At 44.3% G+C, this 57,671-nt stretch carries 42 protein-coding genes, 1 other RNA gene and 1 pseudogene (2 of these 44 cut by a window edge); 26 read left to right on the top strand and 18 right to left on the bottom strand.

Going from position 1 to position 57,671, the window contains the following annotated elements; genetic code table 11:
• The 3 genes from BGK61_RS05365 to ssrS all read right to left on the bottom strand — a co-directional run.
• Positions 1 to 386, bottom strand: the 5' portion of a protein-coding gene (locus BGK61_RS05365; RefSeq protein WP_076011305.1) for a nucleoside hydrolase. Its footprint begins 556 nt before the window's first position; only the first 386 of its 942 coding nucleotides appear in the window; the start codon lies at positions 384 to 386; its stop codon lies off the left edge, out of view.
• Positions 387 to 408: 22 nt separating this feature from the next.
• Positions 409 to 1,305 carry a ribokinase gene (locus BGK61_RS05360; RefSeq protein WP_014999235.1) on the bottom strand — a complete coding sequence of 299 codons (897 nt, stop codon included), beginning with the start codon at positions 1,303 to 1,305 and terminating at the stop codon, positions 409 to 411.
• A gap of 21 nt (positions 1,306 to 1,326) precedes the next feature.
• Positions 1,327 to 1,509, bottom strand: a non-coding RNA gene (gene ssrS / locus BGK61_RS05355) — 6S RNA.
• A 595-nt stretch (positions 1,510 to 2,104) separates the two neighbouring features.
• On the opposite strand from ssrS, the gene BGK61_RS05345 reads away from it, so the two are divergent.
• The 8 genes from BGK61_RS05345 to BGK61_RS05310 all read left to right on the top strand — a co-directional run bounded on the left by BGK61_RS05345 (position 2,105) and on the right by BGK61_RS05310 (position 12,158).
• Positions 2,105 to 2,671 carry a UPF0149 family protein gene (locus BGK61_RS05345; protein WP_076011303.1) on the top strand — a complete coding sequence of 189 codons (567 nt, stop codon included), beginning with the start codon at positions 2,105 to 2,107 and terminating at the stop codon, positions 2,669 to 2,671.
• A gap of 74 nt (positions 2,672 to 2,745) precedes the next feature.
• Positions 2,746 to 4,065, top strand: a complete 1,320-nt coding sequence (gene pepP, locus BGK61_RS05340) for a Xaa-Pro aminopeptidase (RefSeq protein ID WP_076011302.1) — start codon at positions 2,746 to 2,748, stop codon at positions 4,063 to 4,065.
• A gap of 163 nt (positions 4,066 to 4,228) precedes the next feature.
• On the top strand, positions 4,229 to 5,659 hold the full coding sequence (locus BGK61_RS05335) for an FAD-dependent oxidoreductase (protein ID WP_076011301.1): 1,431 nt from the start codon (positions 4,229 to 4,231) through the stop codon (positions 5,657 to 5,659).
• Complete coding sequence (locus BGK61_RS05330) at positions 5,646 to 6,818, top strand: FAD-dependent monooxygenase (RefSeq protein ID WP_076026025.1); 1,173 nt, start codon at positions 5,646 to 5,648, stop codon at positions 6,816 to 6,818. Before BGK61_RS05335 ends, BGK61_RS05330 begins: the two co-directional genes overlap by 14 nt.
• A 455-nt stretch (positions 6,819 to 7,273) precedes the next feature.
• A complete protein-coding gene (locus BGK61_RS05325) occupies positions 7,274 to 8,818 on the top strand; it encodes a M28 family metallopeptidase (RefSeq protein ID WP_083648721.1) in 1,545 nt (514 codons plus the stop codon).
• 47 nt (positions 8,819 to 8,865) lie between these two features.
• Positions 8,866 to 9,741, top strand: coding sequence for a DMT family transporter (locus BGK61_RS05320; RefSeq protein WP_076012774.1), 876 nt, complete (start codon positions 8,866 to 8,868; stop codon positions 9,739 to 9,741).
• Between the two features lie 110 nt (positions 9,742 to 9,851).
• The gene (locus tag BGK61_RS05315) at positions 9,852 to 11,141 is read left to right on the top strand and encodes a M24 family metallopeptidase (protein WP_076012775.1); all 1,290 of its coding nucleotides are present in this window, start codon (positions 9,852 to 9,854) and stop codon (positions 11,139 to 11,141) included.
• Positions 11,142 to 11,225: 84 nt separating this feature from the next.
• The gene (locus BGK61_RS05310; protein ID WP_076012776.1) at positions 11,226 to 12,158 is read left to right on the top strand and encodes a DHH family phosphoesterase; all 933 of its coding nucleotides are present in this window, start codon (positions 11,226 to 11,228) and stop codon (positions 12,156 to 12,158) included.
• A 76-nt stretch (positions 12,159 to 12,234) separates the two neighbouring features.
• On the opposite strand, the gene BGK61_RS05305 is transcribed toward BGK61_RS05310, so the two are convergent.
• The 5 genes from BGK61_RS05305 to BGK61_RS05285 all read right to left on the bottom strand — a co-directional run bounded on the left by BGK61_RS05305 (position 12,235) and on the right by BGK61_RS05285 (position 18,804).
• Complete coding sequence (locus BGK61_RS05305; protein ID WP_076012777.1) at positions 12,235 to 13,869, bottom strand: L-lactate permease; 1,635 nt, start codon at positions 13,867 to 13,869, stop codon at positions 12,235 to 12,237.
• A gap of 85 nt (positions 13,870 to 13,954) precedes the next feature.
• Positions 13,955 to 14,911, bottom strand: coding sequence for a universal stress protein (locus tag BGK61_RS05300; protein ID WP_076012778.1), 957 nt, complete (start codon positions 14,909 to 14,911; stop codon positions 13,955 to 13,957).
• 398 nt (positions 14,912 to 15,309) lie between these two features.
• Entirely contained in the window at positions 15,310 to 16,158 is an 849-nt protein-coding gene (locus tag BGK61_RS05295; RefSeq protein ID WP_076026024.1) for a LysR family transcriptional regulator, read from the bottom strand.
• Between the two features lie 106 nt (positions 16,159 to 16,264).
• Positions 16,265 to 17,779, bottom strand: a complete 1,515-nt coding sequence (locus BGK61_RS05290) for a tryptophan halogenase family protein (protein ID WP_076012781.1) — start codon at positions 17,777 to 17,779, stop codon at positions 16,265 to 16,267.
• Positions 17,779 to 18,804: a LacI family DNA-binding transcriptional regulator gene (locus tag BGK61_RS05285; RefSeq protein ID WP_014999222.1), complete on the bottom strand. Its 1,026-nt coding sequence runs from the start codon at positions 18,802 to 18,804 to the stop codon at positions 17,779 to 17,781. Before BGK61_RS05285 ends, BGK61_RS05290 begins: the two co-directional genes overlap by 1 nt.
• 218 nt (positions 18,805 to 19,022) lie before the next feature.
• On the opposite strand from BGK61_RS05285, the gene BGK61_RS05280 reads away from it, so the two are divergent.
• The 9 genes from BGK61_RS05280 (at position 19,023) to gcvP (ending at position 33,774) form a co-directional block, all read left to right on the top strand.
• Complete coding sequence (locus tag BGK61_RS05280; RefSeq protein ID WP_076012780.1) at positions 19,023 to 21,749, top strand: TonB-dependent receptor; 2,727 nt, start codon at positions 19,023 to 19,025, stop codon at positions 21,747 to 21,749.
• Positions 21,750 to 21,859: 110 nt separating this feature from the next.
• Positions 21,860 to 24,412 carry a family 20 glycosylhydrolase gene (locus tag BGK61_RS05275; protein ID WP_076012779.1) on the top strand — a complete coding sequence of 851 codons (2,553 nt, stop codon included), beginning with the start codon at positions 21,860 to 21,862 and terminating at the stop codon, positions 24,410 to 24,412.
• Positions 24,413 to 24,497: 85 nt separating this feature from the next.
• Positions 24,498 to 25,403, top strand: a complete 906-nt coding sequence (locus BGK61_RS05270; RefSeq protein ID WP_076026023.1) for a glucosamine kinase nucleotide-binding domain-containing protein — start codon at positions 24,498 to 24,500, stop codon at positions 25,401 to 25,403.
• Entirely contained in the window at positions 25,400 to 26,398 is a 999-nt protein-coding gene (gene nagB-II / locus BGK61_RS05265) for a glucosamine-6-phosphate deaminase NagB-II (RefSeq protein WP_076012843.1), read from the top strand. Before BGK61_RS05270 ends, nagB-II begins: the two co-directional genes overlap by 4 nt.
• Positions 26,395 to 27,546: an N-acetylglucosamine-6-phosphate deacetylase gene (gene nagA, locus BGK61_RS05260; protein WP_076012844.1), complete on the top strand. Its 1,152-nt coding sequence runs from the start codon at positions 26,395 to 26,397 to the stop codon at positions 27,544 to 27,546. The genes nagB-II and nagA overlap by 4 nt, the downstream gene beginning before the upstream one ends.
• A 30-nt stretch (positions 27,547 to 27,576) precedes the next feature.
• Positions 27,577 to 28,929: a sugar MFS transporter gene (locus BGK61_RS05255; protein ID WP_076012845.1), complete on the top strand. Its 1,353-nt coding sequence runs from the start codon at positions 27,577 to 27,579 to the stop codon at positions 28,927 to 28,929.
• Positions 28,930 to 29,259: 330 nt separating this feature from the next.
• Positions 29,260 to 30,339, top strand: coding sequence for a glycine cleavage system aminomethyltransferase GcvT (gene gcvT, locus BGK61_RS05250; RefSeq protein ID WP_076012846.1), 1,080 nt, complete (start codon positions 29,260 to 29,262; stop codon positions 30,337 to 30,339).
• A 26-nt stretch (positions 30,340 to 30,365) separates the two neighbouring features.
• Positions 30,366 to 30,755: a glycine cleavage system protein GcvH gene (gene gcvH, locus BGK61_RS05245; protein ID WP_014950360.1), complete on the top strand. Its 390-nt coding sequence runs from the start codon at positions 30,366 to 30,368 to the stop codon at positions 30,753 to 30,755.
• A 121-nt stretch (positions 30,756 to 30,876) separates the two neighbouring features.
• Complete coding sequence (gcvP, locus tag BGK61_RS05240) at positions 30,877 to 33,774, top strand: aminomethyl-transferring glycine dehydrogenase (RefSeq protein WP_076026040.1); 2,898 nt, start codon at positions 30,877 to 30,879, stop codon at positions 33,772 to 33,774.
• An 89-nt stretch (positions 33,775 to 33,863) separates the two neighbouring features.
• Here gcvP and BGK61_RS19390 read toward each other — a convergent pair.
• Positions 33,864 to 34,994: pseudogene (locus BGK61_RS19390) on the bottom strand (IS3 family transposase).
• Between the two features lie 37 nt (positions 34,995 to 35,031).
• Between BGK61_RS19390 and BGK61_RS05225 the strand changes: the two are divergent.
• The 5 genes from BGK61_RS05225 (at position 35,032) to BGK61_RS05205 (ending at position 39,640) form a co-directional block, all read left to right on the top strand.
• Positions 35,032 to 35,580: a hypothetical protein gene (locus BGK61_RS05225; protein ID WP_076012062.1), complete on the top strand. Its 549-nt coding sequence runs from the start codon at positions 35,032 to 35,034 to the stop codon at positions 35,578 to 35,580.
• Between the two features lie 148 nt (positions 35,581 to 35,728).
• Entirely contained in the window at positions 35,729 to 36,745 is a 1,017-nt protein-coding gene (locus tag BGK61_RS05220; RefSeq protein WP_076012061.1) for a hypothetical protein, read from the top strand.
• Positions 36,742 to 37,827: an AAA family ATPase gene (locus BGK61_RS05215; RefSeq protein WP_076012060.1), complete on the top strand. Its 1,086-nt coding sequence runs from the start codon at positions 36,742 to 36,744 to the stop codon at positions 37,825 to 37,827. Before BGK61_RS05220 ends, BGK61_RS05215 begins: the two co-directional genes overlap by 4 nt.
• Positions 37,828 to 38,643 carry a hypothetical protein gene (locus BGK61_RS05210; RefSeq protein WP_076012059.1) on the top strand — a complete coding sequence of 272 codons (816 nt, stop codon included), beginning with the start codon at positions 37,828 to 37,830 and terminating at the stop codon, positions 38,641 to 38,643.
• A gap of 511 nt (positions 38,644 to 39,154) precedes the next feature.
• Positions 39,155 to 39,640, top strand: a complete 486-nt coding sequence (locus BGK61_RS05205) for a hypothetical protein (RefSeq protein WP_083648697.1) — start codon at positions 39,155 to 39,157, stop codon at positions 39,638 to 39,640.
• Between the two features lie 186 nt (positions 39,641 to 39,826).
• On the opposite strand, the gene BGK61_RS05200 is transcribed toward BGK61_RS05205, so the two are convergent.
• Entirely contained in the window at positions 39,827 to 40,537 is a 711-nt protein-coding gene (locus BGK61_RS05200; protein WP_076012058.1) for a hypothetical protein, read from the bottom strand.
• A 351-nt stretch (positions 40,538 to 40,888) separates the two neighbouring features.
• Between BGK61_RS05200 and BGK61_RS05195 the strand changes: the two genes are divergently transcribed.
• A complete protein-coding gene (locus BGK61_RS05195; protein ID WP_076012057.1) occupies positions 40,889 to 41,488 on the top strand; it encodes a hypothetical protein in 600 nt (199 codons plus the stop codon).
• A 304-nt stretch (positions 41,489 to 41,792) separates the two neighbouring features.
• Here BGK61_RS05195 and BGK61_RS05190 read toward each other — a convergent pair whose 3' ends face one another.
• From BGK61_RS05190 to BGK61_RS05175, 4 genes are all read right to left on the bottom strand, one after another.
• Positions 41,793 to 43,304 carry a serine hydrolase gene (locus tag BGK61_RS05190; RefSeq protein WP_076012064.1) on the bottom strand — a complete coding sequence of 504 codons (1,512 nt, stop codon included), beginning with the start codon at positions 43,302 to 43,304 and terminating at the stop codon, positions 41,793 to 41,795.
• A gap of 158 nt (positions 43,305 to 43,462) precedes the next feature.
• Positions 43,463 to 44,698, bottom strand: a complete 1,236-nt coding sequence (locus tag BGK61_RS05185) for a sensor histidine kinase (RefSeq protein ID WP_076012056.1) — start codon at positions 44,696 to 44,698, stop codon at positions 43,463 to 43,465.
• Positions 44,698 to 45,399, bottom strand: coding sequence for a response regulator transcription factor (locus BGK61_RS05180; protein ID WP_014999206.1), 702 nt, complete (start codon positions 45,397 to 45,399; stop codon positions 44,698 to 44,700). The genes BGK61_RS05185 and BGK61_RS05180 overlap by 1 nt, the downstream gene beginning before the upstream one ends.
• Before the next feature lie 14 nt (positions 45,400 to 45,413).
• A complete protein-coding gene (locus BGK61_RS05175) occupies positions 45,414 to 47,798 on the bottom strand; it encodes a TonB-dependent receptor (RefSeq protein ID WP_076012055.1) in 2,385 nt (794 codons plus the stop codon).
• Positions 47,799 to 48,175: 377 nt separating this feature from the next.
• Here BGK61_RS05175 and BGK61_RS05170 point away from each other — a divergent pair, with 377 nt between their 5' ends.
• The 3 genes from BGK61_RS05170 to BGK61_RS05160 all read left to right on the top strand — a co-directional run bounded on the left by BGK61_RS05170 (position 48,176) and on the right by BGK61_RS05160 (position 52,778).
• The gene (locus BGK61_RS05170) at positions 48,176 to 49,366 is read left to right on the top strand and encodes a PQQ-dependent sugar dehydrogenase (protein ID WP_076012054.1); all 1,191 of its coding nucleotides are present in this window, start codon (positions 48,176 to 48,178) and stop codon (positions 49,364 to 49,366) included.
• 215 nt (positions 49,367 to 49,581) lie between these two features.
• The gene (locus tag BGK61_RS05165; protein WP_076012053.1) at positions 49,582 to 52,236 is read left to right on the top strand and encodes an ATP-binding protein; all 2,655 of its coding nucleotides are present in this window, start codon (positions 49,582 to 49,584) and stop codon (positions 52,234 to 52,236) included.
• 92 nt (positions 52,237 to 52,328) lie between these two features.
• Positions 52,329 to 52,778, top strand: a complete 450-nt coding sequence (locus BGK61_RS05160) for a DUF3010 family protein (RefSeq protein WP_076012052.1) — start codon at positions 52,329 to 52,331, stop codon at positions 52,776 to 52,778.
• Positions 52,779 to 53,025: 247 nt separating this feature from the next.
• On the opposite strand, the gene BGK61_RS05155 is transcribed toward BGK61_RS05160, so the two are convergent.
• The 4 genes from BGK61_RS05155 to BGK61_RS05140 form a co-directional block, all read right to left on the bottom strand.
• Positions 53,026 to 56,193, bottom strand: coding sequence for a tetratricopeptide repeat-containing hybrid sensor histidine kinase/response regulator (locus BGK61_RS05155; RefSeq protein ID WP_076012051.1), 3,168 nt, complete (start codon positions 56,191 to 56,193; stop codon positions 53,026 to 53,028).
• Between the two features lie 77 nt (positions 56,194 to 56,270).
• A complete protein-coding gene (locus BGK61_RS05150) occupies positions 56,271 to 56,477 on the bottom strand; it encodes a hypothetical protein (RefSeq protein WP_014999199.1) in 207 nt (68 codons plus the stop codon).
• 14 nt (positions 56,478 to 56,491) lie between these two features.
• Positions 56,492 to 57,337 (bottom strand): SAM-dependent methyltransferase, encoded by an 846-nt coding sequence (locus BGK61_RS05145; protein ID WP_076012050.1) that lies wholly within the window; start codon positions 57,335 to 57,337, stop codon positions 56,492 to 56,494.
• Between the two features lie 70 nt (positions 57,338 to 57,407).
• Positions 57,408 to 57,671: the 3' portion of a RecQ family ATP-dependent DNA helicase gene (locus BGK61_RS05140; RefSeq protein WP_076012049.1), read on the bottom strand. Its footprint extends 1,728 nt past the window's final position; the window shows 264 of its 1,992 coding nt (coding positions 1,729-1,992); the start codon falls outside the window, past its right edge; it ends in the stop codon at positions 57,408 to 57,410.

Raw genomic sequence — 57,671 nt, 5'->3', positions numbered from 1 at the left:
TTACCCAATGGGCCAATAGCAACAATGGTGATTTCACCAGGATATTTACGCGCCATATCAACGATAAACTGCGCAGAGCTGCGTGGGTCAAGCTCGGTTTTAGGCGCTTCAGGCTTAATATGGCCAAAGCCATGCTCACCGTGTACGAAGTGTGCGTACGTTGACTCAGGGCCAACCCATGGCATACCTACACCTTTGGTTACAGGGATATCTTTACCTGCAATTTCACAAAGTGTCAGTGCGTTTTGCGCAGCCATTGTTACTGGAACGTTACCGTAAACGGTAGTTAAGCCGAGTACCTCAATATCTGGAGATTGGAAAGCGAAAAAGATCGCCATTGCATCATCAATCCCCGGATCCGTATCTAATATGATCTTATGTGCCATCAATTTATCTCAATGCGTCTTGCTAGTTGGCGTGTTTCGCTAAGAAACGATCCACTTCTTTTTGTGTTGGAATACTCTGTGCTGCGCCCTCGCGTGTTACCGCAATGGCCGAAGCTGCACACCCGCGACGCAATGCTTGCTTAGCATCGGTGTGGTTGCTGTATGCAGACAGGAAATAACCGATAAAGGTGTCACCAGCTGCAGTGGTATCTACCGCATCTACAGAGAATGCTTTTACTTCCACAACATCGTTTTTGCGCAGCATCATTACACCAGCCTTACCCAGTGTAATAATAACTTCGCAGTGTGACCACTGCTCTTTGAACACTGTCACAATATCTTCAAGTTCTTCTTTACCGGTAATCGCGGCAGCTTCTGTTTCGTTTACAATAAGTAAATCGACACAATCCAATGGAAGTTGCTTAACCGACTCGCTCATAGGCGCTGGGTTAAAGGCTACTTTAAGCTGCTTTTCTTTCGCTTGGCGAAGTACTTCTTCAATGCTGCTGGTTTCATTCTGAGTTAATACCCAGTCTGAAGGACGCGTATCGTCTAGCGCCTGCATTACTGTTTTCGCAGTAATGGTTTGGTTAGCACCACCAAATAATACAATGGCGTTCTCACCGCTTGGCGTAACTTGAATAATCGCGTGGCCTGAAGGGACTTCTGAACACTTCACACCGCGGCAATCAACACCTTTTTTGATAAGGTCTTGTTTGAATGATGCGTCGTTTTCGTGAATGCTACCGACGTGTCGTACGTCTGCACCTGCTTGCGCTAAAGCAATAGACTGGTTTGCACCCTTACCACCTAATAAGGTTTGGTAATGGGTAGAGGCCAACGTCTCACCAGGTTGCACAAAGTGTTCTACCTGATAAACGTGGTCAATATTTATAGAGCCAAAATTTATTATTGCCATTTCTTCTTCCGTCGAAAGAGGGCGCTTCCCAGAATGCCGCTGTCCATGTTTCGCCCGTGAACCGAAAAGTTCAGGGCGGAAGTATCACAATTGCCGTAGGCTTCTCGATACGCGTCGAGCTTGCACAATAGCAGCTGTTTCAACTTCCTTGGTTTAAAGCATCGGCCAGGGACATGAATGAACTAGCAAACATCCCAGGAAACATTGTTGTTGTATTAACGCAACAGGGTATAACAAACGCGAGATCCAGTGAAGAGGATCAGCTAAGGCGCTTTATAACTATTTTGCGTGGTGATTATAAAAGCGGTAAAAAAATACTATTTTCTTGACCAATTGGTCAGCAATTATACACGCATATAAAAGAAGCTCAATAACAACCAATCAGGTAAATTGACTATTAAAACGCGAAAGAATGTCGTAACGCTGATGCGAGAGGAATTCCGTATCCAACATCAACGATCTTAGATTAAATCTGTCTATGTTGCTAGCCATACAGCAATGAATTTAGGTGAATGACCTAAAATTCGATACTGTTTGAGCAGTGCGTAATCAATGCTTACCGCTAGCTGTGCAAAGTGTGTACGACTGATGACTACAATAGCTTGAAGAGCGGTCTTTGGTCTGTTCAAAGTTAGGGCAAAGGCAAGGCAAAAGGAAGCGTTGCACATTGATTTTTGCTAGTATTAATTCCATCAAGAGATGACATTGACATAAGTCACCGCCAAAATAGACAGTAATATACTGCTATGTAAAAGTGGCGCTTGTATCTCAAACTATTCAAAACAAAAGAGAACGATTCGTGGATAAACAGCTCGATTACGATAGCGTAAGTAATAAACTCTCTCAGCAAGGCGTGATTGTTGACGCCGCAGAAGTGCATGGCATTCTATGCGGAATGCTGTGTGGGGGCATGTCGCTTACCGACCAAAAATGGCTTGAAGCCTTAAGCGAAACTATTAATCAGGGCGACGCGTTTAGCGATTCAACTCAGCACCTTTTAAATACGCTTTTCAATCAAATTTGTCAGCAGTTGCTTGAGCCAGAATTTGCGCTCACTTTGTTACTCCCTGACGACCAAGCGCCTATCAACGATCGCGGCGCGGCACTCATTAACTGGGTGCAGGGGTTCATGCTTGGATTTGGCTTACACCAGCAAGACCTGATGCAATGCTCAGAAGACGTAAAAGAAGCGCTTGAAGATTTTTCGGATATTTCACGTATGGAAGAGCCGATGGACGCAGATGAAGAGTCAGAAAAAGCGTTGTTGGAAGTTGAAGAGTACGTAAAAATCTCGGCAATTTTATGCTTTAGTGAGCTTGGTCAATCACTTCTAGATGATCAACAAGACACGCCATCCGTACACTAATAACAAGCTAAAGCGAATACAGTGGCAGCAAGTCGCCATTTGTTTCAACGAGATTTTTTAGGGTTTTCTCTTATATGATTAGTGCGCAAGAGTTTATCGCTAGGCAAGACCGACTGCTTGCACAATGCAAGCCGAACAGTGTGTGTATTGTCCCTGCCGCAAGCATGGTAACCCGCAGCCGCGATACCGAATATACGTTTAGGCAAGACAGTGATTTTTGGTATCTGACAGGGTTTGAAGAACCAAACGCGTGGCTGATTTTGTCTAATCACCCTCGCTACGGTGAAAGCTATCGTGCGATGGTGGTACAAGAGAAAGACAAGAGTGCAGAAATTTGGCACGGTAAACGCTTAGGAGCTGAAGCAGCGCTCGCTCGGTTTAGCTTAGATGAAGCATTTGAACTACAAGAACTTGAAGAAGCGCTATTAGCGTCAATTCAAGGTCAAGACAATGTGTACTTTTCATTAGGCCACAATAAGAGCCACGATCGGCTGTTTACTGAAGCCTTAAATACCTTGCGCGATGCCCCTAAGGAATCACTAGCGCCCCGAGCGGTGCATGACCTACAACCTATGTTGCATGAAATGCGCTTGTTCAAATCGGCGTGTGAAGTGGCTGTGATGAAAGCTGCGGGTGAGATAAGTGCCCGTGCACACAAGCGGGCTATGCAGTTTGCTGCTCCAGGATGTTACGAGTATCAGTTAGAAGCTGAAATTCATCACGAGTTCGCCATGGCGGGGGCCCGTTCGCCTGCCTACAGTACCATTGTAGGAAGTGGCGAAAATGCTTGTATTTTGCATTACACACAAAATAACGCGCAGGTAAATGACGGTGATTTGATCTTGATCGATGCTGGCGCAGAATATCAAGGCTATGCTGCTGATATTACACGAACATTCCCAGCAAATGGGAAGTTCACACATGCACAGCGCGAGATTTACAGCGTTGTATTAAAAGCACAAAAAAGCGTGTTAGACATGTTAGCGCCAGGGGTTACGCTTTCTGAAGCTATGCTACATAGCGTGGAAATTATTACCCAGGGTTTAGTTGACCTTGGCGTACTTGAAGGTAGTGTGGCGGAGAACCTTGAAAATGAGACATGGCGAGAGTTTTACATGCACGGTTTGGGGCACTTTTTAGGGCTAGATGTGCACGATGTAGGCAACTACAAAATTGACGGTGAGGACCGCCCGTTAAAGCCGGGTATGGTTATTACTGTTGAGCCGGGTGTTTATATTGGCCACGACAGCGATGCACCTGAAAAATATAAAGGTATTGGCGTACGCATCGAAGATGATGTTGTGATTACCGCGACAGGTGTAGATATCCTTACCGCGGATGTGCCAAAAGATATCGATGCAATTGAAGCGCTAATGGCTGAAAGTAAAGCGTAATTGTTAAAGATTGCCTTAGTTTGCAATATCGTGACAAAAGCGAAATAAGCCCTTTCGGGAAAATGCACGCTAGAAAATTAGCCTTTTATGCGAAGAATAAAATCCCAGAATTAATGCTTTAGAAACAAAAACGAAGTCTCTGGGCGACAGGAAGACGAAGACAGTGGAATCGGCAAAAGCGGTTGATGTAGTAATTATTGGTGGTGGTATTGTAGGTACTGTATTAGCTAAAGCGCTTGCAGAAAAAGTATCACCTGTTGATAACTCAGGGCTGTCCGTCACTCTTATAGATGCAGCAGACCCCGAGCAAACCAGTAAAAGCTTTGAGGATTTTAACCCTTTTACCGACACCCGTGTTATTGCTTTAGCAAGGCGCACGGTAAACGAACTCGCACAGTTGGGGTTAGATTTAGATAACTTAGCCAAACAACACAATGGTGAATTGCCTCCTCAAATTAAGCATATTGAGGTTAGTGATAAAGGGCATTTAGGTTTATTAAATCTTGAAAGTAGCGACTATCACATTGAAGCATTCGGGCAAGTCGTGAGCTTAAGCGCGCTGACTCGATTGGCGGCAAATGCCAGTTCAAGTTACCAATATATTGCACCCGCCAAAGTAACGAATGTAAAGCAGCACCGCGATTTTGTAGAGGTGCAGCTAGATAGCGGGCAATCGCTTAAGGCAAAACTGTTGGTACTCGCTGATGGCGGTCGTTCGGGGTTAGCTGAACAGATTGGCATTACAAAAACGATTGCAGATTATCATCAAACCGCAATTGTCTTTAATGTTCACACCCAGCTTCCCCATGAAAACAAAGCGTACGAGCGTTTTACTGAAAACGGACCGCTAGCATTCCTTCCTTTTGACAGCGAAATAGATGGTGTTAAAGCCGCTGGGAACGGCTTTTCTGTTGTGTGGACGGCAGAAACTGACGCCGCAAAGTCTTTAATGGCATTAAGTGAAGAGGCATTCATTCAGGCCCTTCAAGAAGCGTTTGGCTATAGACAAGGCAAAGTGCTCAGAGTGAGTGAATTGGCAAGTTATCCCTTGGCGCTGACTAAAGCCGAGCAGGTCGCTAGCCACCGTACAGTGCTGGTAGGGAATGCAGCGCAGGCTCTGCACCCTATTGCAGGGCAGGGTTTTAATTTAGGTCTACGCGATTTAAGTAGCTTAGTGTCTGTACTGCAAGCGGAAGCGCAAAAATACACACAGCAATCAGCGTTGAGTAATATTGAGAGTACTTTGCCAAACGAAGCGTTAACTTCATCGCCAAATTCAACTTTGAACTCTGCTCAGAGTGAGACGCACATCGAGCAAAGTGAAACCAATGCATCATGTAATTTCGATGCCGGCGCTTTTAGCGTCACTCAGCATTACGCTAATTTACGTAAAGCAGATAGAGATAAAACGGTTGTTTTAACTGACACCTTGGTACGCACTTTTTCAAATCAGTATTTTCCTACAGTAATTGGGCGTAATGTATCGCTACTGGCGTTAAGTATGATGCCTCAGGCGAAAAAAGCGTTTGTTAAGCATACGACCGGCTACGGCGAAACTTCACAGAAAAATAGAGATAACAATGCAACATGTTGATATAGCGATAGTAGGCGGCGGGATTGTAGGGCTAACCCTTGCAGCGGCGCTAAAAGAAAGCGAACTGAGCGTAGCCGTTATTGATAAGGCTTCATGTTATCAAGCACTTGAAGATAAGCCGACGGCAAGAGTGAGTGCCATCAACCAGGCGAATATTAAAGCGCTGCAGCAGTTTGACGTGTGGCCTCATTTACAGCAAGACCGCGCCAACCCTTACACCGACATGCATGTATGGGACAAAGATAGTTTTGGCGATATTCACTTTTCATGTGATGAAATGGGAAGCGATGCGCTTGGCGTGATTGTAGAGAACCAAGCTTTGGTTAATGCACTGTCTAAATCTGTGGAAGCGCAGCCTAATGTGCAGTTGATTACTGCGGGTATTGATAGAGTGTTAGCTGGTCCAAATCAAACCATGCTGATGCTAGATAATGATGACGTACTAAGCTGCAGATTATTAGTAGGCGCTGATGGCGCCAACTCATTTGTAAGAAAGCAGGCTGGCCTGCCTATTACTTTTAAAGACTACGAACATACGGCGATTGTCGCTAATATCACAACGGTAGAGCCGCATAATAATGTGGCGAGACAAGCGTTCACACCCACAGGGCCGCTCGCGCTACTGCCTATGTCTGAGCCAAATGTATGTTCAATTGTGTGGTCACAAACACCAGAGCAAGCGAACTCACTAATGGCGTTGGACGACGTTGCGTTCTGTAATGCGTTAACTGCGGCTAGCAATAGCGTTCTTGGCACTATAGCGCTTGAAACAGAGCGCGCCGCTTTTCCGTTGACCATGCGTTATGCACGCCAGTGGGCTAAAGACGGTGTGGTGCTAGTAGGCGATGCTGCTCATACCATTCACCCGCTTGCAGGTCAGGGCGCTAACTTGGGTATGCAAGATGCGCTCGCATTGGCGGAAACCCTAAACAACTTAAAAGTATCGAGCAAAGACATAGGTTTGTACAAACACTTACGCAGCTACGAACGAAGCCGTAAAACAGAAGCCATGAAAATGATTGCCGCAATGGACGGCTTCAAATTCTTATTCGACGGCGACGACCCTTTCAAAAAGTTGGTCAGAGGAATTGGCCTTTCAGCCACAGATAAACTCAGCACCATTAAAAACGCCTTTGTCAGCCACGCCATGGGCCTATAAACCCAAAAAAAAATGGGGTCAGAGTACATTTAAATAATGGGGTCAGAGTACATTATTGGCTTTACCTATTTCAAAACTGAAGAAAAGTACACTGCCCCCATTTTTGTATTTTTGCCTCATGGCGAAAACCGATGGTGAAGTTTGTTAGTTAGTTTTTCGCTTCAAAACCGAAGAAATGTACTCTGACCCCAATTTAAATGTACTCTGACCCCATTCTTGTGGTTTAGTCGCTTTGGCGTTGAGATAGTATGCGGTAAAGGATACCCTTCGGTATCCTTTTTTATTTGTACCAATGGCTTATGTTTACTTATCTTTGCAAACCTTATCGCGCCTTTTCCTTTGTATGCGCCGCTTCCGTACTTACTTCTACTTTAATGACTGGTTCGGCGAATGCCGAAGCACCTGCTTTTAACTTAGCTTCGGTTAAATCGTCGGCGACGGCAAAAAGTGAAGAGATGACGCTGAGTGACGCCTCTATCGATTTGGACGTATATCGTCAGCACGTTAAAACACTGGCAAGCGATGAGTTTGAAGGGCGAGGGCCTTTGTCGAAAGGTGAAGAGAAAACAGTCGATTACTTGGTAACCCAATACAAAAAGCTAGGGTTGAAGCCAGCCTTTGGCGATAGCTACACCCAAGCTGTGCCTTTAGCCAAAATAACGCCTAAGAACATTTCAAACTTAAAAATAGGCGGGCTTGATTTTAGCGCAGGTAGCGAGTTTACCGCCCGAACTCAGCGCATTGTTAATGACTACTCACTTGCAAATAGTGACGTTATTTTTGTGGGTTATGGCATTAATGCCCCAGAGTACAATTGGAATGATTACGCCGGCCTTGATGTAAAAGGAAAAACCGTTGTAATGCTGGTAAACGACCCGGGTTTTGCGTCTAAAGATCCAAATCTTTTTCAGGGCAACGCAATGACCTATTACGGTCGTTGGACATACAAATATGAAGAAGCTGCTAGGCAGGGGGCGGAAGCGGTCTTCATCATTCATGAAACCATGCCAGCGGGCTACGGATGGGGCGTAGTCGAAAACTCAAATTCCAATACCAAATTCAGTTTAGTCGACGACAACAACAATGCTTCACAAGTTGGTGTAATGGGGTGGCTTCACCTACATGCCGCCAGACAGCTGTTTGAAAAGGCGGGGTTAGATTATGGCGAGCTTAAAAACAAAGCTTCAAAGCCTGGGTTTACGCCCATCGCCCTAAACACGAAAGCATCGTTGAGTTTCACTAATACAATAGAGCGCGCCGAATCGCAAAACGTAGCAGGTATTTTAGAAGGAACGGATAAGCCAGAAGAGTGGGTAATGCTTCACGCTCACTGGGATCACTTAGGCAAAGTTGATAAAAACGGCCAAACCACTATTTACAATGGTGCGGTAGACAACGCGTCTGGCGTAGCAGGTGTGCTCACATTGGCAGATGCGCTTTCAAAACGCGAAGAGGGCTTTGCACGCACACTTATGTTCAGCGCGTTTACCGCTGAAGAAACAGGGCTACTCGGTGCAGATTATTTTGCAAATAACCCACCCGTACCTACGTCAAACATGGTGGCTTTTCTAAATATCGATGGCATGAATGTAAATGATGGCGTCGATTACATCTTGCAGTACGGCGAAGGCTATTTATCTATTGAAGATGATTTAGCAACAGCTGCCGCGCTACAAGGGCGAAACGTCAAAATGGATCCGCGACCTCAAAATGGATTGTTCTTTCGCTCGGATCACTTCGCGCTTGCTAAACAGGGCGTGCCTTCCATTTTATTTATGAGCTTAGGCGATACCGACCCTAGCTTCATCGCGAAGCGCTACCATAAAGCAGATGACGATTACCTTCCAAGCTGGACTTTAGGTGGTGTGCAACAAGACCTCTCACTTATCGGCTCTATGCTGAACTATTACGCCCAAGGCGACGTGTGGCCATACTGGAAACGCGACTCTGATTTTAAAGACAAGCGCACACAGGCAATGGAAGTGAAAAATGCAAAGTAATTCGCGCTTAACTATAGGTAGCGATATAACAAGGTAAAGCGACGCTAATGAGTTGGATTTTATTCACATTGGGCGCGGTTATTTTGCAAACCGTGCGCAATGCGCTGCAGAGCAAATTGAGCGGCGCAGTTAACACCTCTGGGGTAACGCTCTCTCGCTTTATCTTAGCTCCCCCAATAGCGCTTGTTTATTTACTTATCCTTTATAGCAGTAGCGCCAGTCAAGTGCCTGAGTTCTCAGGCTTTTTTATTGCAGTGATACTGTGTGCTTCGCTACTTCAAATAGCGGCCACTTCTTTAATGGTGATTTTGTTTAAGCAGAAGAATTTTGCCATTGGCGCAGGCCTTGCGAAAAGTGAGGCCTTGGTGGCCGGCGTTGTAGGCATGCTCTTTTTCGGAAGTTATTTAACGCCCCTTGGGTGGGCGGGCATAGTAATCGGCGGGATCGCAGTATTTGTGTTAAGCAGCGGCAACCGGCTTCATGGTATTAGTGTGAAAACCATGGTTATAGGTCTTGCTTGCGGTAGCTGCTTTGCGCTGACATCACTGTTGGTGCGCGAAGCCAGTCACATGCTTAATGTTCAGCATACAGTGGCTGCTGCCTGGGTTTTATTGTGGGTGTTATGTGTACAAGCGATAACGTTAAGTGGTTATATTGCGCTAACCAAGCCCTTCGTGTTTAAACAATTAACCCTCGCTAAAGAGCAGGTGCTCGCGATAAGCACGGTAAGCTGTTTGGGCTCAATTTGTTGGTTCACGGCCATGGCATTACAACATGTGGCGCTGGTAAAAACGCTTGGGCAGTTAGAGGTGTTACTTACCTTGGTACTTTCACATTACTGGCTAAAAAATGCAGTCACAAAACGCGAAATTGCTGGCTTACTTCTTATTGGGCTTGCCGCGATCTTCGTTATGTGGGCATAAAGTGCTAGCAATAGTAAACACTAAAGTTTTTAGTACAAAATTAATTCAATGTTATGTTCATAAAATAAAAAGGTGCTAAACAACCTTAATTAAAACGACAGGAAGGGAACATGGATAAGCGACATTTCTTAAAATTAGCGGGCGCTAGCTTTGCACTTGCGCCTGTGGCTTCTATGGCTGCAATTAGTCAAACCAATACAACAAACATTAACGATATAAGCGGGCTAAGCGATATTACCGCAAATGCGAAGCCGATTACCGTAGAAGAGCGTAAAGCGCGTATCGAAAAAGCGCAGTCGCTTATGAAAGCCCAAGATATTGCGGCAATTTTGGTCGAGCCTGGCGCTGCTATGGATTATTTCTCGGGGATTAAATGGTGGCGTAGTGAGCGCTTGACCGCGCTGGTTATCCCTCAAAAAGGCGACATGGCGGTGGTTACGCCATTTTTCGAGAAGCCAAGTGTGCTTGAGTCGTTAGCTATAGGCGATGATGTAAGAGTGTGGCAAGAACATGAAAGCCCGTTTGATGTTGTAGCCAATATTCTAAAATCGCGCGGCATAACTAGCGGCAATATCGGCTTTGAGAGCAGCGTACGCTACTTCATAGTAACCGGAGTTAGCCAAGCACTGCCAAATATGAGTATTGTTCCCGCCGAGCCAATTACCCTTGGCTGTCGCATGTACAAAACGCCCAGTGAATTGGCTCTTATGCACAAGGCAAATGAAGTGACCTTACGAGCCTACGAGTTTGTTTTTAATAATCTAAAGCTTGGTATGAGTCAGCAGGACGTTAAAAGCTTGATGAATACTGCACAGCAGCGCTTAGGCGGCAGCGGTACGTGGTGTTTGGCGCTGTTTAACGATGCAAGTGCTTACCCCCATGGCACAAATGCTGCGCAAACAATTAAAGAAGGCTCTGTGATCTTGCTAGACAGTGGTTGCAGTGTGCACGGATACCAAAGCGACATAAGCCGTACTTTAGTATTTGGTAAAGCGTCTCAGAAAGTTCAGGACGTGTGGCACACAGTAAGGGAAGGGCAGAACGTAGCATTTGCTGCAGCTAAAATTGGTGAGCCAGCAGGCAAAGTGGATGACGCAGTGCGTCAATACTATGCTAGCAAGGGGTACAGTAAAGACTATGAACTGCCAGGGTTAAGCCACAGAACAGGTCACGGTATCGGTATGGAAGGTCATGAAAGCGTTAACTTTGTGCGCGGTGAAAATACGCCACTTAGAAAAGGCATGTGTTTTTCCAATGAGCCGGGTATCTATATTCCGGGTGAATTTGGTGTGCGCTTAGAAGACTGTTTGTATATGACTGAAACGGGCCCCGTTTACTTTACTGAGCCGCCAGAAAGTTTGGCGAATCCGCTGGGTAAACTTGTGAATTTAAAAAGTTAAATAAGAAGTTAACAAACCTGTCTCTCAAAATTTTTATTAGCTGTTACACTTAAAATTACTCCCTAAGTGAACGATGGATAAACTATGCCTGAAAGAAAATTTAGATTGGTTACGCGAAGTGATTTCGATGGACTTGTATGTGCAGTTTTATTGAAAGATTTAGACTTAATTGACGATATTCTGTTTGTTCATCCGAAAGACATGCAAGACGGTAAAATTGATATTACCGAAAACGACATCACAACCAATCTGCCTTACGTAGCAGGTTGTCACCTTGCATTCGACCATCACCTGAGTGAGACAGTACGTAATTCAGGCGACATTGATAATCACATTATCGATCCGAAAGCGCCGTCCGCTGCACGGGTGGTATACGATTACTATGGTGGTGCAGAAAAGTTTCCTGATATCTCAGAGGAAATGATGGAGGCGGTCGATAAAGGCGACTCCGCACAGTTTACTGAAGAAGAGATCTTAGAGCCCACCGACTGGGTGCTCATGAATTTCATTATGGATGCGCGCACTGGGCTTGGCAGATTCAGAGATTTTAAGATCTCTAACTACCAGTTAATGATGAAGCTGATAGATGCGTGCAAAGACCACACTATTGAAGAAATTCTTCAAATGGAAGACGTTGCTGAGCGCGTAAGCTTGTATCACGAACATAATGAAATGGCGAAGGTACAAATAGCGAAATGCTCTACCGTGTACGACAACTTAGTAGTATTGGACTTAACCGACCAAGAAACTATTTACGCGACTAATCGCTTTGTGATTTACGCCATGTACCCAGACTGCAATATTTCTATTCACAAGATGTGGGGGCTTAAAAAACAAAACGTAGTGTTTGCAATTGGGAAGTCAATTACCAACCGCACCTCTAACACTAACGTAGGTGAGTTATGTTTGAAGTATGGCGGTGGCGGTCACATGAACGCAGGCACATGTCAGGTTGAAACGAGTAAAGCAGAAACCGTGCTAAATGAGATTATCGACACCATTACTAGCGATGGGTAAAGGCTAGTAATTCAATAAAGGGTGAGACAACCACGTTGTCTTACCCTTTTTTATGCCCAAGCACATCGCGAGCTTGTTAGCGATACGCACTAATTAACCCACTTCCTAAAATACCCACCATAATGGCGTATACAGCAAGAACACTCGCCGCTTTTTTTAATATAACGCCATCTTGACCTTTAAGGCCTAGAATTGCAGTTACCGCCACAATGTTATTGATGCACACCATATTTCCCATTGCAGCCCCCACGCTTTGAAGCGCAAGCACTACCGACAAGGGTAAAGAAAGCTGTTCAGCAATGGCGTATTGAATTCCTGCGAAGGTCAGGTTAGAAATGGTAGCCGAACCAGAAAAAAAGCTGCCAAGTGCCCCAAGTAGTGGTGCGAAAAATGGCCAGTTATTACCTGCTAAATCTGCCATGTGTCTGCCAATGAGTGAAACGGCCGATTGTTCTCCCCCAAGCATCATTAAGTTTACAAATATGAGCGCGCCTAATAATGCAAATAAAGGGTTAGTCATGCGTTTTGCGGTTTGGACAGACACTGAGCTTACTCTTGGTACAAACTCTCGAGCGCCAAAACTGTAAACACTGGCTAGGGCAACAACAATAAAAGGTATTAACGACGGAATATAAAGAACGCTATGTTTCCATTGAATACCTGTCTCTAAAATATCTGCCAATGATATGACTAAGCTGGCACTTACCGACACGTTGCCCAATATGCCCAGCGATGCTGTGATATTAGGCTCACCGTCCTGCAACAAGCTTCTAAGCCCAAGTTCAGGAAGTCGCGTGAGCAAAAGAATTATGACTGTGCCCCATAAGGGAAAAGACGCTTTAACAAGCGCTCTGTAATTAGGGGATTCGGCCAGCTCATGTTCAGCGTCTGATTTTGTTTCAACGTCGTTAGTCGACGAAAGCCCAAAGCCTGCTTTAGCCATTATTACAGTCACTATCAGACCAATACCTCCGCCCAGCAAAGAGGGAAATTCAACGCCGAAAAAACTTAACGCGAGAAAAGGCAGGGTGCATGCGAACGTAGAAGAAAGGATAAACAACCAATGTCTAAATATTGCATGCCATGACGGCAAAACTAACCGCAAAGCCAAAAGCACAATTACCGGTGCAACAAGTGTGCTGATGAGTGCTGCAAGCTTAGCAATATCAGTAATCGTTGCTTCTGGCAGTGATAATAGCGACATCCCAAACCACACCGGTGTGCCCATGGCTCCAAAAATAACGGGAATGGTATTGGTCACTAGGCAAAATAAGGCAACCTTTACAGGTGAAAAGCCTAAGCTAAAGAGTATAGGCGCCGCTATTGCAGCTGGAGTGCCGAATCCGCTAGCACCTTCAATAAGAAATGTGAACGCCCAGCCCACAATCATTAGCTGAGCAACCTTGTTCTGACTTATTTTATTTAAGCCATTTTTCAACGTTGAAAGTGCGCCTGTATTTTCCATACACAAAAATAGAAAAATGGCGCCGGCTATAATAGATAAGGGGGTAAGGGCGAGCAATGCGCCTTGTATAACGCTTGCGTGTACAACAGCTAAAGGTGAATGCCCCTGAAAAATCACCAGCAAATATGCAACTAAAGCGCACAAGGGTAAGGCCTTACTTGATACCATACCGCTTGGTTTCACCATGAGATAAATTAGTAAAACTAGCGGAGCGTATGCGGCAACAAGCAAGTATGTGGCTATCATTTAACGTCTCGACTTCACTATATTATTCGTGCGTATGATCTAACGTTTGCATCAAACACAGGCGGAGCATTGATTCAGGCAATCCTTAGTCTGTGGCCAGTACCGGAGAGACGAAGCCATCTGGCTTAAGAGTAAGTACGTCGCACTTCACATTGCTCAATACTTCTTCGGCTGTATTTCCCATAATGAAGCCTTGTATGCCCGTTCTTGCCACCGAACCAATAACCAAAAGGTCAGCTTCGATTTTTTCTACTTGCTGGGGAATCAACTGCTCTGCGTATCCTTGCAGCAGTAATTTTTTGAAGTTGTTCTGCAGATACTGAGGTTTTAAATGTTCAACAAAGTATCGACTTAACATGTTTAGCTCACCACCTTTAAAGCGTTTTTCGCTGGCAAGCATGTCGTCTACTAACTTATCTGGGTAATCAGCAAATAAGCTCACAAATCCAGATTGTGGCGCGCTATAAGCGTTAAGTACGGTGCAGTGCGTTTCAGGCTTATCAAAAAAATGCACTACAGTGTCGAGCATTTTCTTATTTAACTCATCGTCTTTAGAAGTGCTATCGTCTCTGTCGAAGTCAACGGCAACTAAAATATTCTTTGGGAATTCATCAGAGTCAGAGCGTGTCAATAAAACGGGAGTAGGGCACTTTCTGAGTAGTTTGAAGTCGTCACTGGCTATGCTGTTAGACATCCAGCTTTTTTCTTCCATTTGCTTAACGACTAATTTGGCGTTGACTGCGTTCTGGTAGCGGATAATTTCAACAAAGGGTTTACCAAATCGAATATCACAGTTGCTAATATCGCTAAAACCGTGTTTTTCGGCAAAGAGACTAAATTCCCGCTGAACGCGTTCCTCTGCTTTAAGTTCAGGCAAATCTAGGTGTTCGAATGAAAACATTTTATCGTTAATTGCCCACAACAACTTCAAGGGTAAGTTTTGCATTGAAGCTAGCTGCTGACTTTTACGTATTAGCAATGCTGTAGTGTCGTTTATTTCATTGAATGCACACACTAAGCATTCAGGTTGTGCTGTGTTCATTTTCTCACTCCTTAGATTGCGTCACGATGTCGTATATCCACTGATAAAGCGCATATGCGGCTGAGGTGAAAAAAGACGAGCCCAAGCCCTGTTGCTAGCGATGCTCGCCCAATAACTTTGAAAGAACGCCCTTACTTATCCAACTGCTGAAGCTAAGCAAATTAGTAAGGTATTTTCATAAAGTAAAAATTGGGTAATGCGCTCGTGCCTTCCACGGAAACCGATATGCTATGAGCTAATATTTATAGCATTAATTTTTATTCCCGGAATAACGGTTCTGTTGCAATTAAGAAGGTGTTTGACCCAGAACAATATAGTTAAAGATTCTTACCAGAATGTGAATATGGCTACTTGAACGTATATATGAGAAGACTCGCGCTCAACTGACATTAGATGCTTTACCCTCTCAACCTCACTTTAAAGAACTCGGCCAGAGTTTTACTGATCACCGGGTGCTGTGTATCTTGATTGAACAGGCAAATATTCACCTTGCCTAATTTGGGCAGGTGCGGGTGGTTTAGCGCTACTAGGTTTGCCGGTAAGCTAGATTTTGCTAGAGCTGTCACGCCTAGCCCCTGTTGAATGGCGGCAACCAGCCCGCCTAAATCTGCATTGGTATAGCTGATTTTCCATGCAAAGGTTTGCTGCTTTAACTGCTCAATAACGCGGCTTCGATACATACAACCGTCGGGAGCAAGCACCAAAGGAATGTTGTTGCCAACCAACGGATGAGCCGTGTCGCCAACCCAAACCACGTCATCTTCTAACACTACTTCGCCTTCTGTCTGCTCGCCCGGATTCACCAACGCCAAAATTAAATCGAAATGATCGCGCTGCGACGGATGCAGCAAATCACGGCTTAAGGCCGAGGTCACTTCAAGTGATACATCGGGATAGCGCTTTGAAAATTCGCCAATTAGGCCCGGCAATAATGTAGAAGCAAATTCATTGGGAATGCCAAGGCGCAAGCGACCGCTAAGCGGGGTAGGGGTTAAGCTGCGAAAGATGTTATCGTTAAGCTCTAGCAGTTCTTTCGCTTTTGGGTACAGCCAATTGCCGTCGGCGCTAGGTACATGCCGTTGCCCTACTTTGGTAAATAGCTTGCGGTCTAACTGCGACTCTAGCTTTTTTATTTGTAGGCTTATTGCCGGTTGAGAACGGCCTAAAAAGTCGCCCGCTTTAGCGTAGCCACCAAGCTCAATAACGCTAACGAAGGTGCGTAAGGTATCAAGGGAAAGCTGCTTCATAGTTAATTACACTTTCTAATGAATTTGCCTGCTTTCATTATATTTTTAAATGTAATCGGGTGAAAGGCGTAATTTTAAATGTTCGTGCGTTCTAGCTTAGTTGGGGTTACCTTGCTCGATACGCGCCGTCTACCGATTGCTGCATAGTGCGAAGTGCAAGGATATTGGGCTGTGCAAGTAGCGTTGAGTTATTAGAAAAGCGCTTCATTCCCGCAAAAATGCAGTACCAAGAAGGTCGCAAATAAACCAGTTTGTTATCTACTTCATTAAGCGCATGTTCGAAGCTGGCGCCTTTATCCCACGCATTCAGCAAATAAGAAAGGGTATCCGGCACCTTTAAGTCTTCGCGACAGGCAACCCAGTAGGCAGAATCGTCGCGAGTATTTAAAAAGTAATGAGCAGCAATGTAGTCCCGAATACCATCGAACATTCGGTTTATCTCAGAATTATAGCGTTCCTCTCTTCGCGGATTGTTACTTTGCCAGCAATCGATAAAGTGATGCAGTGCGTACTGCACCAGCATAAGTGCAGTGGCTTCCAATGGCTCAATAAAGCCCTGAGACAACCCTATGCATAAACAATTACCTTTCCAGTGTTCTTCTAGTCTGCCTACGGTCATTTTCAAATGCCGCGCCTGCTGATGGGGTTGGTCTGGTTCTAATGCAAGTCTAAGCTCTTCTTCTGCTTTGGCTTCAGTGCAAAATTGTGAACTGTATACATAACCGTTGCCGGTGCGGCTAGTTAGGGGAATGTGCCACTGCCAGCCGTGACTAAGCGCAATAGAGCGAGTTTGTAATGCAGTTTCTGGTGATGCTGTCGCGTCGCTGGCAATGGCTACGGCAGCATCGTTAAACAAGGTGTCGGCATAGCTTGTAAACCTTCGCGACAGGGCTTGTTTGCCAAGAAGCCCTCGAAACCCCGAGCAATCAATAAAAAAGTCTGCGCTTAATGTATTTCCGTCATCCAGTTGAAGCGCGGTAATAGTGTGCTCATGACATTCTACATTAGCCACTGTACCAATTTGGTGGGAAACCCCTTTATTCAGAGCATATTCTTTTAAGAAGTCTCCCAACAGCCCTGCATCAAAATGATAGGCGTAATCAATATTCGCAGAACTACATATGGCGTCGGGTGTAATGCCTTTTTCTACCATGTGCGCTGCAGTAAAGTAGTGCGACGGGTTAATGTCTTGCGAAGCGCCTTTTCTGTATTCATTTACCGCATTGAAGTACATATCTGCGGTGGGAATATCTAAAGAAGAGAAGAACGGGTGAAAATAGCTGTCAGATTCGGTGAACGCGGGGCGCGTTGTTTTTGATTCAACTGTTGCTGTCCAACGCTCAAAGCTAATGCCCATCTTATAAGTGGCGCTGCATCGCAGCATCCACTCATTTTCATTTATTCCGAGGAACTCAAAAAAGTGGCGCAGATAAGGCGTTGAACCTTCGCCTACGCCAACGGTGCTGATAACCGCAGACTCAAGAAGCGTTATTTTAGGGGCGGGGATAGGTACATTACTGTTATTGGCCATCAACTCGGCGGTTCTTGCCAAGTAGCACGCCGTCATCCAGCCTGCTGTTCCGCCACCTACAATCACGATTTCTTGAGGTAATTTGTTCATTACTGTTTCTCGGTTGACGCGCGCACTACCAGTTCCGGGATGAATGTATGGTTAAGGTTGTCATGGGCGGCTTTGGCTTTTTTAGCTCGTAAATACTGAATTAACGACGCCGCAGCATGCTGCGCTATCTCATTAGTTGGCTGAGATGCCGTAGTTAACGGCGGAAAGGTCTGGCGGGAAAAGGGGCTGTTCTCAAACCCGGCAATTGCGAGTTCTTGAGGAACATCTACCCCCTTCATTCGTGCACCAAACAACGTACCCGCTGCAATCTCATCGTTACACGCAAACACAGCAGTAGGGTGCGGCGACATGGCAAGCAGCGTTTCAGAACTTTTTACCCCAGTTTCAAATGAGTATGTGCCTTTAATAATTAACGACTCGTCAATTGCAATACCCGCTTTTTCTAACGCCGCTTTATAGCCGTTCAAACGCTCAATGGTGGATTTGTGAATTTCTTCACCGGCAATAAACGCAATGTTTTTGTGACCCTGGCTGATAAGGTGCTCAGTGATATCGTATGCCGCTTTGAAGTCATTCACTAACACGTAAGGGAGGGACGAAGGAAAGGGGCCGTCTCCAGATAAAATACGCACATAACTTATTTGGTTTTGATCAAGTTCCGATAAAACCTCGGGCATTTCCGACAGCGGAGGCGAAAGAATAAGGCCAGCCAATTGAGCAGTGTCTACCATGTCCACCAGCTCTTTCGCTATATTTTTAGAGCTTGCATCGCACGGGTGAATTAACAATTCGAAATTGTTTTTGCGACACACATCTAATATGCCTTTTTGCATATCGATAATGTAGTAGGCGTTGGGGTTGTCGTATACGTAACCCAGTACCGAAGCCCCTTTGCTTGCTAGGTCACGCGCTGCCTTATTTGGCGTGTACTTTAAGGCCTTTATCGCCTCTTCAACGCGTTGCAAGGTGTCGGGTTTTACCGTGCCTTCCTTGTTAATTACGCGCGAAACGGTCTTTATCGAAACACCCGCCATTTCGGCAACACTTTTGATGGTAGCAGCCAAATTCGATCTCACTCTAAAAATTGGTTTAATTTTCAACAATTAAGAAGCTTGTATTACTTTTTTGTTAAAAAATTAATTGCAGGCTTACATTGCGTCATGTAAGTTAACATTCAATGACAGCGTTGTCATCAAAAAGCTGTACCCCATAACAACGCCTGTCATTTTATTATTTCAATAAATGACAGCGTTGTCATTTTGGCTGAGAGAAGGTAAATACAATGTTCAAAAACCAACAAAATAAACTAACAAGAAGTGTTCGCCTCGCCATAGCTATGGGCGCATTAACAAGTATTTCAGCACCTATTGCGGTAGCACAGGAAGCAGGTGAAACTGAAATCATCGAAGTCACAGGGATCCGCGGAAGCCAAAAGGCCAACATCAATGCAAAGCGTTTTTCTAACGCCATTGTCGACGCTATCACTGCAGAAGACATTGGTAAGTTCCCCGACAAAAACGTCGCTGAAACACTAGCCCGTGTTCCGGGTATTACCATCGACCGCGATTTTGGTGAAGGGCAGGGCGTAACTATACGCGGCGTTCAGCCAGACCAAAACTTAACTCTAGTTAATGGTCAAGCCGTGGGAACCGGTCAGTGGTTTGTGTTATCAGACGCAACCCGTAACTTTAACTTCGAAATTTTAGCGTCGGAAATGATTGCGGGTTTAGAAGTGTACAAGTCGTCTCAGGCAGATATTGATGAAGGCGCACTAGGCGGTACGGTAATTCTGAAAACACGTAAACCGTTCGACCTTGACGCTAATTCTGGGCAAATCTCGGTAGAAGGCCAGTATGGTGATATCGCCGATTCACTCGACCCAACGCTATCTGGTTTGTACAGCTGGAAAAACGATGACGAAACCTTTGGTATTCTTTTCTCAGGCTCTTATCAAGAAAGAACGGTAGAGCGTGAAACTAATGAAGACTTCGGCTGGTTCGGCCCTAGCATCCCTCGTATCGACCCACTTATTGAAGCACCTGTTGGCGCTTCACAAAAAGGCGCTATTCCGTGGGGGATGGGCTCAGCGTTGTTTAAGCAAGACCGTGAGCGCGTTGGTTTTGATGTAACTGCTCAATGGGCACCTACCGACGACTTCGATGTGTCTGTCCACTATCTATCGTCAACGCTTAAAGCTGACAACGTAAACTCTAACTTAATTGGTATTCCGTTTCGCGGTGTGGCGTACACAGGTACTGACACCAGCCCGGGTACGGTGAGTAGCGACAACGTAGTAGAGTCGCTTAGCATGATGGGTGTAGATAACCGCCCTGAGTGGGCGCGCTTTATGGCGTATGACAACATTTTCCGCGATGGTTCTGAAATGTCTACCGAGATCGTAGATATTGAGGGGCACTACCTTATGGGTGATGGCAAGTTGCACTTCCAGTTAGGTACAACCACGGGTGAAGGCGAAAACCGAGATTTCTTTACTGAATTTTGGGCGAGTGCGAACGACCCGCGTGCAGCCATCGATTTTTACAACCCAGGTGGCGACAACCCGTATATCGATTTTACAACGGCAAGCCCATGGCTAGCTAACCCAACAGATGAAATGTGGTTGGGAGGAATATTCGACCAGCTAAATGCAACGGAAGATAAAGAAAACTATATCCAGTTTGACTACGAGCATTCTGTAGATTGGGGTGCAGTAACCGAAATCAAAACGGGTATTAAGCGTCGCGATCGCAGCTTTGCGCAATCTCGTTACAGAACTGACTTGGCCAATTTAGCGCCGGTGGGTGAAGGTAGCCTTGGCCCAGCGTCATCGTTTTGGAATGGCGACATGATTAACGTGTCTCACGACAACACCAACGGCGTAGCTGCCAGCTATTTCTTCCCTGACAAAGACAGCATGTACAACGCACTATATAGCGTAGCCGAATGTGCTGATGACACTACTATACTTTGCCGCCGTACCGATGAATTCTTAGATGAATCTTCATTTGAGATAGAAGAAGATATTACTGCACTTTACGCCATGGCGAAATTTAGTGGCGATGGTTTCAGAGGTAATGTGGGTATGCGTTACGTTGAGACCGATTCAACATCAAACGGTTACGACCTAACAACAGGCGAAGCGGTAGCGTTTGACGGTGGTTACAACGAATGGCTGCCAAGCATCAACTTGTCGTACGACTTATCTGAAGACGTGTTGCTACGTATGGCGGCAGCACGCGTGCTTACTCGTCCAGCACCGTTTCAGTTAGCACCTGCGGTAAACTTAACGCCTGAAACTAGCTCTGGCTCTGCTGGTAACCCGCAGCTTAACCCGCTAACTGCTAACCAATTTGAAGTGGGTGCAGAATGGTACTTTAGCGAATCATCGGTAGCCGCGGTAACGGTGTTCAAGAAAGATATTAACGACTTTATTTTCACCAAAACCGTATCTCGTGAAATTGATGGCCAGCAGATCAATCAGCTAAGAACGCCAGAAAATGGTGGTTCAACCACAGTCGATGGTATCGAAATGCAAATTCAGCATGTGTTCGACAACGGTTTCGGTGGCTACGCTAACTACACCTACACGGATGTGGCCGACGCACAAGTAGACGAAGCGGTCGCCGTTACAGACGATGACGGCAACATCATTGGTGCTACTATCGCAACGCGCTCAGTAAGCTTCCCGAATACGTCAAAAGACTCGTTTAACGTAGGTGTGTTCTACGAAACTGATCTTTACAGCGCGCGCTTAAACTACAACTACCGCTCTGAATACTTTATTGCCCAAGCAGAAATTGGCGATCAGTACCGCGACGAACAGTCACAACTTGATGCGCAGATAAGCTGGAACGTGACAGAAACCATTACACTTAAAGCTGAAGCCCTTAACCTTACCGACGAAATCTGGGAGAACTACTACGTTCGAAGCAGTGACGGTAAGCGACTTGGTGGAACGCAAAGTGCTAATGGACGCCGTTTCTTCATTGGCGCTAGCATGAAGTTCTAGTTGCTAGTATGTGAAGATAGTTCGTGTGTTCACTATCTTCACTTAGCATAGGGTAGGGCGTTTGCTTTACCCTTGTTTTACTCTGAAATTGTGATTTAAGGATGTGCGACGTGATCCGCAATACGACGAATATTGTCAAAGCGTGCTTGAGCTTATCGTTACTGCTAGTGAGTAGCGCTTCGGCAATGGCTGAAACGCCTTCGCTACAGCAAGCCAGCTTGAATGCGCTAGGAGAAAGCCTCGATATACATTACGAAGTATTAAGTAATGTGGACGATAGTTTGTGCCGGGTACATATTCCAAAAGGCGACTGCTTTTCGTCAGAGCTTACCATAGCAACCATGGCAACCCCCATTGAAGCCTCTACGTCGCTTTACTTTAGTCATATTGCGCCTATTCGCGGGTATGACGCAGAATATGCAATTCGCGTTGAGCATATAAACGGTGACCTGCACCGCCTGACGTTCGCAGAAAAGGTGAACGCAAGTGATCAAGTTAAGGTAACGCTATCTGCGCCTTTTTGGCACGCCTCTCGCTCGGACGCAATGCCGAACTATTATTTAACTTACCCTGCTTTATCACCGGTGGTGGTTGCCTCCACAACCCGTGTGAAAGAGCCAGGAAGCAATTTACTCATCAATCAACACACTGGCTTGTGGAACAAACAAGCCCAGTACAAACGTACTGAAAACGACAAAACACCGCTTATGGACAGCGCGTATTTATACAATAAGGGCGATTCAGCGCTAATTTCAGGTGATGCCCAGAACCGTGTTATTCCTAACGTAAGTCAAAGAGATGATTCGGGTAAGTTTGTTGCTGCCGCGGGCATTAATATAGATAAGTCTGATCAAGACATGCTTGCTCCAGCCATTGAGCAAATGGCCTATTTTGGCCTCACTAACCGGAAAACAGGCTTACCACTTAAGGTTATTATTCGCAGCGCTAACAATGCGAACGCCCTTGCAAATGAAGCTGCAACAATAAACTCGAAGGAAGGCTATGCGCTTAGCATAACAGAGCAACGCGCTACGATAATTGCCAACGATAACATTAGTGCTAACTACGGCCTGTTAACGCTAATGCAAGTATTTGATGCGCAGCAAGGCCGATTTCCTATCACTGAAATTGCAGACTCGCCACGATTCGAATTTCGCGGAATGCACTTAGATATTGCTCGACACTTTCCGGGAAAAGCCGCGATTGAATCTGTTGTTCGCCAAATGTTTACCTATAAGCTCAATAAGCTACACCTTCACTTAAGTGATGACGAGGGCTGGAGATTAGTTATCGATGCTTTGCCCGAACTTACCGAAATTGGTGCGTTTCGATGCCACGATTTGTCTGAAACACAGTGCTCGCTGCCTCAGCTAGGAAGCGGGCCTTTTAAAAGTGCTACAGGTAACGGCTTTCTTACGCAGCAAGACTACATTGATATTTTAACAATGGCGCACGCGCGTGGTATTGAAGTTATTCCGTCGCTTGATATGCCTGGCCATGCCCGCGCAGCAATTGTTGCTATGAATGCGCGCTACAAGCGGCTTATGGCAGAGGGTAACTCAGATGCTGCAAATGAATTTTTATTGGTAGATAAAGAAGATAAAACCCAATATGAAAGCGTTCAATTCTATTCAGATAACACCATAAACCCCTGTTTAGATAGCAGCTATCATTTTATCGAAACCGTACTTACTTCTGTGAAATCACTGCATGAAAAGGCCAACGTTCCGTTGACACACTTCCATGTTGGCGCCGATGAAACCGCCGGTGCTTGGGTGGAATCTCCTGTATGCGCTGCGAAAGGCCAAAAAGCAGATGAAATATTGCCATCGTTTGTTACCGAAGTGCAGAAAATTGCGCAAAAGCACAATATAGCAATTGGTGGCTGGAGCGATGGCATGGAAAAAGCCGTAAATACACTGGATAACAGCAGCGCGTATACCAACGTTTGGCATCTTCTTGCTGCGGGTGGAGAGAAAACAGTATCGCATTTTGCCAAGGAAAATATTCCAGTAGTACTCTCGTTTCCAGACGTGCTTTATTTCGACTTTCCTTACCAAAGTAATCCTTATGAGCCCGGTTATTACTGGGGTTCGCGGGCAACCAATACCGAAAAAGTATTTTCGTTTATGCCCGAAGAGCTGCCGCTTCATGCCGAGTTATGGACCGACCGTATGGGCCACAGTTACAGCAGTTCTGCTGAGGCCGACACATCATCAGTAATCGGTATTCAGGGGCAGCTGTGGTCAGAAGTCACCGTGAATCAAGATGCCGTGGAATATATGGTGTTTCCCCGACTATTGGCCTTGGCTGAACGGGCTTGGCACTACGCACCATGGCAACAAAACGCGAAAGCACTTCATGAAAAAGGCGGTTTAGTAAACCAGCAGGCAAGCGACTGGCAAGCGTTTGAGTTAACGTTATTTAACCGCCATGCACCCGCGCTAGTGCAGCAGGGAGTGAATGTGCGTGTACCTACGCCAGCAGCGGTAATTAACAATGATAAGTTACATATAAAGCCAGTGTCTGGTCTTACGATGGAGTACTTAACTTCAGGTAATAAGTGGGAAACCTTTACCGCTCCTGTTGAAGTGAAGGGGAACGTCACTGTTCGCGCTAGAATTGCGGGAACACAGCAAATGAGTCGACAGGTGCAGCTGTAAGCGCCTGTTTTTATTGGTTAAAATGACAGCGTTGTCATGTTTTTACCAAGTGCATCTATGCATTTATCTATACTGAGATGTTTAAATGAGCTCTGATTTATTTTTTATTGGCATAGACGGTGGTGGCACCAAGTGCCGAGCACGATTAGAAGACGTTGACGGATATGTCTTGGGTGAGGGCGTAAGTGGCCCTGCCAATATTATGCGCGATAGCGATTTAGCTAAAGCGTCGATAGTAGATGCGATTAATATCGCTATTTCGAATGCAGGGAACGCCAACACATCTGAGCAAATTTCGCTGTCGCGGTGCGTGGTAGGCGCCGGTCTAGCTGGCGCAAATATTGAGTCTGCGAAGCAACAGTTTGAACAATGGCAGCACCCGTTTCATTCGCTACACGTGTTAAGCGATTTACACGCCGCATGCGTTGGAGCACACAACGGAAATCCGGGAGCAGCGATAATTATTGGTACGGGTTCATCGGGCACCATGTGGCAAGGTGAATCTTTTCAAGATGTTGGTGGGCACGGTTTTCCTATCGGCGACAAAGCCAGTGGGGCTTGGCTAGGCTTAAAGGCCGTTCAGCACACGCTATTGTGTTTAGATGAGTTGGAAGAAAAGGATGAACTTGCAGCAGAAGTGTGTAACGCCCTGCAATCATCATGTACCCAAGAAATCGTAGCGAAATGTGCGGAATTTAACACCCATCACTATGCCGCCTTGGTAGAACGTATGCTGCCTTTGCTATACACAAAGCAAAACAAGGTTACTACACTTTTTGAAGAGGGTGCCGTGTACATTGAGCGTATGGCAAAGCGACTTCTTGCAGATCACAACCATTGTTTAGCCATGATAGGTGGGCTTAGCAATGTTTATTCAGCCTATTTTTCAGAATCCATCAAAGCGCGTTTAGTACCCTGTAAAGCTACGCCGCAGCAAGGTGCTATTTATCATGCAAAAGCCGCGTTTAATCACAAAGAAGGTGAGAAATGAGTTTATCTATAATGGCAAAAGAAGCCAGAGAGTTTCCGTCAGTTATTGCGCAGCAGTTAGATAAGAATGATGAAGCGATCAGTCAGTTAGCGGGTAGATTACAGCAACTAAACCCGAACTTAATTTATATTATTGGTCGCGGTTCGTCAGATCATGCCGGCGTGTTTGGAAAGTACCTATTTGAAACCGAGATGGGTATTCCAGTGTGCAGTGCCGCCCTTTCAATTGCAGGCATATTTAAACGCCAATTGAATTTGAAGGGGGCGGTAGCTTTTATTATTTCTCAATCTGGTCGCAGCCCAGACATACTAAAGCAAACAGAGTCGGCAAAAATCGGCGGGGCGTTTACCGTTGCCTTCGTGAATGATGAAACGTCGCCATTAGCCGAGCTGGCTGATGCCGTTATTCCTTTATCTGCCGGGGAAGAAAAAGCGGTAGCGGCTACTAAGAGCTTTTTAGCAACGCTGTCGGCGCTTCTTCATTTGTGTGCCCGTTGGAGCGAAAATACCTCGCTATTTAATGCGCTAAAATCCATGCCTTCGCAGCTAGAAGCGGTGATCAATGCTCCATCTCAGCTAACAAAAGCCCATCTTGAAAATACGCGAAACACCATTGTTTTAGGGCGCGGCTTTGGCTATGCGGTTGGGCGAGAAGTAGCGCTTAAATTAAAAGAAGTATTGGGTATACACGCCGAAGCGTTTAGCAGCGCAGAGTTCATCCATGGCCCAGTGACATTAGTTGAGAAAAAGCTGAAGCTGATTTCGTTAAACATAGAAGACGAGAGCGCTCCGTTTCATCAAAACATGGTGCAAGATGTGAGATCCCGTGGCGGCGAGTGTATTGATCTGCAAGGCGGAGTAACGTCTCCTCACCCAAGGCTGGACGCACTCTTACTTATGCAACGCTTCTATCTGGATATAGAGAAAATTGCCGTTGAATTAGGTTTGAACCCAGACACGCCACCTGGATTAAACAAGGTAACGAAAACCCAATGAAGACCATTATTCTGGCTGAAAAGGTGCTGATGAACGGTGCCTGGCAGCACAATCAGGTGCTGAGTATTGAAAAGGGTGTGATAGCTGACATTGCACCTCTTTCTTACTTTAAGAAAAACGCAACGTCAGTTATCAACGAGCGCATACGCGGTGCAGTTATTCCAGGCTACATCGACACGCAGGTTAATGGTGGTGGGGGCGCAATGTTTAATCATGCTCCCACGCTTGAAAGCATAAATGTGATGGCCAAAGCGCACTTGAAATACGGCACCACCACATTGTTTCCAACGCTTATTACCGACGATATTGACACCATTGAACAAGCGGCAGATGCAGTAAGCGAGGCCATTGCACAGGCGCACCCCAGCGTTGAGGGTGTTCATTTTGAAGGGCCGCACCTTTCTGTAGAGAAAAAAGGCGTGCACTTGCCACGCTATATTCGTGCACTTTCAGACCGTGAACTGGCAACCTATACCCGAAGAGATATTGGGCAAGTCCTTATTACGGTTGCGCCTGAAAACGTGCCCTGCGACATCATCCGCGATTTGGTGGGGCAAGGAGTTATTGTAGCTTTAGGGCATTCAAACGCACCGTTTGAAACGGTGCAGGACGCATTATACGCTGGGGCATCAGGCTTTACCCACCTTTATAACGCCATGTCGCCACTGACTTCCAGAGAGCCTGGAATGGTGGGGGCGGCGCTACTTAACAACAGTGTTTGCGGGATAATTGTGGACCATCATCACATTCACCCCAAAGCCGTAGAGTTGGCTTATAAGGTGAAAGGGCCGCATCAGCTAATGCTAGTGACTGACGCCATGGCCCACGTGGGCGCAAGCGACGATACCATCGCGTTCTTCGATACTCATATCACGCGCCAAGGTAACAAGTTAACAACGCCCGATGGCACGTTAGCCGGTAGCTGTTTAGATATGCACGGCGCAGTAACGAACAGCATTAACGACATCAATATCGCATTAGAACATGCCAGTACCATGGCAAGCGCAACGCCAGCACGCTTCACCAAAATACATGATAGGGTAGGTGAAATAGAGGTAGGAAAGCGCGCTAACTTTTTAGTGATAAACAACGACAATACTCTGTTAGAAGTGTGGCAAAACGGAATTAAACGCCTTTGCGCTAACTAACAACATAATAATAAATAAGAGATCTTTGCTATGACAACACAAGCTCAGTCGCAAGTACCCAACGCAACAGGAATGGGGCGCTTTGTACCTATTTTAAGTATCGGTTTACTGTTTTTCATTTTCGGCTTCATTACATGGCTAAACGGCGCATTAATTCCGTTTTTGCAAATGGTGTGCGAGCTAACTGAAATGCAAGCGTTGCTTATCGCCTTTTGTTTTTACATCGCTTATGTAGTCATGGCGCTACCCATGGCAAAGATCCTAGAAAAAACTGGCTACCAGAAGGGCATGAGTTTAGGGCTTAGCATTATCGCTGTGGGATGTTTGTTGTTTGTACCTGCCGCGCTGAGCGCCATGTTCCCCGTGTTTTTGCTGGCACAATTTGTGGTAGGTAGCGGTTTGACCATACTTCAAACAGCATCAAACCCGTTCATTGTTCGCCTAGGTAACGAAGAAAGCGCTGCCGCTCGCATTGCCTTTATGGGCCTGCTTAATAAAGCGGCTGGCGTGCTGGCACCTATCGTTTTCACCAGCTTAGTGTTAAGTGGTTTGCCTGACGTAAATCAAGAGTCGTTAAACGCCATGCCACAAGACGTAAAAGCCACGCTAATTAATGATATGTCTGTCTCACTTATTCAGCCTTATGTTGCAATGGCCATCGCATTGGGCGTACTGGCTCTGGTATTTATGCGCCTTGCATTGCCAGCCATTAATGATGAGCAAGCAGAAGGCGAAACTGCGGAAGCATCGCTTTCCTCAAATAAAGATAAAAAGATCCTGCATTTCCCACACTTAGTATTGGGCGCAATAAGCCTGTTTTTCTACGTTGGGGTAGAAGTTATTGCTGGCGACACCATTGGGTTGTATGGCTCTTCAATTGGCGTAGAAAACGCGACTACGCTAACGTCATTTACCATGATTGCTATGGTTATCGGGTACGCAGTAGGCCTTATTTGTATTCCTCGATTTATATCTCAGCAAACGGCGCTACTAAGCTCTGCGGTATTGGGCGTAGTTTTTACCACATGCATTCTAATGAGCTCAAACACTGATACTGGGATCTCTGAAGTGCTGTGGGGATGGACGGGCGTGCAATCGCTTCCCTTCTTGCCAAACAGCGTGACGTGTATTGCGCTTCTTGGCTTGGCAAATGCCATGGTGTGGCCTGCAATTTGGCCGCTGGCGCTAAATAATTTAGGTAAATATACCGCACAAGGTTCGGCACTACTTATCATGGGTATTGCAGGAGGTGCTATTTTACCGATGGTTTACGGCGCAGCTAATGAGCTAGTTGGAGGTCAAAGTGCCTACGCGATTATGCTGCCTTGCTACTGCTTTATTGCTTACTACGCCTTATTGGGCTGTAAAAAACAACGCTGGTAAATGGTGAGTGTTATGCCGTGTGGCTCACGGTTTAATTGTTTAAAGAAATGCGCTTTTTAGCGCATTTTTTTTGTTGGTCGGTGTTACTGCATTAATGGTGCTGTCGGATTAAATTTGGTGCTGTCGCGGTTGAAAAGACAGGTAGCTAGGGTAGTTTATCGAATTCTAGTTAACCCCTAACTTATAATGAATATTTGCATTTCTGATGTTTATCGTGCAATACATTTGCTTTTTAAATGTATTGATAAAAATTTCCAATTTGTTGCATAAACGTTAGCTCACTATACTCAATTTCGTTTTCTACCTTTCAATTCAAAAAGAGTAAGTGGAATGTCTAATACCACCGCCCTACACGCAAAGCACCTAGAAGCCGGTGCGAAAATGGTCGATTTCTTCGGCTGGGATATGCCAATTAACTATGGTTCACAAATTGAAGAGCATCACGCTGTGCGTCAAGACGCCGGTATGTTTGATGTGTCTCACATGACCATTGTTGACGTAAAAGGCGCGCAAGCCAAAGCGTATCTTCAGTACCTTTTAGCCAACGACGTGGCAAAACTAAAAGACAAAGGCAAAGCGCTATACAGCGGCATGCTTAACGAAGAAGGCGGTGTTGTAGACGACCTTATCGTTTATCACTTCGACGAAACTAACTATCGCTTAGTGGTTAACTCAGCAACGCGCGAAAAAGACATGAACTGGTTAATGAGCAAAGCAGAAGGCTTTGACGTAACCATCACCGAGCGCCCTGAATTTGCCATGATTGCCGTACAAGGTCCTAACGCAAAAGAAAAAGCCGCTAACCTGTTCAGCGCTGCACAAAAAGAAGCGGTAGCGGGCATGAAGCCATTCTTTGGAGTACAAGCAGAAGACTTGTTCATTGCCACCACAGGTTACACCGGTGAAGCAGGCTATGAAATTATGGTGCCAGCTGAGCAAGCGGAAAGCTTCTGGCAAGCGCTACTAGACGCGGGCGTTAAGCCATGCGGCCTAGGTGCGCGTGACACACTTCGCCTTGAAGCAGGCATGAACCTGTACGGCCAAGATATGGATGAAACCGTATCGCCACTAGCGGCTAACATGGGCTGGACAATTACATGGGAACCGGCTGATCGTGACTTCGTAGGGCGCAAAGCACTAGAAGCGCAGCGCGAAGCGGGTACCGACAAGCTAGTAGGCTTGGTGATGACTGAAAAAGGCGTGCTGCGTCACGGTCTTAAAGTGAAAACAGAAAGCGGCGAAGGCGTTATCACTTCAGGTACGTTCTCTCCAACACTAGGTCACTCGATTGCGATGGCACGAGTACCAAGTGATGTTGGTGAAACAGTAGAAGTGGAAATGCGCAAAAAGTGGGTTACAGTAAAAGTGGTTAAGCCCTCCTTTGTTCGCAATGGAAAAAGTGTTTTATAAGTTAACAGAGAATAACAGGAACGATTATGAGCAACATCCCAACTGATTTACGCTATGCCGCTACGCACGAATGGGTTCGCCCTGAAGGTGACGGTGTTTTCACTGTAGGTATTTCTGAGCACGCACAAGGCTTACTTGGCGACATGGTTTTCGTTGATTTGCCAGATGTTGGCGACGCAGTAAGCACTGGCGACGACGTATGTGTTGCTGAATCGGTAAAAGCAGCGTCTGACGTTTACGCGCCAATTTCAGGTGAAATTGTAGCAATTAACGAAGACCTAGAAGATTCTCCAGAATTAGTTAACTCTGACCCGTACGGCGACGGTTGGCTATTCAAAATTAAAGCTGACGATGCGGCAGAAGTAGAAGGTCTACTAGACGCTGAAGGCTACGAAAACAGCATCGACGAAGAGTAATTCGTTACGCAGTTTTAAAAGAACCATAATTTGAAAAGGGGCATGAAGATAATTCAGCCCCTTTTTAACTTAAAGATTTAACGCGCCCTTGCGGCAACCATTACGAGTGCTTAACAACGTTATGTCGAATACTTCCCCTACATTGGCTCAACTAGAGCAAAAAGATACATTTATCCGCCGTCACATTGGCCCGGGTAAAGGCGAAATTGAAGAAATGCTGTCTGCTATTGGCGCAAGCTCACTAGATGATTTAATTGAGCAAACTGTACCAGCAGGTATTGCGCTACCAGAGCCACTAAAATGTGGTGAAGGGGCGACAGAAGTTGAAGCATTAAGTGAACTTAAAGCCGTTGCACAAAAGAACAAAATTAACCGTTCTTTCATTGGTATGGGTTACTATGATACGCACGTACCAAACGTTATTCTTCGCAACGTGTTAGAAAACCCAGGTTGGTACACAGCGTACACGCCTTACCAGCCAGAAATTGCCCAAGGTCGTTTGGAAGCCATTCTTAACTTCCAGCAAGTGACCATTGACCTAACTGGCCTAGAGCTAGCATCGGCGTCATTACTTGATGAAGGTACAGCGGCAGCAGAAGCCATGGGCCTTGCTAAGCGCGTATCTAAGAATAAAAAATCAAACGCCTTCTTCATTGCAAACGACGTTCACCCGCAAACGGTTGACGTGGTTGAAACTCGCGCTGAAATGTTCGGTTTTGAAATCATCAAAGGTGCGGCAGAAGAAGCAGCAGAACACGACGTATTCGGTGCGCTACTTCAATACCCAACCTCTACCGGTGAAGTAAAGGACATCAGCGACATCATTGCTGCAGTGCAAGAGAAAAAAGGTATTGTGGCAGTAGCCGCTGACCTCATGAGCTTGGTAATGCTTAAGTCGCCTGGTGAGCTAGGTGCAGACGTGGCACTTGGTAGTGCACAGCGCTTTGGTGTACCTATGGGTTACGGTGGCCCGCACGCGGCATTTTTTGCTACACGCGACAGCTACAAGCGTTCACTACCTGGCCGTATTATTGGTGTAAGTAAGGACACCCGTGGTCGCCCAGCACTTCGCATGGCGCTACAAACTCGTGAACAGCACATCCGCCGTGAAAAAGCGAACTCGAACATTTGTACAGCGCAGGTGCTGCTAGCTAACATGGCAAGCTTCTACGCGGTGTACCACGGCCCACAAGGCCTTAAAACTATTGCTGAGCGCATTCACCGCTTCGCCGACATTCTTGCTACTGGTTTGAACCAGAAAGGTGTAGCTCTAAAGCACAGCACGTACTTCGACACGCTAACCGTTATGGTAGACAACAAAGAAGACGTACTAGCAAAAGCCTACGCAAAAGGCATGAACCTACGTGCTGACCTTGAAGGTGCGGTAGGTGTGTCGTTAGACGAAACCACCACACGTGAAGACATTGTTGCGCTATTCGACGTACTGCTTGGTGAAGATCACGGCCTAACTGTGGAAGGCCTAGACGCAGAAGTAACCACGCAAGACGTAAAATCTATTCCTGAAGGTTTAGTACGTACTAGCGACTTCCTAACGCACGAAGTGTTTAACAAGTATCACTCTGAAACAGAGATGCTTCGTTACATCAAGAGCCTTGAAAACAAAGACTTGGCGCTTAACCACTCAATGATTTCATTGGGCTCGTGCACCATGAAGCTAAACGCAACGGCTGAAATGATCCCTGTAACATGGGCTGAATTCGGTCAGCTTCACCCGTTTGCACCACTAGACCAAGCAGCGGGCTATCAAGAAATGATTGCCGAGCTTAGCGAGTGGCTAATTAACGTAACGGGCTACGACGCGCTTTCAATGCAGCCTAACTCAGGTGCACAAGGTGAATACGCGGGCCTATTGGCTATTCAGCGTTACCACGAAAGCCGTGGCGAAGGTCACAGAAACGTGTGCTTAATTCCAAGCTCTGCCCACGGTACTAACCCTGCGTCTGCACAAATGGTTAGTCTTAAAGTGGTAGTAGTAGCGTGTGATAGCAAAGGTAACGTAGACCTTAACGACCTTCGCAAGAAAGCGGAAGAAGTGGGCGACAACCTATCGTGCGCCATGATCACATACCCGTCTACTCACGGTGTATATGAAGAAACCGTGCGCGAGATTTGTGACATTGTTCACCAATACGGCGGTCAGGTTTACATGGACGGCGCGAACATGAACGCGCAGGTGGGCATTACGTCGCCTGGCTTCATTGGTTCAGACGTATCGCATCTTAACCTACACAAAACCTTCTGTATTCCACACGGTGGCGGTGGCCCAGGCATGGGACCAATTGGTGTTAAATCGCACCTTGCGCCTTTCCTACCAAACCACACGGTTGTTAACGTAGAAACGGCAGGCAAAGACTGTGGTGCGGTATCGGCAGCACCATGGGGCAGTGCATCAATTCTGCCTATTAGCTACATGTACATCAAAATGATGGGTAGCGAAGGCCTTCGCCGTGCAACCGAAGTCGCTATTCTTAACGCTAACTATGTGGCTAAGAAGCTAGAAGGGCACTTCCCAGTGCTTTACAAAGGCAACAACGGCCGCGTAGCGCACGAATGTATTATTGACCTTCGCCCGCTTAAAGAAGCAAGCGGTGTAACCGAGCTAGATATCGCGAAGCGCCTAAACGACTACGGTTTCCACGCGCCAACCATGAGCTTCCCAGTAGCGGGTACGCTTATGATTGAGCCAACCGAGTCGGAAGCGAAGTACGAACTAGACCGTTTCATCAACGCGATGGTTAGCATTCGCCAAGAAATTGCGAAAGTAGAAAGCGGCGAGTGGGATGCGACTGACAACCCGCTACACAATGCACCGCACACGCTTGCAGACATCTGTGACAGCGACTGGAACCGCAGCTACGACCGCATGCTAGCGGCGTACCCAGCACCAGAAGTACACAGAAACAAGTTCTGGCCAACGGTTAACCGTATTGATGATGTTTACGGCGACCGCAACCTGATCTGTTCTTGCCCTAGCATTGAGAGCTATGTTGAGGAGTAGGGTGTTGGTTTGGCAGCGCTGCAGCTAGAGCTTTATTGATTTGAAAGGTGAACCTGGGGTGAAGTGACCCTATTAAGTTGGACTCATTTCTAAGCGGCAACCAAGGCCTGATTTCGATATTGTATCGGACTCAGGCCTTTTAGTTTTAGCTTAGTGCGTTCGATATTGTAGTAATCGATATATTCTTTGATGTTTTCAATGAGCTCATTCGCATATTTGAACGTTTCATTGTGATACATCTCAGTTTTTATTATGTCGAAGAAGCTCTCTGCAACGGCATTGTCTAAACAGTTTCCTTTCCTAGACATACTTTGAAGCAACCCATGCTTTTTCAGGTGTTGTTGGTATTGTATGTTTTGATATTGCCAACCTTGGTCTGAGTGTATGAGCACCTGCATTTTGGGTTTTCGTCGCCACACCGCAGCTAGCAGCGCTGGAGTAACAAGCTCAGATTCCATGCGAGAACTCATCGACCGACCATCAACAGCGCGAGAGTATAAGTTTAAAACGACGGCAAGGTAGAGCCAACCTTCATGAGTTCGGATGTAGGTAATGTCAATGACCCAGTATCTGTTCGGTGTAGCAACCGTGAATTTCCTATCAAGCACATTGTCCAACCGCAGGCTTGCCGATAATGTGTCCTTTATGCTTTCTATAACCGACTTGTGCCTTTATACCTTCTAGCTTCATCAATTTAGCTACACGATGTTTGCTACAAGCTTCGCCTAAATCCTTAAGGTCACTCGTGACTTTTCTATACCCATAGAGACAGCCACTTTCTAGCCAAGAATGCTTAATTAACCCCATCAGGCGCTCGTCTTCTAACTGTCGCTTTGATTTTGGTTTATCCACCCATGCATAGAAGCCACTGCGTTGTATAGAGAGTGCTTCACACATGAGTTTTATCGGGTAATTCTTGAGCCTGGTCGTTATGAACGCGTATTTTTCTTTGACTCGCCCGCGAAAAATACGGTGGCTTCCTTTAGGATGTCACGTTCCATTGTCACGCGCTCTAGCTCTTTTTCGAGTTGCTTAATACGGTCGGATTGTTCTTGAGATTGTCTATGTTCTTCACTATCTGGGCAGTAAGCTTTTATCCAGTTATAAAGCGAGCTGCTACTCACTCCCAGCCTGTCAGACACACTTGCCACCGAATAACCTTGGTCGGTAACTTGTTTAACGGCTCGTGTTTTAAATTCTTCTGTAAATCGTTGAGACATCTTTTCTCGTTGGTACACATAATTACAAAGCAAATAAGTGTCTAGAGAAATCTGGTCGATTAAAATTGCTTATTTTCAGCTAGGTTTGCTATCTTCAACTGACTTGGTAACACTGTCAGATACTTGGCTCAATCAAGGAATATATACAGATAGCATAAACTTTTTACAGATAGATAATGATCCAATCATGTCGGAAGCGTCAGAGTTGTTTCTCAAGGCTATGGAAGAAATGAACGTCAATATTCCAACTAGAGTAGCTGCTGCATGGTTAGTAACTGAAGATATAATGGAGCGAATTTCATCAAAATCTATCGACCTAATGGAAAGTGTGAACTTCATATATTGGGATGTTCATCATGAGATTGACACGGAACTACCTGATAGCAAATATTTTGGGAGTAACCTAAAACTTGAGCAGGTATTTTGTTGGTTGAGAGAAGTTTGGGATTGCCGTGACAGTTCAAGGCTGATTTACCATGAAGATCTTCCTAGAGATGAAGCTGAACAGAAGTTTCTTAGTTATCTGATGGATGAATGCCAGAAGTGGTTGGAAATCAATTCTGAAAAAGGAGAACAACACAAGTAACTCGAACCAAATAGATTCCTTTTATATGTTTTTAAGTGTAAATAACTAAAGATTTTTGTGTATTAATTATGCTAATATGAAGCTAAGTTTTTATATGATTAACTATTTTTAACTTATTGGATTTCTTCTGAAGTAACTAGATTGTTTTATGGGCAAAAATTTATCTCGAATGAGATTTAAGACAAAACAAGTTTCATTGTACGAACTTGTTAAAATGATTGAAATTGGGCGCTTGGATTATAGGTCCTATTTTAGATTGCATGCAAGTTGGAATAATCGCTATAAATCTCAATTAATCGAAACAATGTTGTTAGGCTTGCCTAATGAAGAAATCTGGGCAGAGGAAGATAAGTTTGGAAAGATTAACATTCTGACTGGAATTGATGTTATTTCAACATTGATAGACTTCAAAGAAGGTAAGTTTCGATTAGCCGGGTTACGTTATCTTCGAAATCTAGAAGGGTATAGCTTTCGTACCTTTAATTATTCAGACAGAGATGATTTATTTCAAACCAACATTAATTTGAATGTAATTGACCATAGTCTGAATCCGTTACTCAAATGCTTATTTCTCAAAAATAAAAACAAAGAAAAAAATATTAAGTTTTCTAATCAAAGTGCAAGGAATTTCTGCTTTCCAAGTGCTGAAGAAAGATTGAGAGATTTTACAATTCATATATACGAAGAGTTCAATCTTGCAAATAATTTAGGCAAAAAAAGACAACGTGCTTCTTTTATTCTTGCGTTACAAGAAGACATATTGGTTTTAGTGCTAGTAAAACTTCTAAAAGATAGAATGTTGCAAAACGAAATCAGCATGTATAAGCGAAAGAATTTTAATCAATTTGAAGATCATTATGAGCATGGGTTTTCTGACCTAGAAATTTCATATGAAGATCAATTAGATATAGCTCTCGATAAAATCATGTTTGAAATAAATATGCATAACTCCTACCTAACAAATGAACTTTCCAGCACATTTGATGAAGTTTATCATTTAATAAATAAAGACGGACAATTTCTGAATCAAGTTGGAATTATTAGTATTTTTCCAATACATAGACAGCGAAGTCCTAGCCTACTTCAAGCACTATTTGGTCGAGATACACCACTTATTAGGAATGACATGCATATATGGCAATTAGGTAAAAAATTAGAGTTATGATAAGTAACATTAATGTTAAGAATTTTAAGTGCTTTAAAGAGCAGTCATTTTATTTTGCACCTTTAACTATATTCTGTGGTGCTAACTCTGCCGGTAAATCAACTGCGATTCAAGCTGTCTTGTCAGTAGTTCAAAATAAGGAAAATATATTTAAGGGATGCTTTAATACTTTTGGAAGTTATTTTAATTTCGGAAAAGTTGTAGATCTTTTTAATCACAATGCCGAAAGCAGTGATTTTGAAATAACTATTGATGATTTATCTATCCGAGCCAATGTAACAATAAAAGAAAAACAAGATTATGTCCTTAAATTGACTAATGAATTTAAAGAGATAAATACAAAATTTCAACATGATTTTGTTTACTTATGTGCCGAGAGGTTTGGGCCTAGAGCTAGCTACGATGTAAATAGAAGTAGTGAAAAACTTGACCTTGGAATATATGGTGAATATGCACTTTCCGAGTTTGCCAGATTTGAAGAACGTCCATGCGTAAATCAAGTTTTTGCAAAATCAATTTGCTCCCACTTAAAAGAGCCATCTGAGCCTGAAAAACTAGTATTTACAGATGTAGTTGTTCGACAAGCAATGAAAAAGATATATCCTTCATTCGAGATGAAAGTAACTGAAGCTGAAAATATTGATAAGGTTTATCACCTGTATGGGGGGAGTTCAAGCAAAGACTTTGTTAGGCCTATAAATACAGGTTTCGGTGTAAGTTATGTCTTACCAATAATCATAGCCGCTTCAACAATTGAACCGGGGGGAATGTTAATTGTTGAGAACCCGGAAGTTCATCTTCACCCTTCAGCTCAGTCTCAACTAATTGGAATTTTGGCGACTTTATCCCAAAGCGGTGTTCAGGTTATCATTGAGACTCATAGCGACCATATAGTGAATGGATTAAGAGTGTACGCTAAAGAGAATTCATTGGATATTAACAGTAATATCATTTACTCAATATCTGAACAAAACGGAGAAAGAAAAGTTAAGGAAATAAGAATAGACAGTGATGGAAACTTTACGGACTTAGACATTGGCTTTTTCGATCAGATTAATAATGACCTAATGAAATTATTTTAAATGGATATGTATATAAATGACCTTTCATTTCAAGGTCAATTTAGGGATTTTGAAGAGGCAATCGGAGCTTTTGAAATACTAGCTAAAGCTATTAATTCATCAACGATGATGAGAGGCTCTACTCCTGTCAGGAGGACAAAAGCGCTAAAGACTATGCCTGTTTGTCAAGGTAAGTCGATTCATGAATTTTTGGCATGGTTACTCGCCAATTCTACTACATCACCCAAATATAAAGACGTATCCACATTAGTTTTACAGCATATCGTTCAAGGTCCATTCGTTGATATGAATGTTCTAGATCTCACGATCAAAGATCTAATTGCTCCGTGTAATAGAAAGATCGAAGATAGTTTAATTCATGCTGCTTTATCAGAACGTTATTCTAGTTTTCCTGCTTTGGTTTCTATCCAAATGTCAGAGGGGTATAATTGTTCAGAAATTACTTTCGAGGGTAGTAATAAAAAGATTATCAACTTATTCTCTGAAAATTGCATAACTCCATTTCTGAGGCAATATGAACCAAATCCTAAACATGAAATAAAAGAATCTAAAGCGGTAGGAGGAAAGGTTCACACAAAGATGGATATCACGATCGAAGTTGCTCAAAAAATTTTGGATCAAGGAATTCATTTACTTAGTAAAAAGGCTATTTTTTCTTTCTATAACGATAAGTGGTATCAGTTTCCCGCCCACGAAGATTGTAAATTTCATGGGTATCCAATTGGAAAACCCACGAATAACACCAACATTAACTTGATTATAAGTAATATCGGTCTTCCACCCTATCCTGAAAATGGATATAAAGTCCTCAGTTAACATTAGTACGATTTACAAACTTTATTAATATCGATAAGGTTAAATTCACTAAAATTAAAAAATACTCACAAACCATATTTGATTTTAAGCTTAAAAAAAATCCTTATAAACTATACCACCGACTCACAAACTTTATTCGAGTACGACAGTGGTTGGTTTAGCAGCATTGCTGTGAGAGCTTTGTTGATTTGAAAGGCGAACTGGGTGGTTCGCCTTTTTTTGTTTCAAGTTTTAGTGCTTAGAAGTCCGTCTTAGACAAACAACGGCCATTCATCTTCGTTAGATTGCAACGACTTAAGTGAGCACTATCTACGGATAGTTGCCTCTCAGTTTTTTTTAGCGACCAGCCCTTAAGGGCATTAACCAGATATTAGCACTTCGAAACTCTCGCAAGCAAAAACCAACTTCAGGAAATATCAAACCATTCTGAGAGGCATCTATAACATGGAGTAGGTTATAATGTTGGCTAATCCTCAACTCAATAGTAATACAAGGAAACACCGTGTCGTCAATGACCGATCCCTACAACAGCCTAACCGGCTTACAGACTGCATTAAATCAAAAAGAAATTGTGTTAGATAATTGTAAGACAACCGATTTCATAAAGATGCACGCAGACAAGCCACAGGGCCAGCCAAGATTTACGTTTGCAAGAATGGAAGGAAAGAAAGTAGTATCGATTGTTATATTAATACCGGCTCAACCTATCGAAGGTATGCTCTGCATGGCAATAGGTTATGCGACACACAAATTGCGTCGTAAGAGAGGCCTAGCTATTAAAACTATTGAAGCGGCGCTCAAAGAATTCCAACACGGTATGAGTAGAAATGGTGTGTCAGATATCATGATAGAGGCAATTGTTGGAAAAGAAAACATCGCGTCGCAAAAGTTAGCGAAACGTGTGTTTATGGACGAACCAAGAGAGGGGACGGATCTGTATTCTGGTGAGGCTTGCTTTGCGTATGTGCGAAAATTAAGCGAAATAGTTCAAGATTAACATAGCTTTGTTACACTAATAACAGAAGTTTTTAGCCGGTTTAAGATGGCCGGCTAAGACAATTTGCAGATGTTCAACCGCTGCTATACGGTGCACTTATTAAGTGCGTGAATATTTGGCGTAAAGTGCCGAAGTCATGACAAAATGAAGAGTAGTAAGTGTATACCTATTATTGGCTGCAAGGCTTTAAATAAGTTCTATATTGGTTGTTATTGTGCCTTCGCCTATGAAGTGACCATTTTCATCGAGTAGCTTTCCGTTTCTTGCCCATGATTTAACACCGTTTTCATTCCATTCGTATTCGAGAAATGGAAACTCTACGGCTTGCTTTAGCTCAATCTCGTTTGAGCCAAGGTAAGTGCCACGCATAAGAACTTTGGTGTTTTGAGCGTTTCGAATCTCAAACATCTTCGAACTACAAAGGCCTTTAAACAGACTACTAAAAAAAACTGGGGAAGCCATTTCGACACCAGCGATTACTTTGGCTTGCTCGGCTCCGATTCTAATCTGATACAAACGCAATAAGTATTTTTGATCTGTGTAAATCCGCATTTTCTTTTCACGGAAATCTACTATTACCCAACCTACAATTTCTTGTGTATAAACGTTACCCTCGAATTCGAGTTTAATCTCTAGGTTTGCCTTTATATTTTGGGCGTGTATTAATTTATGGCAATTACTGCAAAGAAGAATACATTTATCTAACTCATCTAGCTGTTCGGTACATAGCTTGCGACGAATTAAGGCATTATAGTTATCTGCTTTTTTACTTTCTTCGACATGATGAAACTCGGTCATCCGTTTGAAAGTTCCCCAGCGATCAAGCATTTCTTTAATACCCAAGCCACAGGCAGAACACTTATTTCCCTTGTATTTGAGTTGAATCTCTTTCGACATTTTTAAATCCGTGCCTCACAGCTTTTTACTGAGAGTTCATACTAACATCCGTTTCTGCTGAAACCTATATCCTGTGCCTTCGTAGGAAGAGGCCATCGACCGCTTTACGTACAGTGCTGCTCCAATATCTCATGTGACAGTCATAGACAGCAATCGCTGGGAATTAAGAACAGATATATGATAGCCTGAACACTCGCAGAGCGTGATGCAGTATATGCTAGTTCCTTTTGAAAGTTATAAAAGGCGTATTATTCGATTTAGCAATCAGCAAATCATGAAATGTTGGTAAAGGCTTGAATCACTGATAATTCACATAATAGCTTTATATTTTACTAAAATTTAGGACATAAAATGAAGTTACAGTTTCTAATTCTTATTTTATCAGTTGTTGTTTTTTTCGCTAATAACGCTGTTTCCTCGACAATTGAAAAAACATTCTACTGTAAATTATTAACGGCCCAAGGTGAATTACCTCGTGACATAAAAGGTCTAGTAGAAGCAGGAGGCGAATTTGAGCTGGTATTTAAATTTTATGAAGGGAAAGAAATATATATGGTGACCCGACCTAAAGGCAAGACACGTACTATAACCGAATGGGTATTGGTAAAGAACGTGAAAAGCTCAAAAGATATGGAAATATCGAATCGGGTTTACCTGGATAACAATGATATTACAATAAATAGTCTAGACCTCCGAGGTGGGGGGTACATTGATCAGTTCAACGCGGCAAATTTTACATCGAGTTACCTATCTGTATCGTCCATAGTTAATAACTATGGTGCTATTACGAAAAGCATACACTTAGTCCCAAAAGGTGATCGTTACTCGGGTCACTACGTTATGAACCTCGGTGCAACTAAAAAATCGTTTCTCGGTGAAATCGAATGCAATATAGACACTACGTCTCTCTCGCAACTTTATGACTCTATTAGATCAGAAGTCTCTAGGTAAATTTGGCTAGGCCAGAGCAAGGTTATTTTATGTAAAGTAAATATCTTCATATGTGCAAAAGCATAATAAGTATAGCAATCAAAGCTGCTTTGATATTTTACGACACAGAATGGGGATATCAGACAAAAATAATAGGTATGAGAATGAAACTGATCATCTGCTTGACATCCTTCCAGGCCGTTCGGTGCTTTCACAACCTGACTGTCCGGAATACGTACGTAGCGGCCGTTTGCCTGCGAATATATTGATGGCGGTAACTGAAACAAAAAGGATTAGGGGCATGTATCAGTTCACTCCCGATGATCTATTCTTTTCTAACACCCCGAATATTCCCATCCATTACAACCGCCTTAACCAGCCCTTTTTCATCATCCAGCTCAAAACGAATACTACTCCCATTCTTAGCAAAAAATCGTCCGCCCCCTTCATAAAAATATTCTTCGTTTTCAACATAGGGTAATGCGTTAAGCACAAAACCATTGGCTGTTTTTTCTAGCACCACATCGACGTTAACTGGTTTAGTTACCACGTAGGTTCCAATATATTTACTTAATTCCTTTTGGCTTATGGGTACTAACTTCCTAACTTCAGCTTCCGAGTAGCCTACGTTTAACGCTTCTTTTAGCCGTATTTCTAGTTCAGTTATTAACTGCCTACCGTTGTTGCCGTTCGTCATAATGGCGTAGCCGTTGCCTGTATCTAGCTCAATGTATAGCTGCGACATGAACCCAGCATCTGCGCCGCCGTGACCAAAGCCTAAAATTTCACCGTTATCATCCATATTGATAAAAAAGCCTATTCCTACATTGGGTGGCTCAATACTCGGCGTATTGTTGGTTAACATTTCTTGCGCGGTGGCTTGCGATATCCAGTCGGTTTTCTGCCCTAAATACGCGCTGCGCACGCCGCTTGCCAGTTTCAACATGTCTGATGGCGTACTCCACATGCCAGCTGCTGCAAGCGTAGCGTAGGTATGGGCGCCACCTTTAATTGGCGCACCATCTCCGTCATAAGGCGTAGCCATATTGTTTGATAGGTTTTTCGATATGGGCTGGTTGAAGCCAGAACGCGTCATGCCTAGTGGTTTAAACAAAAGCCGTTGCGACATGGTTGGCAGGGGCTCGTTAGCTACGTCTTGTAAGGTAAGCTGAGCAAGCGTAGTACCGCCACCTGAATAACGCATTTGCGTGCCAGGTTGAATATCCACAACAACAGCGTCGGTATTGGCGGGAAATACACCTTCTAGCACCTGCTGCAAAGTAGGCACGGGTTCGCCAGCTGCGTAACCAGGAAAACCATGTACTGTGGTGCCTGCCGTGTGGCTTAATAATCTGCGTAAAGAAACAACGTCTTGCCCTGACCATTCGTGTTCAGGTAACTGCCAGTTGGTGAGTAAGGTATTAACATCTGCATCTAAATCTAGCGGGTTATCTTCGCGGTACTTCATCAACACTGCCGCAAATGCGGGTTTAGAAATACTTCCAGCTTGGAACACCGTGTTTTCATCAATAGCCAATTCAGAAGTCAAATCTTTAACGCCGCTTTGCATGGTCCAAGCTATTTGCCCATCTCTCATAAACGCGACAGACACACCGGGCACATCATAATGCGCTTGTCTTTGCTCTAAAGATTGGTAATCAACCTCTTGCCCTTCAATTCGAATGCGTTCAGTTAGCCCAGTTTTTAAAAGGTTGGCTTCTTTTGATACTTCGGCAGCAGAAGGGGAGGCGGGTAGGGATTCAGGCTCTGCACAGCTCAATAACGAAGCTAAACAAAGCGAAAGTGTTAAAGAGACGAAGATCTTTTTTGAAGTCATTTCGTGTATTCCATTACCCGTGAACATACCAGAGTACGTTCCTAATATTATTCGGTCAATGCAAACAATTTTCTCACCAGGCTCTCACTAGCTAATTGTGTATACGTTTCGCAGCCTTTCTCTGCAATTTGTCCAGCAGCTTTTTATAAGCACTACACTCACCAACACAACCTAGCAACGACTAGATTTTCAGATGTGCTTAGTGAAAACGTCCATTTATTTTTCTCACACAAACGCTGCACAATGCCTAAACCAAGGCCGTTATTTGTTATATGGGATTCGACAGGTAATGTTACCTGCTGGCTAACATGCTTATTTGTGTGATTGCTTACAATGAGTTCGTTGTCTTTAATTATTACGCTGACAGGGCCTTGGTTATCTAAGGTGTGTTCGAACGCGTTACGCACAAGGTTTGTAACGGCGATAGAAAAAGCCTGTGGATGCCCGTAAATGCAGGGGGTTGCCGCTTCGTCTAGTTCAATATCAACTGACTTTCCTCGCAAAAGGTAGCGCTGCTGGTCAATGGCTTTATACACTAAGGGCGCAACGCTAAACTTTTCGTTATACAAGCCGTCATCGGTCTCGCGGGCTAAACACAGAAACATTTCAATCATGTTTTTCATGTCCAGCGTGGCACGCCGCATTCTATCTAGCGCCTTTTTGTCACCATTATCCAAATCACTTTGTTCAAGTATTTCGAGCGCACCCGAAATTACCGTCACTGGCGTGCGTAATTCGTGGCTGGCTGCATTGGTGAAATTGCGTTCGCGTTCAACAAAGTCGCTAACTCTTTCAAGGGTCTTTTCAATTGTCATCGCTAACAGGCCTACTTCGTCATCTACAAATCGGCTCGACCTAATGCGTTTATGATCGTCGGCAGTTAAATGTTTGGGGTCAATTTTTGCAACAACGCTAGCAAGTTCCACCACGGGCGCCACCGCTTTGCGCATAATAAATAACCCTAAGATAAAGCCAAACAGGCCTAATGTGCCGACCACGCCAGTTATAGCAAGTAGCAGCCACCAGTCTTCTGATGAATTGGCTTCAATGCCAGCAACGTCAAAAACGACATAGGCGCTTTGTGTGGAGCCGGAAGGGGTTATTACTGCAACGTGCAATTCTTCGGCATCAAACTCATACAACCCCTTTTCTGGGTTGGTGCGAGCCCACTCTCTAAGGGAAGCTGGTAAGTCATCAATTTGGGTATAGCTTTGCAGGTTTGATGTAAGGGCAGGGTAGTTTTCAGCGGCTACTTCAAGTTGCTGCGACAATACGCGGTCTTCGCTTAGCCTAATTCCACTAAAAAAAGCAAAGCCCCATACTATGCTTAGTACAGCAACACACATGGCAAAGGCTATGGCTACGCGTTTGCGTAAACTGTGCTTATACACCACTACATATCCTCAGCAATTCGATATCCTATGCGATGAACCGTGTGGATTAGCGGTTGCTCAAACGACCTATCAACAGCTTGCCGTAGCTTATACATGTGCGATCGCAGCGCATCCCCGTCAGGCTGTTCATCTGCCCAAAGTAGCGTTTCAAGTGTATCGCGAGTCACCACAGAAGGGGAGACTTCCATTAATCGCTGTAGCAGCTTCATACAGGTAGGTGTGATATCAATTCGTTGTCCACTGCGGTGAACTTGTAGGGTTGATTTGTTAAGCGTGAGATCTCCCACAGTTAATACGTTCTCTGCTTTGCCGTTACTACGTTTAAACAGTGCATGAAGTCGTACGTGAAGCTCCTGCAAGGCGAAGGGTTTAACCAAGTAGTCGTCTGCTCCAACTTCGAAGCCTTTAATTTTGTCGTCAAGCGTATCTCTGGCGGTAAGCATAAGTAACGGCGTTTGAAGTTTGGCTTCAGTTCGCAGCTTTTGGCAAAAGTGCAGACCGTCCATCCCAGGAAGCGTAAGGTCTAGCACAATTACGTCGAAAGCATGAGTAACAGCCAGGTGCATTGCGCTTATGCCATCATAGGCAAAATCGAGTATGAAGTTATGCTTTTCAAGATAAGCGGCAATGTTGTCACAGATATCGCGATTATCTTCAACAACTAATACTCTAATGGGCAATGCCCCCGGCGGTTGTAACATGAATTGTTCCTTTATTACCAAGCGTAGTCTAAGCGCAATCCAATTAACGGCTCGGCTTCGCTGCTGTCTATTACTTCAACGCCACGGCGGTAGTCAAACTCACTTTCATCTCCCGATGATGCAGCCGTTACGTTAATGACATCAAGAAAGGCTGTGATATCTACAGGGCCAACAGCGCGGCGATAGTCCACACGTACATTCAGTAAACCAGTGCCACTTTTACGGCCCACATTGCGCTGCGTAACCTCTTTCGAATAGCGTAAAGGTTCGCCCGGCCCCAGCACATCAGAATGGATGATAAATAGATCGTCAGGCGTGCCAGACAGATATTTATAGCGCCCTGCTACTTTCCAGCGGTCGTTTATTTCCCACGTTAGGCCTATTGTGGCTACGTGCTCACGACTAAATTCAGCGGCAACGTCGCCACGCCCGTCTTTTCTGTCAATTACAGCGTCGTTATACGAGTAGGTGGCGGTGGCATAAAGCCCTTCTTGGATTGTACCGTTTAATACAATATCAAACCCATAAGATGAACCGTCGCCAATATTGGCAAAGGTACCATTTGCTCTATCAAGGTCTACCACTATATCTTTTAAATTTTGATAGTACGCTTCCGCCAACACCGACCAATCTTTAGTTATAGTGTGTTTTAAGCCTACACTCGTATGCGTTATTTTCTCATTTTTCAGTTTGTTCGATTCATTGGCTGCCAGCTCTAAATATCGCGGAGACTGATAGAATTGACCAGCTGTTGCAAAATATCGTGTTGAGGTAGTAGGCTGCCAGTTGACGCTAAACCTAGGTGATACAACAGTTTGGTCGGCAAAGCCATCGCGCTCGGCACGTAATCCTGTGCTGAAATCCCAATCACTGAACTCAAATTTCTGGTCGACATAGCCCGCATAGTTTGTTTCTTTTCGACGTATAGAAGAATTGATGTTTTCAGGCGTTAGCACAATGTAGCGCTGCTCAGGATTGGCTCTAAAATCATCGTCGTCGTATACGTATCTAATCCAATCACCGTCTAGCATAGTGTCGTAATCTAGCTCAATTTGAGTTAACCGCGCGCCCGCACTAAATAATCCCCACTGATTTATTGTTTCAAAGTCGGTGCGCCATCCAATTTCTGTTTCGTTTTCACCAATTGTAATGATGTTCTCGCGCACGGGAAAATCTGATGCAGGTGCGCCTTCTGGAGCTTGATCAGGGAAGGCTTCACCTTCTGAACTCACCTTGTCACTTTTTCGATAATAGATTCTATTAGTCCAAACCGCATTATCACCAATAAGTGATTGTAGTGTTAAACCATACAGGTCGCTGTCTTGTTTGAAATTAAGTAGCGCTACATCTTCAAAATTTGGCGATGCAAAAACATGGCTCACATTTCTTTCGTAGTCTTCATAAGTGTCTATTAGTAGCACTTCAAGCGTATGGTTTTGATTTACCGGTATTACAGACTTTACTATGGCGTCGCGTAATACAGGGTTACCAATGTCCAGCTCGTCAATGGTTTCAAAGAGTTCACCAAAGTCCAAGCGTCTTGCAGAAACAAGCAATGTTGAATCTTCAGTAATGCCAGTTGGGCCATCGTAACCTACCTCAAAACCGGCAAGGTCATAGCGAAAACTAGCGGAAGGGCTTGGGTTGCCTTCTGCCACATCTAACTTAAGTAGCGATGCTGCACGGCCGCCATATGCAGGGCCCCAGCCACCCGGAGAAAATTCAGCACCACTAATAACATTGGGCGCAAAAATGGAGAATCTACCGCCGCCGCCAACATCTTCTTCTTCACCTAGGGTTGCGTCGAAGTGAATGGCTTTATCAAACGGGAAGTCGTCTACAAATATCAGGTTGTCTCTTGGGCCTCTTCCGCGCACGCTGAAGCTAGCAAACTCGCTTGCAGAAGCGAGTCCAGGTAAACCGTCTAGCGACAAAAGTGGGTCGGCTCCGCCCCCAACCGCGCTGCGCAGTGATTCTCTATCAATGTAAACATTAGAGGCTGACGACGATAAATCTGACTGTTGCGCTCTTACTTCAACGACTTCTATCGATTCAGCTCTTAGCTCGTAATCAAGCCTAGCGTTCTTTCGTGTAATAACGCGAATGCTGGGTTCAAATAACGAGGCAAACCCTGCCTTACTTACATTCACTGAATAGAGCCCGGGGTTGAGCTCATCAACCATTATTCGACCCTGCTCGTTAGTCTCAAGTGTTTGGGTAGAGGCAGTTTCACGTTCTTTAAGCGTGATTAGAGCGCTGGGAATTGGTCGCTCAGTGACTTGATCCTTAACCACTATCGTCAGTGCACCGGGCGATTCGTCGGCATGGGAAATAAGCGGGAAAACAAATAAAACAGCGCATAAACCCAATATGGAGCGGGACTTTACTTGCTTATTCATATTGTTGCCCCTCTGTGACTTAGCCAGGATATCAATTTGTTTTGTTTTCTCATGTGATTACCTTAATAAGTTGATTGAGTTTGTTGAAACACATGAAGATTAACAAAGCAGATGTCGCCGAAATGTCGCTGAGACATGAAGAAAAGTTTAATTAGGTTTGATCTGTTGCTTTGGGCGTTGTGAAGTGATGGACTAAGACGTTATTTAATCAAAAGCAGCGAGGCTAGTTATGGGCGGAAAATACACCTAAGCAACTATCGGAATAATGTAAACCCAACCAAACAAATTAACGTAATCACCCCTAACCATAACTATTTGCGTGGCACATTAGTAATGTGTTTAGCAGTACGCGAACCTTCAATAAGGTTAAAACTACAATGCAAACAAAATTAATGCAGACCCTATACGCGCGACAAAAAATAGCGCTTTTACTTACACTCTTTGCCACGTCTTTTTTTGCTTCGGCTCAATCTAATTCGTCGGAGCAACTTGAAATGAAAGGCAGTAAAGGCACTACCGTAACGGGTAATGTGCTTACGTCATTTGACAACCCTTGGGCAATGGCTTTTCTACCCGACGGGCATAGCTTGGTAACAGAAAAAGCAGGCAAGTTGTGGTTGCTTGATAAAAATCAGCAAAAACGCTTTTCCGTAAGCAACGTGCCAAGTGTTGTTGCTCGCGGGCAAGGTGGCTTGGGTGACGTAATTATCCACCCTGATTTTGCGTCTAATAACACTATTTATATTTCTTACATAGAAAGAGATGAGAAAGACGATGCGTTCAGTGGTGCCGTAATTGAACGCGCCACGCTTACCATTACTGATAATGGGGCAGAGCTGTCTGATAGAAAGCTAATTTGGCGTCAGTCGCCCAAAATGACCGGCAATGGGCATTATTCTCACCGTATGGCGTTTTCACCAGATGGCCATTTGTTTATTACCTCGGGCGAGCGGCAGAAATTCACGCCTGCTCAAAACATGGCAATGAATTTGGGTAAGGTGCTGCGCTTAAACGATGACGGTAGCGTGCCTGAAGATAATCCGTTTTATGGGCAAGGTAGTGTAACAGAGCAAATTTGGACGTTAGGGCACCGCAACCCGCTGGGCATCGATTTTGATGAACAAGGTAATTTATGGGCGCATGAAATGGGGCCGCGCCATGGTGATGAACTCAATATTATTGAACGCGGTCGCAATTATGGTTATCCAGCAGTATCGCAGGGCGACCATTACTCAGGTGTAAAAATTCCTAACCACGAAGACTACCCTATCTTTAAGTCACCTGAATTGGCGTGGGTTCCCGCAATAAGTCCTGCTGGTTTTATCATTTACAAAGGCGATAAGTTTAGCGACTGGAAGGGAAATGGCTTTATAGGCGGCTTGTCTTCAAAAGCGCTGGTGCGTGTTGCCTTTAACAAAGACGATGAAGGTAACTGGAAGGTTGAAGAAGCGGAACGCTACGAGTGGGGCAAGCGGGTACGCGAAGTAGAGCAAGACAGCATGGGTAATATCTATGTACTTGAAGATAAAGAAGGTGGAAGGCTAATAAAGCTGAACCCTTTAAACTAAGTGCTGAAAATTAGTAGGAAGTCGCGAAGGTTATTGTTAGATAGTAACCTGCGCAGCCTATATAGGGTATCTTCGCAGATGTATAGGGGGACATTTGCGAATTTATTAATCCGATAGGCTCTTGATGAAAAAGTTAACTATCAACGTGTTGTACGATATGATAGTTTCCGCATTTAGACTAAAGTATAATTTATTGCCCGGATTTCAGGACCCCCATGTCACAGCCCCCTCCACATTTTAACTTCGAACGTTGCGAAGATGAGCCAATACATATTCCTGAAAGCATACAAAGCTATGGTTTCTTAATTGCGTTTAGTTACGAAGACTTAAAGATTTCAATTGTCAGTGAGAACTGCGACGCCGTTTTCACGGAGCAGCTCATTGGCAAACACTTCTTGGATATTCTCTCTTCTGACACAGATGAAAGAGCATTTCTAGAAGAGACCTTCGCTAGGGTTACCAAAACCAAGATTAGACTGCCTATAAAACTCCATTTAAAAGCCTCGCTTTTAAAGGATGGCGCGGCAATAGATTATCTTGCGGTGGTTTATGATTCCGGACGTCACTATGTTGTTGAGCTAGAGCCAGCAACCGAATTTAGAGACACTTACGGTGCAGAGCAATTTATTAAGCTCTACGCTATGTCCATTGCGCCACGCTTTAAAGAAATGACTTCGCTAAGAGATATGGCCCAAGAAATGGTGTCTACCATTCGGTATCTCACAAATATGGACAGAGTGGTGCTTTACAAATTTAATGAAGACTACTCGGGGAAAGTGATAGCAGAAGCTAAAGCAGAAGATATGGATTCCTATCAAGATTTATATTTTCCTGCATCAGATATACCAAAGCAAGCAAGGGAACTGTACAAAACTAATTGGGTAAGGCTTACTCCTGATACAGAATTGCCGCCTGCCAAGTTAATACCTTCCCCAGCGGAGTCGGGAAGAGAGCCGCTCGATCTTACTCGCTCGCTGCTGAGAACGTTCTCGCCCATCCATCTTCAATACATAAGAAACCAAGGTTTGCGCGCTTCGTTTTCGATATCTTTGGTAACAGATGGTGAGCTGTACGGGCTTATTTCATGCCATCACCGGGAGCCAAACTATATTCCACAAGACGTTAGGCTTCAATGTGAAAACCTAAGCCAGTTGTTTAGTTGGCATTTGTTAGCGAAAGAAGAAGAGATCGCGAAACGTAAGAAGAGTGCAACCGATGATGCTGTGGATGCCATGCTAGACAGGATAGGCCCGGCAAACCCTATCAGTCGTGTAGTTAAAAGCGGTGAGAAAGCATTTTTAGAAGCGCTGAATAGTTCAGGGTTTGTCTATTATTCACAGTACGAGACCATTACTTTAGGTTCTACCTTGCCAATAGAGCTCATCAAGGAAATCTTCTCCAAAGTGCGCAGCCAGCGAGGATTCCCTTATACCAACGACTCGCTTTATGAGGATTACCCGGAAGCCCGTCAATACGGTATTGCTGGCATCATGATTATTCCTTTGTTTGAAAAGAAACAATACTTTACTGCTTGGTTTAGGAAGGAAACCCATCGAGTTCAAAAGTGGATTGGCGCTAAAGATGAAAAGTCTGAAGATGCTCCAAAAGCTGAGCGGCTTAAACCTAGAGCATCATTCGCTATCCATACCCGTACCATTAAAGGGCGATCGACGAGCTTTGATAATGCGGATGTCGATACTGCTAATCGTCTAAACAGAATGTTTCTGGTTTATGCGTTAGATGTTCAAGAGCGCATGCATAACAATATTCAAGAGCTTGAAAAGCAAGATAATTACAGAAATGAATTTCTAGCCACATTAGCCCATGAATTGCGAAATCCGTTGGGGCCGATTATGTCCGGGGCAAGTATTTTAGAAACGGTAGACGATGATCAAACTCGCAAAAGAGTTACTGCTATTATCAATCGTCAAGCTGAATACATGTCCAAACTTATCAACGACTTGATGGATGTGTCGCGAATTACACGAGGTAAGGTCAAGCTTGAGTTCGAAAAGCTAAGCATTCAAGACGTGCTCTCAGATTCTCTTGAAATCGTTGAGCAACAAGTCAAAGCAAAGAAACATCACTTAACTGTAAACTATCTTCAAGAAGATGTGACGGTTTACGGTGACAAAGCTCGTTTAAGCCAGATTTTCTCAAACATTATCCACAACGCGGCTAAGTACACCAATGAGGCTGGAGAGATAAGCGTAGATATTAGAGAAGAAGGCGTTATGGTTGTTGTTGCTGTTAAAGATAACGGCATGGGCATACCTGAAGACAGGCTTAAAGACGTATTCAACATGTTCACCCAAATTGAAGCGCACTCTACCCATACAAAAGGTGGTTTGGGAATAGGGCTTACCTTGGTGAGCAAGCTGGTTATGTTGCATCATGGTGAAGTGTCGGTGATGAGCGAAGGGCTGGGTCGAGGAAGTACTTTTGAAGTTAGACTACCCATTTCTAAAATGGCGTATGAGCAGTCTGATGTTCAGGAAGTCGAGCCTGTAATCCAAAGTAAAAGTAAAGTTATGTTCGTTGACGACAATGCCGATCTTATCGACGCATACTGCTTATTGGCAGAGTCTATGGGCGTGACGGCTCTAGGGGTTACTTCTCCAAAAGACGCTGAGGATGAATTTAAAGCTTTCAAACCTAACTTTGTGTTTCTTGATATCGGCATGCCGGATATTGATGGATATGAGCTAGTTAAAATGCTTAAAGCCCTACCTGAAGCAGAGAATGTTAAGTTCTATTCGCAAAGCGGATGGGGCTCAGAAAAATACGTAGAGGATTCACAAGCTGCAGGGTTCGATAAGCATTTTGTTAAGCCGCTGTCAAAAGACACAATTCAATCGGTGTTAAGTTAAATCATCTAATAAGGGAGCAATGCCCTTCCACTTGATGATTCAAATGGTGCGAAACGCGTTATAATGACAGGCAAACGTAATTAGGAATAAATATGAAAGTCTGTGGTGTAGATTTAAAAGGTAATGAAGCAATTGTTAGTTTAGTGTCGCTGGCTGACGGTTTGTTTCATTTGCCAGATTGCCGTACGCGCCGTTTAACGCTTGCTGATACCAGTGCAAAGGGGCTAAAAAGCTTTCAAAGCACTTTCGCTAAACTTGTAGAAGACTACAAAATTGATGCTGTAATAATTCGTCAGCGTCAAAGCAAAGGTAAGTTTGCGGGTAGTGCAATTGGCTTCAAGCTAGAAGCTGCTATTGAACTGATTGAAGGGCTTAAAGTTGTAATATTTAGCCCAACAGATATCAAAGAATCGCTGCGCAGAAACCCGCTTGCTGTGCCTTTTTCTGACACTGGTTTAAAGCAGTTTCAAGAAACCGCTTTTACAACGGCATACGCGTGGCTTATGAAAAATGAGTATGCGTCGCAAGAGACAGACGAGTAATAACCGGTAGCGGTTAGCTCAACCTTTTTGACTTTGAGCCTGCATTTTGTGCGGGCTTTTTTATGTTTACTGTCAATGCCAGAGTTTGATTTTTAGGGAGGATATGGCAGACTTTGAATAGACGTAGTTATTATAAGAACAAGGAATGTTTAAGGTCATTTTTTCACCAAAGCTTTCACCACAGCTGAACAAGTATAACTAACATTCATAGCGCGAGAGTAACTGGAGCGTTCTTTCCGTTTTTTCTTTAACTTACCAGTTTCTTAACTTTTTCTCTTAATTCCAATAAAGCGTTGTGTAGCGTTTCTAATTGGTTACCGAAGTTATCTGCTGTTTTGTGCTCGTTATTCTTTATGGCTATCTCTATTGAGCTTGTCAGTTCAGCAAGCGTAAAAGCGCCGATGTATCTAAGAGCTGTTGTGAAGATGTGTGCATTTCGTGCAATAGAAGGGAAGTCTCGAGTACCAATGGCTTGTTTAAGCGCGTTAAGCTCATCTTCTAGCGCCAGAAAATCGTTTAGTAAGTCATTATAGAGGGCTTCATCACCCATTACCGCTTGTAGTGCTTTGGGTTTGTCTAGGGAAGTTAATGAGGATTTCTCTAATTTTACTTCGTTAGCAATTTCAGTGGTCGCTGACGACTTCTTTTTATTCAGTACTTCTACCAAAACATCAAAAAAGCGGTTGGGGTCGACGGGCTTGTTAATGTGACCATCCATACCGGCGCTAAGGCTTTTATCAATGTCCTGCTGCATGGCGTGAGCTGTCATAGCAATGATTGGCAATGTTAATTTTAGCTCTTCTCTAATTTTCTTAGCGGCAGTTAACCCGTCCATTACGGGCATTTGAATATCCATTAATACCACGTCAAAGCTGTTATCTTCACGTAATACTTTTATGGCTTCAAGACCGTTACTTACTACTTCAATGGTGGCATGTGTATCGTTCAACAGACCCAGGGTAACTTTCTGATTTAGCGTATTGTCTTCTGCAAAAAGAATTTTAGTACCGCGTAATTTTGGTACAGGTGCCGCGTCTGAAGGTAACGTTTTTGTGTTTACGTTCAAGCAAAGCTCTTGCAGCTTGTCTACAAGTTCACTGGTGCTGAAAGGCTTTTTAATGAAAGTACGAATGCCAAGTTGGTTGGCTTGTTCTCGCATGCGAGGCGATTCGAATGCGTATAGCATGATTACTTTGGGCGGTTTACTTGAGAACTCTTGTTTCATGATGGCTGCCACTTCTAACCCATCAATGTCGGGCATATTCCAATCTAAAATAAGCACATCATAAGGCGCACTGTTACCCACGGCTGCGCGCATTCTGGCAATTGCTTCTTTGCCTCCCGTAGCCACGTCCGCTCTAATGTTGGCAACTGAAAGGGCTTCGGTTATTGCGTCGCGCGATACACCAATGTCATCGGCTATAAGCACTTTTAGTGATGAAAGCTGCTTGGAAGGTGACACAATTTGTTGAGAGGCGTCTTGCTTCACAGTTACGGTAAAGTGAAAGCTGGCGCCTTTTCCAAGTTGGCTTTCAACCCATATCTCACCGCCCATTAATGTGACAAGCTGCTTACAAATTGCCAAGCCAAGGCCTGTACCACCATATCGACGAGATATAGATTCATCACCTTGATTAAATGGTTGGAATAACAGCGCTTTTTGTGTGCTGCTTAGTCCAATTCCCGTATCTTTAACTTCGAATTCAAGCTGAATATCTTCTACATTATGCGTGCACCTCACGCTCACCGAAATTAGTCCATCTTCGGTAAACTTCAGGGCGTTACTGACCAAGTTACTCAGAATTTGCTGTATGCGCAAAGGGTCGCCAATAAGGTTCAAAGGCACATCGCGTGAAATGTGTTGGATAAGCTCAATATGCTTTTCTTCGGCGCGCCCTAAGTGCAGCCTAATGGTCTGGTTAACTAGTGCATCTAAATTAAACTGAGTCGATTCTATATCAAGCTTGCCCGCTTCTATTTTCGAAAAGTCGAGTATGTCATTAATAATGCTTAAAAGGGTTTGTGACGCGCCTTCAATTTGAATAAGGTTCGTCTGTTGTTCTTTATCTTCTGCTGCCCTTTGCGAAAGTTTGGTGAGGCCGATAATTGCATTTAGCGGCGTGCGAATTTCATGGCTCATACGCGCAAGAAAATCAGACTTCGCTTTCGTCGCTTTTTGTAGGTCTTGAGTTAGTGTATCTAGCGCCTTTCGCTGGTTGCGGGTTCTTAGCCACAAGCCCACTACTAAGCCTAATGACAGGATTACAAAACCGATAAAATACAGCTGAAAGGTATTTTGCTTTTTCTGAATAAGATTGCGCTGCTCTTTAAGCTGGTTGTCTTTCTCAAGAAGCTTGATGGTTTCTTCTTTTTCGGAAATAGAAAGACGTACCCGGTTAAGGGCTAGCAATCGCGACTGCTGCTCATTGAAGCTTTCTTCGTAGGTTTTGTGGTACAGCTTGGAGTACTCTAACGCGGCTTCAAAGTTGTTAGTTGTCTCAAGTAGTGAAATGAGCTTTTCGAGCAAGCTAAGCACTACTGCTTTGTCGTTTTTAATCGCGTCTTTTTTTAAGCCACTTTCTAGCTCACTAATTGCTAAGTCAATCTGGTCTCGCAGAACGTAGATGTCCACTAGCCGCAATAACCTCGACCCTTCGTTGTACTTAAAACCAACTTTGCGGTCTGACTCGGCCGCGCGATTTAACATGGTGAGCGCTTCAGTAAGATTGCCTTGGGCAATATAAAGCTCGGCCATTTTAGTGTGAACAATGCCAATGAAGGGGTAGTGAACTTCCTTGAATAGCTCCTCGGCAAGCAGAAGGCTTATTTTGGCATCTTGATAGTCGCCCAATTCTGTTTGGGCAAAGCCTTGGAAAAAGTATGCGATGGCTTTGTTTTCTTTATCACCCAATCGTTGCGCTGCGGCAAGGTAATTGCGACCTAACTGCAACATCATTTCATAGTTTTGCAGCGACATATACAGGTTGCCCATTGCACTATAAACAAGTAGCGCGTTGTCGCTATTTACTTCAATGAAAGCGGCAAGAGATTTATTGAGTGCTTCTAGCGCGAGAGCGTGCTCACCTGACAAATCAAGAATAAGCCCTTCTAAACGAAAAGACTCTGCCAGCGCCATGGTGTTGCCGCCTTTCTTGGCGAGTTTTCGTGCTTCTAGCAGCGTTTCGTAACCTGCTACAAGGTCTTGTTCTAGAATGTGTTTGTAAGATTTTAAATTGAAAAAACGGGACTGTTGGAACGCATTGGGATGGGTGTCAAAGAAGATGCCCAGTTCGTTAAATGTGGTTTCTACAGATTCATCGTTATTTTGAATTCGTTGCTTTAATTCATCTAGGGTTGTTACCGATGAAGATGTGTTGAGCGGCGCTTTTAAAAACGCAAAAGCAGGAAGCGCCATCGTAAAACAAACGATAGCCAAAATGCATTTAAAATGGCGCTTCACTTTCTACTTCAGCTTGCTAAGCAAGATAGAAACTAGTAGCTAATTACACGGGTAGCTTTGCTAGTATCGTCAAAACGTTTGGCTACTTCGTCCCAGTCTTGGTCTTTAATAAGTTGCAGATCTTCGCCAGACAAACCGTACGTCTCCGCGGTGCCTACAGGGTCTTGCTTATACGCTTCCATCAGTTTGCTGTTACTGTCTAACTCAACCAAGAAATCTACAATTGTTTTCTTTGCCATGTCGTTTTTTCCTTTTAGTTTACTTTCGGAGATCTAAAGTTAATGACTAGCTGCTCAGTTAAACCTAGCTTTGCCAAACGATCCTGACGGTATGCTGGCATGCCAAGTGAGGGTACAACTAGGGTCGAAATTAATGTTGGTTTGGCGAATGGTAATTCGCGAAGCAACACTTTTTGTATTTTTGGTTCGCACAGGGGCAGGGTAGCGGCCTCGTAAATAATCAGCTCGTGATCATCAGGGTAGTGCTCGCTCAGAATGTCAGTCAGCATTGCAAGCCCAGATTCACTGTGGTTGGCATCCAATACGCTTAGCGTGGCTTCTCCAGCTAAACCAATTTGCCAGATGATTTGTGTCATATGGGGGTCAATGCGGTAATCGCGGAATAAAAACTGGGTGGCCTCATAAGACTGACAACCAAAGCGAGAAGGATCTATACCTAAATCAGCAATTAAGCAGTCTTCTGCAGATACTCCAGGCAGCATTTTTGCATCTAGGCCGAGCGCTTGTACTCGTCGAATAGCTTCGTGGGAGGGAGTAACAAATACACCCGGATGGCCATAAAAAGCCACGCATACCTTTTTGCCTTCCACAACAGACTGAACGATGCGGTCGGCCATTTGCGAATAGGTGACAGCGCGAGATTTACCTTCTTGATAAAGGTCGTCTAACGACACGCTGTTGGGGTTAATATTGGTGACCACGTGCTCGCCAATTTTATTCATAATCCCCATGTACACAATGTCTGCATTTTCGATGTGGCTTTTGGTCGCGATTGTCATTTGACCCGCAACGCTAATACCGGTGCCAACTACTACTAGCGATCCTTTAGGCGTTTGTTCTTGTCCCTGAATTAGCGTCATCTTTTCCTTTACCACTTGCTAATTGTGATTCATTCAACACTATAAATTAGATTTAACGTATTTGCTACGTTCACTGATTTATCGTGTCTACGGCAGCCTTCACATCAGCATATCGGCAGTTTTCGCATATACCAAACCCTTTGACCTGCCTTATTTTTAAGCGAGTGAACAACGGCATAGTCATACCGGTTAGAAAGCGGCAATAAATAGACGCAGTAATAGGGCCTTCAAATTTACCGTTTAAATGGGTTTTGAGAGCCGTCATGGCTTGAGATACTTGATCAAAATTTGGTTTAGGAATTGGAGTTGAATAGCTAAGCTTAGCCACGTTTCC

It is taken from the genome of Alteromonas abrolhosensis (assembly GCF_001953635.1).
Taxonomy (GTDB): Bacteria; Pseudomonadota; Gammaproteobacteria; order Enterobacterales; family Alteromonadaceae; genus Alteromonas; species Alteromonas abrolhosensis.
This window is presented reverse-complemented; position numbering and strand designations above follow the sequence as displayed.

Excerpts from the sequence above, each read along its gene's own strand:
- BGK61_RS05320 (WP_076012774.1), top strand. The coding sequence starts at position 8,866 with ATGAGTTGGATTTTATTCACATTGGGCGCGGTTATTTTGCAAACCGTG.
- BGK61_RS05215 (WP_076012060.1), top strand. The coding sequence starts at position 36,742 with ATGATAAGTAACATTAATGTTAAGAATTTTAAGTGCTTTAAAGAGCAG.
- gcvT (WP_076012846.1), top strand. The coding sequence starts at position 29,260 with ATGTCTAATACCACCGCCCTACACGCAAAGCACCTAGAAGCCGGTGCG.
- BGK61_RS05170 (WP_076012054.1), top strand. The coding sequence starts at position 48,176 with ATGCAAACAAAATTAATGCAGACCCTATACGCGCGACAAAAAATAGCG.
- BGK61_RS05155 (WP_076012051.1), bottom strand. The coding sequence starts at position 56,193 with ATGGCGCTTCCTGCTTTTGCGTTTTTAAAAGCGCCGCTCAACACATCT.
- BGK61_RS05310 (WP_076012776.1), top strand. The coding sequence starts at position 11,226 with ATGCCTGAAAGAAAATTTAGATTGGTTACGCGAAGTGATTTCGATGGA.
- BGK61_RS05210 (WP_076012059.1), top strand. The coding sequence starts at position 37,828 with ATGGATATGTATATAAATGACCTTTCATTTCAAGGTCAATTTAGGGAT.
- BGK61_RS05180 (WP_014999206.1), bottom strand. The coding sequence starts at position 45,399 with ATGTTACAACCGCCGGGGGCATTGCCCATTAGAGTATTAGTTGTTGAA.
- BGK61_RS05325 (WP_083648721.1), top strand. The coding sequence starts at position 7,274 with ATGACGCTGAGTGACGCCTCTATCGATTTGGACGTATATCGTCAGCAC.
- BGK61_RS05165 (WP_076012053.1), top strand. The coding sequence starts at position 49,582 with ATGTCACAGCCCCCTCCACATTTTAACTTCGAACGTTGCGAAGATGAG.
- BGK61_RS05305 (WP_076012777.1), bottom strand. The coding sequence starts at position 13,869 with ATGATAGCCACATACTTGCTTGTTGCCGCATACGCTCCGCTAGTTTTA.
- BGK61_RS05150 (WP_014999199.1), bottom strand. The coding sequence starts at position 56,477 with ATGGCAAAGAAAACAATTGTAGATTTCTTGGTTGAGTTAGACAGTAAC.
- BGK61_RS05220 (WP_076012061.1), top strand. The coding sequence starts at position 35,729 with ATGGGCAAAAATTTATCTCGAATGAGATTTAAGACAAAACAAGTTTCA.
- BGK61_RS05270 (WP_076026023.1), top strand. The coding sequence starts at position 24,498 with ATGAGCTCTGATTTATTTTTTATTGGCATAGACGGTGGTGGCACCAAG.
- BGK61_RS05290 (WP_076012781.1), bottom strand. The coding sequence starts at position 17,779 with ATGAACAAATTACCTCAAGAAATCGTGATTGTAGGTGGCGGAACAGCA.
- BGK61_RS05205 (WP_083648697.1), top strand. The coding sequence starts at position 39,155 with ATGACCGATCCCTACAACAGCCTAACCGGCTTACAGACTGCATTAAAT.
- BGK61_RS05145 (WP_076012050.1), bottom strand. The coding sequence starts at position 57,337 with ATGACGCTAATTCAGGGACAAGAACAAACGCCTAAAGGATCGCTAGTA.
- BGK61_RS05255 (WP_076012845.1), top strand. The coding sequence starts at position 27,577 with ATGACAACACAAGCTCAGTCGCAAGTACCCAACGCAACAGGAATGGGG.
- BGK61_RS05160 (WP_076012052.1), top strand. The coding sequence starts at position 52,329 with ATGAAAGTCTGTGGTGTAGATTTAAAAGGTAATGAAGCAATTGTTAGT.
- BGK61_RS05315 (WP_076012775.1), top strand. The coding sequence starts at position 9,852 with ATGGATAAGCGACATTTCTTAAAATTAGCGGGCGCTAGCTTTGCACTT.
- nagB-II (WP_076012843.1), top strand. The coding sequence starts at position 25,400 with ATGAGTTTATCTATAATGGCAAAAGAAGCCAGAGAGTTTCCGTCAGTT.
- BGK61_RS05360 (WP_014999235.1), bottom strand. The coding sequence starts at position 1,305 with ATGGCAATAATAAATTTTGGCTCTATAAATATTGACCACGTTTATCAG.
- BGK61_RS05295 (WP_076026024.1), bottom strand. The coding sequence starts at position 16,158 with ATGAAGCAGCTTTCCCTTGATACCTTACGCACCTTCGTTAGCGTTATT.
- BGK61_RS05300 (WP_076012778.1), bottom strand. The coding sequence starts at position 14,911 with ATGAACACAGCACAACCTGAATGCTTAGTGTGTGCATTCAATGAAATA.
- BGK61_RS05190 (WP_076012064.1), bottom strand. The coding sequence starts at position 43,304 with ATGACTTCAAAAAAGATCTTCGTCTCTTTAACACTTTCGCTTTGTTTA.
- nagA (WP_076012844.1), top strand. The coding sequence starts at position 26,395 with ATGAAGACCATTATTCTGGCTGAAAAGGTGCTGATGAACGGTGCCTGG.
- BGK61_RS05195 (WP_076012057.1), top strand. The coding sequence starts at position 40,889 with ATGAAGTTACAGTTTCTAATTCTTATTTTATCAGTTGTTGTTTTTTTC.
- gcvP (WP_076026040.1), top strand. The coding sequence starts at position 30,877 with ATGTCGAATACTTCCCCTACATTGGCTCAACTAGAGCAAAAAGATACA.
- gcvH (WP_014950360.1), top strand. The coding sequence starts at position 30,366 with ATGAGCAACATCCCAACTGATTTACGCTATGCCGCTACGCACGAATGG.
- pepP (WP_076011302.1), top strand. The coding sequence starts at position 2,746 with ATGATTAGTGCGCAAGAGTTTATCGCTAGGCAAGACCGACTGCTTGCA.
- BGK61_RS05330 (WP_076026025.1), top strand. The coding sequence starts at position 5,646 with ATGCAACATGTTGATATAGCGATAGTAGGCGGCGGGATTGTAGGGCTA.
- BGK61_RS05280 (WP_076012780.1), top strand. The coding sequence starts at position 19,023 with ATGTTCAAAAACCAACAAAATAAACTAACAAGAAGTGTTCGCCTCGCC.
- BGK61_RS05175 (WP_076012055.1), bottom strand. The coding sequence starts at position 47,798 with ATGAATAAGCAAGTAAAGTCCCGCTCCATATTGGGTTTATGCGCTGTT.
- BGK61_RS05200 (WP_076012058.1), bottom strand. The coding sequence starts at position 40,537 with ATGTCGAAAGAGATTCAACTCAAATACAAGGGAAATAAGTGTTCTGCC.